Origin of the sequence: Methanobrevibacter sp. (genome assembly GCF_045539575.1) — an archaeon.
Lineage (GTDB): Archaea > Methanobacteriota > Methanobacteria > Methanobacteriales > Methanobacteriaceae > Methanocatella.
Genome location: NZ_JAZQFM010000070.1, coordinates 1 through 41,124 on the forward strand (window position 1 = coordinate 1; position 41,124 = coordinate 41,124).

Consider the following 41,124-nt stretch of genomic DNA (forward strand, 5'->3'; position numbering starts at 1 on the left):
TTTTAAATTTATGTTCTTTTAATCAAAATAGATTTTTATCCTATAGAATAAGGGGAATTATGTTAAAATTTAAGAAATTTTATAGGACGTTATATTAGTCTAGAGTTAATATTTTAGATTGAAAAATTTTCTAGAGATTCAAATATGTTAAATGAAATATTAATTTTTAAAATAATTTTTTCATTCGCATTATTCTAAATTATAATAAATTATTAAGCAAATTTTATATTAATTGTGTTATAAAATTATTTATAATGACATTTGAAGATGAATTAGTGGATTTCACTAAAACTTTAGCCTCAAAAAGAAGGGGAATCACAACTGAAGAAACAACCAAGATTGCTTTAATACTGCCTTTTATACGACTTTTAGGTTATGACGTTGAAAATCCGGATGAATTGAAGGTAGAATACGTGGCAGATGTTGGAGTCAAGAAAAGGGAAAAGATAGACCTTGCTGTCTGCATTGACGGTGAAGCAAAGATGCTTGTCGAGTGCAAGCCGGCAAATGTAAGATTAAACACCAATCATTTCACCCAGCTTTTCAGATACTTTTCTGTCAGTGATGTAAAGATTGCAGTTTTGACAAATGGAACAATATACTGGTTTTTCACGGATTTTGACAATCCCGGAAGAATGGACGAAAAACCGTTTTTGGAAATTGACTTGAGAAACCTGACTGAATCCAAAATTGAATCCCTGAATTTATTTACAAAATCTAATTTTTCCATTGAAAGGATACTGGAACATGTTGAGGAGTTGAAGTACAGGCAGTCAATTCATGAAACAATTCTCAATGAAATTAAAGATCCGACAGATGAAATGGTAAAAGTCATTGCAAAACAATCATATTCTGGCATAATCAGAAAACCACGTCTTGAGTACTTCCAAAAATTGGTAAAGGAAGAATTGAGAGATGTATTTGAGAATAACTATGATATTGACCCTTCTGATATCATAACCACTGAGGAGGAAAGGGAAGGATTTTACATTGTTCGGGCAATTTTAAGTGAAATAGTTGATACTTCAAGAGTGACAATAAGAGATAGGATAAGCTATTGTGGAATACTTTTGGATGACAATAATCGCTATCCGATATGCAGATTGTACTTCAATGATTTGGACAATATGGTTGTAGGGTTTTTCGATTCCATACAGAAGGATAAAAATGGATCTAGAATAGATGAGCAGATTAAAATAGATAATGTTTATGAAGTTTATAATTATAAGGAAAAGTTATTGGAAACTGTTAGGGTTTATTTGAAGGTAAAGAAATAATGAAGAGTGGATAAATATGGCAAATATGTGGATGGTCCGTGCAGGTGAAAATGCATTTTTAATTAATGATTTTAAAGAATTGAATATTATAGCAATTGGATGGGAAATAGGAGATTTATCCGGAAAAACTCCAGATGAAATTAAACAGTTGATGGTAAAAAGATATCCTGATGCTACAAAAACAAGTTTGGGTCTTAATTCTGCACAGGTTATTAAATTTGCATGTGATTTCCAAATAGGTGATTATGTAATTTCTTACAATCCTCAAACACGTAAATATTTAATTGGTAAAATTATTTCGGATTACTATATGTCTGAAAAATTGGCTGAAAAGTATAATCAGTCTGAAGGGTTTTATCATCATTTTCGTGATGTTGAATGGATTGGTGATGTCAATCGTGATGATTTAAATGAAACTGCTTTGAAACCTTTAAAATCAGTCATGACTATTTTTAATTTTAATGATAGTGCTAAAAATGCAATCTTATACTGTTTGAACAATAATAAGATTGAATGGATAGATTTTTATAGGGAATTTGCAGATAAACTGCTTGAATACAAGGACAATAGAAAAGAGTTGATTAGTAAAATCCAAAAGGTATTTGATAATATTAACATGAATTTGCCAACATTAGAAAATGATAGTGATGGCAATAATATTGTTCCATATGACATTGATCCATTCACTGTTTTTGCCCTATTCAACAAACAGATTTCATATGAAAATAGGGTTAATATAATTTCTCAAATCAAAGAAGAATTTTCACTTAAAAGTGATGTTCCAAATTCATTCCATGGGCTGGCAACAGTAAACAATCTTAAAGCGACATTTTATAAGTTTACAGGTGGCCGAGGGGATGATGATATAGATAATTTATGGAAACTCTATGAATTAGCAATTAACTATTCAGATATCAATCAAAATGATTTTATTGAAGTGTTTAATAATGTTATCAATCAGGATGGTATTAGATGGAACATCACTATGGGTTTAAATTGGATTATGCCGTTTACATTTATAAATTTGGATCAGAATAATCGTAATTTATTATCTTCAAATGAAATGTTTTCAAATGAATTTAGAGAGCAAATTAAATCTTTAAAAACACCGCCTGAAGGTAAAATCTATCTGCAAATTTGTGAAGAAGTAAAAAATTGCCTCAAAGATTCTAAATTCGATAATTTCTCAGAATTTTCACATAAAGCTTATGTCTTAAGTCATGAAAATCCTAATGAAGAAGGTGATGGAATAGGTGATGGTAATGTTAAAACAGTTAAATACTGGTTAATTTCACCTGGTGCTGGTGCTTCATTCTGGGATGACTTTTATGAAAATGGTGAAATGGGTATAGGTTTTGATGGAACTGGAGATTTAAGTCAATATAACTCCAAAGAGGAACTGAAACATAAGTTCCAGGAAATACATAATGACCGATCCAGCCACAAAAATAATGTTCATGCCTGCTGGCAATTTGTTTATGATATTCAGGTTGGAGATGTTGTATTTGCCAAAAGTGGTATGAGTGAAATAATTGGCCGTGGTATTGTTGAATCAGATTACATGTATGACACAAGCAAACCTTATCATAAAATCAGGAAAGTCAGATGGACTCATAAGGGACATTGGCAGGCACCTGAGAAATTGCCAATGAAAACATTAACTGACATTACTATTTATACGGAATTTGTCAATAATATAAAGGATTTATTTGTCAGTGGTGATGATGAACCTGAAATTGAAGAAATTGAATATCCCGTATATGATTCTGGAAAATTCTTGGATGAGGTTTATATTGACAAGGCGGATTATGAAACTCTTTGTGAACTTCTTAAAAACAAGAAGAATATTATAGTTCAAGGAGCTCCAGGTGTTGGAAAGACTTTTATGGCAAAAAGACTGGCTTATTCAATTATGGGTTCAAAAGATGTTGATAGAGTAATGATGGTACAATTCCACCAGAGCTATTCATATGAGGATTTTGTAATGGGTTACAGACCATCAAATGATGGTTTTGATTTGAAAAATGGGTCATTTTACAACTTCTGCAAAAAAGCTGAAGAAGATACTGAAAATGATTATTTCTTCATAATTGATGAAATCAATAGAGGAAACCTTTCAAAAATCTTTGGTGAGCTATTTATGCTGATTGAAAATGACAAGCGCGGTGAAAAAAATAAGATACAACTTTTATACTCTGATGAGCTGTTTTTCATTCCAAAAAATGTTTACATTATCGGTCTGATGAATACTGCTGACAGATCACTAGCAATGCTTGACTATGCATTAAGGCGCAGATTCGCATTCTTTGATTTAAAACCTGGATTTGATTCCAATGGATTTAGGAAATATCAGGAAAACCTTTCAGACAACAAATTTGATAAATTAATCGAAGTCATGAAAGAACTCAATAATGACATTAAAGGGGATGAGTCTTTAGGTGAAGGCTTCAGAATAGGTCATTCATATTTATGCAATATCAAAGATGAAAATATCCATGAGAAATTAAGTTATATTATAGAATATGAATTGATTCCTCTTTTAAAGGAATACTGGTTTGATGAGCAGGAAAAAATTGATTACTGGTCCGACAGGTTGAGAAGTGTCTTTGATGATTAAAGTTAAAAACATCTATTATATGCTTTCATATGCATTTCAGAGCCTGAATTCCAACGCATATAATAAAATTGAAATGGAAGAGTTTGAAAACACGGCCGAGCTATTTTCCGAAATACTGATTATCGGCGTTTCATCCCAAATCAAGCAGGGACTTGTAAGGGATTACATTGACGTTACGGAGACCACTTCATCAATCAGGGGGAAAATCAATATCACTGAATCAATCAATGAGCAAAGCTTCATCAAAAGACAGCTCAACTGTACATATGATGAGTTCTCAGTCAATTGTTACTTGAACCAGATTATCAAATCAACAATGAATCTGCTTGTAAAAAGTGATGTTTCACATTCAAGGCGAAAGAAACTTAAAAATCTTCTGATGTATTTTGATGATGTTGATCTCATTGACTTGAAATCCGTAAACTGGAAAATACGGTTTGACAGAAACAATCAGACATACCGGCTCTTGATTGGAGTTTGTTATCTGGTTGTGAATGGGTTATTGCAGACTCAAAAATCGGGTAATGCAAAGATGATGGAATTTCTGGATGACCAGAGAATGTCAAGGCTTTATGAGAAATTCATTTTGAATTATTATAAAAAGGAACATCCTGAAATCAGGGCTCATGCCCCACAAATTCCATGGCAGATTGATGAGGGAATTGACTTTCTGCTTCCGAAAATGCAGACAGATGTTACTCTAGAATATGAAAATCGAATATTGATTATTGACGCCAAGTATTATGGTCGCAATTTAAGCAAAAATTATGAAAAGGATATACATCACTCTTCCAACCTTTATCAGATTTTCACCTATGTTAAAAATAAGGAGTTGGAGCTTCAAGGAAAAGACTATGAAATCAGTGGAATGCTACTTTATGCAAGGACAACTTCTGAAATTCAGCCGGACAGTGACTATGTTATGAGTGGCAATAAAATTTCAGTCAAAACTCTGGACTTGAATCGTGAATTTGGTGAAATTAAAAAGCAGTTGGATGATATTTTATGGGAAATTATGTTATAATTGGAAAGTGAATCATTAACTTTCGTTTTAAAATAACTTAATATCTTATTTTAGAAATAGGTAAATATTGTTAATAAGATATAATACTGTAATCAACTTAGAAGGTTTTGCTTATGCATGAGATAATGAATGAACTCATTAAATTTCAAAAGGAACGTGACTGGAAAAAATTCCACACTCCTGAAAATCTTGCAAAATCAATTTCTATTGAGGCAGCTGAACTTCTGGAGCATTTTCAGTGGGAAAAAGAATATAATGTCACAGAGGTTGGTGAAGAGATTGCTGATGTTCTAATTTATTGTATGTATATGGCAGATGCATTGGATTTGGACATTAAGGAAATAATTTCAGATAAGATGAAAAAGAATGCAAAGAAGTATCCTGTTGAAAAGTCAAGGGGAAATGCACTGAAGTATACGGAGTTTTAACATGATAGTCTATGAAGCAACAAAGCAGGAGTTCTGCGATTCAGTTCTGTTAGGATCAATTACAGATGAGATATATGATGTCTATAAGGAAAAGATTGGAAAGTCCGCCAAATCTCAGATTAGGTCATGGGAAAACTCTATGGAATACATGTATAAGGTTCTGAATGATTCAGAGATTCCAGCTGACTGTGGTGTTGCAATTGAGTTTACAATTCCAACAACATCTAAAAGAATAGACTTTATCTTGACAGGATTGAACCAGTTTCAGGACGATTCTGTTGTCATTATTGAGCTCAAACAATGGGATTCCGCAGAGAAGGTTGATGGAAAGGATGGTGTTGTCAGGACATTTCTTGGTGGAGGAGTTCGTGAAACAACCCATCCCTCATATCAGGTATGGTCATATGCATCACTTATCAGGAACTTCAATGAAACTGTTGAGGATGAGGAAATTGGTCTCTTTCCATGTGCATATCTGCATAACTATGACTTCAAAAACGATGACCCCCTCAGGGATGAAATCTATAAACCATATTATGATGAGGCACCGTTGTATGGAAAGAGGGATGTTTTAAAATTAAGGGGGTTCATCAAGAAATATGTCAAATATGGTGACAATTCAGATATTTTATACCGGATTGATAACGGTAAGATCAGGCCTTCCAAAAAGCTTCAGGACACCCTTTCAAGTATGCTTGAAGGCAATAAAGAGTTTGTCATGATTGATGAGCAGAAGATTGCCTATGAATTGGCTTTGAAAATGGCTCGTGAAAGCTATCTGGATGACAAAAAGCGTGTTTTGATTGTTGAAGGAGGTCCAGGAACTGGAAAGTCCGTTGTGGCAATCAATCTGCTTGTGGACATTATGGCAGATGAGATGGTCTCATTGTATGTTACCAAGAATTCCGCTCCAAGAAACGTGTTCTATGAAAAGTTACGTGGAGGAAAGCATTCGTTGAGCTATCTGAAGAATCTGTTTAAGGGTTCGGGTTCTTTCACACAGTCTGAATCAAATGAGTTTGATGCGATAATTGTCGATGAGGCTCATCGTCTTAATGAAAAATCAGGACTGTTTGGCAATCTAGGTGAAAATCAGGTTAAGGAAATCATCAATGCATCTAAGTTTTCAGTGTTTTTCATAGACAAGCACCAAAAGATTTCTCTTAAGGACTACGGAAGCATTGAAGTGATCAATGAATTTGCAGAATACTTTGATGCTGAAGTCGAGCACATAAAACTGGAATCACAATTCAGGTGCAATGGATCTGACGGATACTTATCATGGCTGAATGATGTGCTGGAGATTGAGGAGACTGCTAACTTCGACGGCTTTGACTTTGATTATGACTTTAGAGTTGTTGACTCACCTTCTGAATTGAAGGAGTTGATTTTTGAGAAAAACACCAATAACAATGCAAGGTTGCTTGCTGGATATTGCTGGAACTGGATCAAGGAAGGAAAGAATGATTCTGATGTTCATGACATTGTAATTGATGACTTTTCAATGAGCTGGAATCTGGGAAACTCTGACACTTGGGCAATTGATGAAGATTCAGTAAATGAGGTCGGTTGCATTCACACTTCACAGGGACTTGAATTTGACTATGTTGGAGTTATTATCGGAAATGACATGATGTTTGACGGTGAACATATTGTGACTGATTTTAATCAACGTGCAAGAACTGATAAGTCTTTGTTCGGAATAAAAAAGTTGTATAAACAAAATTCTGAAGAAGCTTTAAAAATTGCAGATGAAATTATTAAGAATACTTATCGTACATTAATGACTCGTGGTATGAAAGGTTGTTACGTATTTTGTGAAGATATATTGCTTCAAGCATATTTAAAAGAACGATTAAAATTAAAATAGTTTCATTGATTATCATTATTTTGTTGTATTGAAAAATGTATTTTTATTCTCAACTTATTATGATGAAATTGATAATAAAGGTAAAGTTAATATCCAGTCTGATAGGTTTAGAAGATATTCAGGTCATAATGCTTCCTGCCAATGAAATTAATGAATATTATCAGAATAATAAAAGAATTGATATTTCTCAACTGTCACTTTAATTTGATGTAGTATTAAAATTTATTAGTTAAATAAAATAAACTTATTTTAGGAGATTATAATGTATTGTGAAAATTGTGGTCATAAAGTTCCGAATAATGCTGATTTTTGCCCTAATTGTGGCCATAATATCAAACATTATCATTCAATATTTTTTACTACACTTAATTTAAAAAGCAAATGGAATCAATTTTCAAATGGCAAAAAAGCAATATCATTAATAGCCATTGGCTTAATTGGTTTAATTATTTTTAATGGTGCATTTGGCTTTTTAGCACCTCATGAAGATGAATCATATGTGGAAGATTATAATACTTATTATTATGATGATTTGGATACTGATGAAAGTGAAAGTTACACGACATTAATAGATGAGGAAACTTATGATGATTCTTCAGATTCAGTATCATCTTCATTGTCTTCAAGTGATTATTCTGATACGCAAGAAGATTCAAATTCCTATGATTCTGGGGGCAGTTATGTTGGCAGTGTAAATTCAGATAAGTTTCACTATCCTTCATGCGGTCAAGCTCAAAAAATCAAATCCGGAAATTTAGTCACATTCTCAAGCAGGGATGAAGCACTTTCCAGAGGTTATTCCCCTTGCAGCTTCTGTTCCCCATAAAATCCTAATTTAAAAAATTATATATTTATTTAAACACAATATGTTAATAAGAATTAGTCATGATTAAATAAGTTGGTGCAGATTATGGAGTTCGTAGGAAATCAAAAGAAGGTTATTGAATACGGAGAAGGAACTCTTTTAGTTGAAGCTGGACCAGGGTCCGGTAAAACAACAGTTATTGTCGAGAGAATTAAGGAACTTGTTAAACAAGGTGTTAATCCTGAATCTTTTCTTGTAATTACATTTACAACAAAAGCTGCTGATAATTTAAAATATAAATTAAGAAAGGAACTTTCAAACAGCACAGTCTTAAAGATGCAGATTTCCACAATCCATTCATTCTGTCTTGAATACTTAAAATCCAAAAACATGTCATTAACACTTTTGGATGATGATACTTCCGAAAAAAAGACTTTATTCATTCAGAAATTCAAAAAGGACCTTGGATTTACTGATGAATATACTGTTTTGGATTACCAGTTTCCAAGTGTTTTAAGCAAGTTCGGAGAATATACATGTTTTAATGTAAACTCCAATGAATTAATCCAAAAAATCACTGATTCAAGAGTCATCACCAAAGAATACATTGATTTTATAAATTCATTGGATTATTTTTCCAAAAAGCGTATTGATGATTATGATGATCCATTAAAAAAGGAAAAGAAGAAAAATCCTGATGATTTTGATGAAAGCAGATTATATTCAAAATCATGGTATAATGCAAGATACCTTCAAATTGCAAGGGCTTATCCGAAGTATTTAAAACTGTTGGATGAATATAATTATGTTGATTATGATACTCTGCAGCTTAAAGCTTTGGAGGAACTTGAAAAAGACCCGATAACCAAATACACCACAGTTTTTGTTGATGAATTTCAGGACACTGACCCATTGCAGTTCAGGATTTTTGAAACATTAAGGGCCAACTGCACCTACTTTACAGCAGTTGGTGATGTCGACCAGCACATTTACGCCTTTAGAAGTTCATTCAATGACTTTTTTGACGAGCTTATCAGACTGGACACTCCGGATGTTTTAAGCCTTGATGTAAATTTCAGATCAACTGAAAACATTGTAGAACTGACTGAGGCATTCATCACTCCTCAAAGAAAGCAAACCTCACAAAAGCATATGGTGAGCAATGAAAAAGGATATAATAATCCGAATTTCCTGCTTGAAAACAAAAATAGCGATGATGAAGCTCAAAACGTTTATGAAATCATTAAGTATCTGAAACAAAACAATCTTATTGAGGATTATTCTGATGTTGCAGTGCTTTACCGAAAGCACACTGATAAAACTATAGCAAATCTGATTGAAAAATTCAACACAGACCCAGATATAGACTATTCCATTAGAGGTCAGAGTGACTTGTCATCCAAAGAGGAAGTCAAAACTGTCCTTACAATGTTGTGGTATGTATCCAGAAATACAAAGGTAGGTTATGTTCCGTCCAATGACGAACTAGATAAATTGAACCTTAAAGCATTGTGTGGTTTATACTTCAACACGCCATTTATATCACTTGATGATTCAACTAAATCATATCTTTGTGAACTGCAGGATTCCTACTATGAAGAGGTAACAAGAATTGAAAATGAATTCTACGGCAAAGACAAATTTTCACCCGACAAGGTTCACAGGGTCAAGAAAAGGGAAAATCAGGACAGATTATATGAAATATTCAACAGCCTCAAGCTGCCTGAAATAGATTTGGATAAAATAGAAAACCCGAAAGACAGAATGTTTTTTGAAAGACTTGATGAAATCAAAGCCCAAATTGAAGGGGAGGAACCTCCAACAATATTAAATGTTTTCTATCAGCTGATTGCTTTATCTAATATATTTGACTATGAGCTTAACTACACCGAAATTGCTAACCTTTCCAAATTAACCCAAACAATTTCAAACTATGAATCTTTCATCTCAGAAACAGATTTCAGAGGAGTTATGTTCTTTTTAAACAGCACAATTGAAAATTATGATTCTCATCAAAGCGAATCCAAAGGTGTTCAGCTGATGACAATTCATGCTGCAAAGGGTCTTGAATTCCCTGTAACTATTATCACATCCCTTGAAAAGGACAAGTTTCCAATGATTCCAAAAGATTCGAAACGTGAAAAGGATTTCATCTTCCCTAATGATACATATTACACTCCAAATGAATGCCTGGAATTTAAAACAATTCTTAAAGAGGATGAAAACGGCAATTTAAATCATGAATTCATCACAATTGAAGAGGAAAATCAGCTAAACATTGAAGAGGAGGACAGGGTTCTTTATGTTGCAATGACAAGGGCAGCTGATCTTTTAATATTGTCAACACTAAAAAAAGTACCTGAAGAGATTGAAAGAATCCGTGACTGGACAACACCATTTAATATTGAGGATTTAAGTAAAGTAAAAATCTGTGAACACTACGCTGAAAGTGATGACGGACCGGTTGTACTGAACTATTCCAAATACACACAATACATTTCATGTCCTTTCAAATATGATTTGGGGTTCAATTTGGGATTCAGGCGTAGCGGTGCTAAAGCGGCAAACCGTGGAACCGTATTCCATGAAATCATGGAAACCGTTAATCTAATGTTAAAAAATGGTGAAAGTGTAAACACGGAGAAATTATCAGAAATTACTCATGACACATATAAGAAGATGTTTGACATTGAAGACAGCCCTGATGAGTATGAGGTGTTCAAAGCCAATGTTTTTGAATACTTTGATAAATATTCCATTAATAGGCAAGTCATGGATGCAGAACTTGACTTTGAGATTCTTAAAGATGACTATCTTTTAAATGGTTCAATTGATCTGGTTTATAAGGTATCCGATGATGAGGTAGTAATTCTTGATTACAAATACGCAGAATATGATGAGGACCATATTGACGGATACACTAAACAGCTATACATTTATGCATATGCACTCGGGCAATTGTCTGACTATAAAGACTATAAAATTCAAAAGGCAATTACACACTTTGTTTTAGGTGACTATCAGCATGAAGTCTATATTGATGAAAATGTGCTGAATGATGAACTTAAACACTTAAGTGAAGTTGCTGGTGAAATTGATAAGGGTGTTTTTGATAAAAAACCTGAAAAAGAGGAAAACTGTATGAGATGTTCATACAGATACTTCTGCAAACCGAAAGAGTTCGCAGGTGAGTTATATGAAACTGAAAATTAGTGATATTGGTGTAATAAACAATGCAGACATTGACATCAACAGAATCAATGTTGTAGGTGGAGTAAATTCAAGCGGCAAGACAACAGCATCCAAACTATTGTATTGTTATTTGAAATCTCAGGATTTACTTGAAAATGAGGGTTTATCCAACATAAACCAGGACAATGTTGAATTTATTTCTAATGAAAACTTTTCAGATATATTCTATCTGGAAAACATTTCGATTCTTGATTTAAAGGACTCATATATCCTAAATCTTGACCATATAAAACACGTCAAGGAATGTCTGGAGATTGAAAATAAGAATCTTTCATCTGCGTTGGTTTCTAAAATTAAAAACATCATAAAGAATGACTGCTATTCTTCATCCGGAATCAGACAGATTGGTGTTATTCAGATTCTACTGGAGAACGGTTCACTTGGCAGAAACTCATTTTTAATCATTGATGAGCCTGAAAGTAACCTGCATCCAGAGTGGCAAATCAAGTTTGCAGAAATCTTAGTCATGTTAACAAAGGAACTGGACATTACATTATACCTAAACTCATACAGTCCGATTTTCATTGAGGCTATTTCACTTTATGCACAATACTATGATTTACTTGACAAAACCAGTTTTTATTTGACCAAAAAACAGGAAAATGGTAAATATAACTTCAAAAAGATTAGCCCTAAAAACATGGGAGAGGTTTATGAGAATTTAACAAAACCGTATGATACTTTGGATAAACTCAAGGCTAAAATTCTATTTAAGGAGTAGGAACATGACATTAACATCTGATGAGGCCAAATTCGTTGAATTTCTCAAATCGTTCAGTCAGTTCTACTGGCCTTCACACAAGATTGCCGAAAACTCCAAAGGCATTTCAATTTTACCTCATGATGGAGATAAAAACGAGTTTAAGATGTATGCACTTGATGAAATCTGTCATTCCTGTTCAATTTTCAAGGAAGGGGGAGTATGGTTTACTCCAAAGACAACAGATGCCATCTGGTATAAAAAGGAGAATGATAACTTCTTCATTTTCCTCATTGAATTCAAGGGGGATTTATTATGCAGGACTTCAAGCAAATGCTCATTGGTTGAAGTTGTCGACAGTCTCAAAAGCAAAAATTACTATGATGAACTCTCATCTGAAATCAATTCATTGGATAAGATTGTGGATAAATACTCAGACCGTTTGCTAAATGGGCTTGCATCAAAGCCACTTGAAACCGTTACGATTGCCCTACCACTTATTTATGAGGAATATTACAATAACAATAACGTTGAATATTTGGATATCAGAAAATTCCTGACTAGTTCAAGAATAATATATCGTGTCGTCTCAATTTCAGAGGATTACGAGCCAAACCGTCAGAGAACTAGAGGCAGATCCTACAGATGCTCCAATATGATTCCATCAGCATGTAAAAAATTAGCTCGTGAAAGACATGACAGAGAACTTGATGCATCCTATGAATCAAGCCTGCAGACTTATCACAGGAGATATGAAAAAGCAGGAATTGTATTCAGCGCAGGTTTTGTAGATAATATTGCATTTAACAATTTTATTGAAAACTATTTGAAATAGGTGCTAACATGAACGGAAGAGAAAAATGTATGCTAATTAATCAGGTCAGACAAAAAGTTGCCGATAACAATAACATTGATTTTGTAATCTATGACTGCACTTTCGAAGGTGAGTGCACAGGAAGATGCCAAAAATCAGATTCAGAGCTCAGTTATCTTGAAAGTGAACTTGAAAAAAGGCAGAATGAAGGAAATAAAATCAATCTTAAGGGAGTTTTCTCATTTGATATAGATGATGAGCCTAAAATACAGCCATCTTCAGAAGAAATTGCAATAAAAAGACAGGAAAAATTAGAAAAACTCATGGAAAATCCTGATTTAAAAGATTTACCTTCTAGATATTTGGATATGCTGCTTTAATGAAAGCAAAATTTCCTTTTGTAAATACTCTTCAAATGCTCTTACAAAATTGGCATTATATATCAGTAACTGAATTAATGTATGAATATGTGAGCTGAGAAAATGGTCTGGAAATATTCTAATTATTCAAAAATAAACCCTGAAGTTGCTAAACACTTTCCGTTCAGCCATCCCAGACAGTTCCAGCTTGAAACAATCTCAGAAATCACAGAAGCAATTAATAAAGGATATAAATATATTGTTCTTGAGGCAGGAACAGGTACCGGAAAATCTGCAATTGCAGCAACTTTATCTGGGATGTTTGACTCATCATATATCCTGACAGTTACAAAACAGCTTCAAGATCAGTACATGAAGGATTTCAGTGATTTGGGATTTAAATTAGTCAAGGGAAGAGGCAATTTCCAGTGTAAGAATTATAAACATAATGGAATCATCCAAAGCTGTGATTTGGGAAAATGCATTGTGGAAGGCCACTCATGCAAATATTCACTAAATAACCATGAAAAAGAAAAAATCACCAAAGAAAACACCTGTGAATACTATTATCAGAAATACATGGGATTAAACTCCAAAGTTACAGTTGCCAATTACCATTACATGTTTATGGAGCTCAATTATGTAAGCGATTTTTCAAAAAGGGATTTAATGATTTGTGATGAGGCTCACAATATAGAATCAATGATGATGAACCAGCTCACTCTTGAATTTGACAGGCATGATTTAAAGGAATATCTAAAGTTCAACCTTTCCAAAGATTTAATTAATCAGCTGAGTGAAGGCGAGAGCACGGACTGGATTAGTTTCGTTGAAAAAATCAGAACCAAATACGAAATTGAACTTTCCAAAATAGAAAATATTGACAATCCTCAGTTAAGAGAAAAGAAAATTTTTATCAAAAACATGATTGGAGACTGTGAGAGATTTTTAAAACATGTTTATTTAGATTCTGAAATGTGGATTTTTGACTATGACAAGGAATTCGGAATTGCCCAGTTCAAGCCTCTTAAAATAGACAATTACGCTGCAGAAACACTATTCAAACATGCTGATGTATGCATTTTCATGAGTGCAACCATTCTAGATTATGAGCTTTTTGCACATTGGCTTGGAATTTCACCTGATGATATATATGCAATAAGGCGAAAAAGCCCATTTAATATCAAAAGAAATCCGATAAAAACATTTAAGAGCTTTAACATGTCTTACACCACTCTTGAAAAAACAGTTCCGCAGACAATTCCCACTATCAGAGAAATTTTAGACAAACACAAAAACGAGAAGGGAATTATTCATACGGTCAGCGCAAAGTGCAGGGATTTTCTAATGGATAACATCAAAACTGACAGATTCATCTCGCATGATACTCATAATCGCTCTGATATAATTGAGGAATTCAAAAGTTCCACTGAGCCTAAGGTACTGGTTTCACCGTCCGTTAATGAGGGTGTTGACCTTCCGGGTGATGAATGCAGGTTTCAGATAATCTACAAGATTCCTTATCCCGATTTGGGGGACCGTCAGATATCCATGAGAAATGCTATTGATTCTAAATGGTATGACTACAAGACATCTCTTGCACTGGTTCAGACACACGGAAGGGGAATGAGGTTTGAAGATGACTACTGCACAACCTATTTCATTGACAGCCGGCTTGACGGATATCTCTCACATGATTTTTTCATGAACCATTTCATTCCAGATACATTTACTGATGCTATTGAGAATTTCTCAAATGATTATTTGGGTGAAAAAAGCATTATTCCCGAAGATTTGCCTAATATTAAATTGAAAACAGATTTGAAATATGAACTGATTCAAAAGGCAGATAATCTGTTAAATGATGGAAAAACTGAAAAGGCAATTGCTTTTTATAATGATTTGATACATGATGAGCTTTTCTGCAATGACCATTATCCATATTTGAAGCTTTCAGAACTATATTCAGATACATACATGTTTGAAGAGGAAACGCAAATCCTTGTCAAGTTTTTTAAATCAGGAATGCATGTGTCTGATGATATTTTAAATGAATTCAAAAAACGTCTGATGAGATTGGATAAGATGGGGTATTTTGACTATAAAACAAATATGGAAAGTCTTGAATATGAATTTAAGCAACGGAATAATGTTCATATTAAAAATACGGTTCCACTTGCAGATAAAATAATTAAAAACAGATTGAATAAATGAGATTAAAGATTAATATTCTAGTGGGAACAAGTCGCACTGAATATTTTTTAACAAATAATGTCCAATAAATAGTTTATCTTCAAACTATATAAATTTTTCATAATAATATTTTGAATAAATATAAAAACATGTTATTGATAATATCTTATTAACAACATATATTATTAAATTTAATTCTGCCATATTTCATAATGTTTGTAATGGAGGGATAATGTATGATTACATGCGATGTATGCGGACGATTAAACGACCCTGAAAGGGCAACATGCGAATACTGCGGGTCTGACTTATCAGACAGCCCGGACTGGGACATATACGATGACGACAGCTTAGATGAAAATGATGAGATGAGCTATATTGACCCTGACTATTATGAATAGGTGATATTATGTGGGAATGCGAATACTGCGGAGCGGAAAACGAGGACGGAACAGACGAATGCCAATGCTGCGGAAGGTCCGTTGATGTTAACTACTATGCGCTTTGAGACTATTTTAAAATTGCATTTTGAATATTTAATTATTCAATTATCTTTTTAATTTACTATTGTGTTTGGTTAAAAATTGAAGTCATTTAGGAAAATTGTTAATTAAGTTAATGCAAAGCTGGTTTGAGAACTTGGACATCCAAAGTCATTTAATGTAGTTAATTTGATAGCTTCATCTTCATTTTTAAATTTAAAAACGACTTCAACATTTACAATATCTTTGCCAATTGTTATTGTAACATTTCCATCAGGGTTAACCAGATTTTCCTTATTGATGTCAAGAATTTTAGATGCGCTGATGATTTCAAGATTGACTGGAAGATAATTTTCATCAAAATCCAAAAACACTCCAAATTCCAATTCAATGGATTTTTGATGGACATACTCCTTTTTTACTTCAATATTGACTATATCTAAATTAGTGTCATATGTATATTCAGCTACAAATTCTTTAATTTGCATAGTGTTTCCTCTTTTGTATATTTTTTTCAATTAATGTTATTATTTCTATTTCTTCCTTATTCAATATATTGATGACTATCGCCAAGTCATCATTTTTCGTATGGATATAAAGTAATTGAAATATGCTATTTTCATTGTATGATTTTTCAATCCAACCAATAAACTTTCAAAAAACCGTAAGGCATCCCTGGCCGTTTCAGTATTCGTTGCACTTGTGGCGTTCGGTCTCATGCATGCAGGCGAATACGGCTCAATCCTTCGCGTTATTATAGTTCAGGGACTGGGATCAGTATTTGATGTGCTTTTATTCTTAAAACCAAAAACGTATTCACATCATACCTGTCCCATCTGATCTTCGACCTTATCTCACTGGCAATGACAGGCAATATATAGGATTATATATGACTAATAATAAAATGTTAATATGATGTTAGAGTGGACTATTTGCAATAAATGCGGTAAAATCCTTGACAACTCACAGACTGCGTGTCCTTCATGCGAAAGTGAGGTTGAAAAGGTTCATATGGATTATCTGATAGGTTATCTTAACGATTTCAGATTTATACTCAGCGCTGTAAATGTATTTTGCGACTTCTCGCCGTCACTGGAGAAGATGGACAGCGCAAACCTTGTGAGCGTTGTGCTTGATGACCTTTTCAAATGGTTCAGCTATCTCGGTTTGGGCGACGATGTGATAACTGACAATGAACTGGAGTTCATAAACTCAATTCTTAATGTAAACTACTCAAAGGACGACATCATGACCCTTACAGATGAGAAGCTCGGCGATGAGATACCACTGTCTTTTGCGGCCCTGCATGAAATCGATTTGTTCGCCCGGAAGTATGACATGAGAAACGTCAACTCATGCGCCAGCCTTTATGAATGCTACAAGTTTTTAGGCAAGTTCTTCATAACCGTGGATGACGAGCTTAACAGTGATGTCCTTGAGCTTTACAGCTCATACATTAAAAGGCTTGAAGTCTATATGAATGAAAATGAAATAGACAAGAATGTTTCCGTTCAGCCCGCTATGATTCCCGAAGGCGTTGACATTCCTGAAGTCATTGAGGAAACCAAACCGGAAAAGTCACTTGATGACTATATTGATGAGCTGAACAGGCTTGTAGGCCTTAAGAAAGTCAAAAAGGATGTAAATTCCATGATCAATCTTGTAAGAATCAGAAAGATTCGCTCAGACCGTGGAATCAAACAGCCCGCCATGAGCCTTCACCTGGTGTTTTCGGGAAATCCAGGAACGGGAAAGACCTCAGTTGCAAGATTACTCTCCAAGATATACCATGCAATGGGACTTTTAAGCAGGGGACATCTCATTGAAACCGACAGGTCAGGTCTTGTTGGAGGATATGTCGGACAGACCGCAATAAAGACCCAGGAAGTCATACAGACCGCAATGGGTGGGATACTTTTCATTGACGAGGCATATGCACTTGCCCAGTCAAGCGAAAACGACTACGGAAGGGAAGCGATTGACACACTCCTTAAGGCAATGGAGGACAACCGTGACGACCTGATTGTAATCGTTGCAGGATATCCTGACCTGATGGACAAGTTCCTTCACTCAAATCCCGGTCTGGAGTCAAGATTCAACAAGTTCATATACTTTGAGGACTACGATGAAAAAGAGCTCTATGATATATTCGAGCTTATGGCAGGCGATGCCAACTTAACTTTGGACGACGGAGCAAAGCAATATCTAAAAGAGTATTTCGAGACAATGTATGAGCACAGGTCCAGGAACTTTGCAAACGGCCGGGCCGTGAGAAACCTCTTTGAGGAGGTTATCACAAGACAGGCAAACCGTCTGGCGGGCGAGGACGACATTTCAGATGAAGAGCTCAACACTTTGACATATGAAGATTTTTTAATAGAGGAAGAAGATGACTAGCCAATATAAAATATGTAACGAATGCGGTGAAAAGGTGGATGTGGACTACAATTTCTGCCCTAACTGCAAGTCCCAATCATTCAGGCAATCAAACATGCCCGCAAAGGCCAGAAAAAGCCAGCCAAGCATCATACATTCACTGCTCTACTGGAACCATGACGGAGAGTATGTTATAGCAAAGACAAAAGTTGCGACAATAGGAGTATTTCTCCTTTTCCTGTTTTTCGCACTGACCGACCGTGACTGGCTGGCTGCCATTGCGCTTGGTGCGATCTTTTCTATTCTCACATACTTTGTAGGATATGGAATCCACTCATTCAGGGGCAGACCTAAGGATGCCGTGCTTGAAAACAATGACTACGGGCTTCTTGATGACTTGAAGCATTTCCTCTTTTATTGGCAGAACAAAAACACAGGGGAATTTGTCCTCTCAAAAACCAAGGTAATTTCCTCTGCACTCTTCGCTCTTCTGTTCATAGCAGATGCATTCGTATCCCACTTCAACATATTTGCAATGTATGTGGTTGCAATAATGTTTACCGCACCTCCTTTTGCTGTAGGCTGCGTAATTCACAAGATTACCAATCCTAACCCTACAAATCCTCCTCACAGGATTGAAAGCAAAAAGCCTAAGGAGATTAAGGAGGTCAAAAAGGTAGCAGAAAAACCGAAATCTCCGCAAATGGACAAGAACCTGATTCCAGAATTTGAAAACTACAAGGCTAAAATCTCATCTTTAAAAGCGGAATTCGATGCAAAGGACAAGGTTGCACGCGAGCTTATCGAAAAGCGTTTCCAGCCGCCGCAGCTTACCTACACCAGATTCATTTCACTTGTGGACAAGTCCAAGAAGCTCTTTGACAGGGAATCAGAATCTGCTATGAATATCCTGAACCTTGCAACCGAGGATTCACCCAGGGTTGATGCGGAAATCAAATCCAAAATCAACATGCTTAAGGCAATAATATCCAAGATGGATGACTTGACAAACGAGCTTGTCCTGACCATGGATTCTGCTGACGACGGTGACGTTGACGTACTTCTGGATGATATGGAAGGCGTAATCGGATCTATTAAAGACTACAAATAGGTAAAACATTTCAAGGACTGTCAGGTGGCTGAATGTAGAGAAGAAGTTGCAAAACACGTAGACAATATCGATTAGGTGAACCATGACAGAGCGTCAATTCGGCGAAAATCTCGATGACTGGATAGTCAAGACAACTGAAAAAAGTGAAGTGTCCAGCGAAAGCGTTTCGGACGTATTTTTCGATGAGGCAAAAAGGCTTTTTGAGGATTCAAGGGCAAACGAGGCACTGACTTTAATCAACGTTGCAATTGAAAAGGACAGTGAAAATTTCAAATACTTTACTCTCAAGGCCGAAATTCTTGAAAGCCTCAACCGATATTCCGAGGCCGATGATGCATACTCACGTGCATTTAAGCTCAATGATATTGATAAAACACGTGAAAAATGGGCATTGATGCTGTACAGATGGGCGAATTCCCTAAACGACAAGACAAAGGCACTTAAAATCATCACCGGTGCGATTGAAATTCTGCCCGAGACTCTTAAAGACACATACAGGGAAAAGTTCTGGTATCTCAAGGGAAGCATATTGGACTGTCTTGGCCAGCCAATAGAGTCAAGGATATGCTATCTCAAGGCTGAAGGATTCAGCGATGAGATAAAAGAGCTTGAAGGACAAATCGAATTTTTAAAATCATCCAAAGATACACTGATAAGCATCACCGGAACCAGATTCTACTTCGGAATTGAAATATTCAAGCCGAAAATGACAGTAGATCTTGTAAAGGAACCTGAAAACGAGCATGACCCTGACGCCGTAAGGGTTGAAATCGACGGTGAAAAAGTGGGTTATGTTGCAAACAGCGAATATACGTTGATTGAAAATATAAAAAGCGCAAGCGACATAAAGGATATGGATTTAAAAAAGGCGGAAGTGGTGTTCATTTATATGGATGAGCATGTTATTGCAAAAATCATCTAATCATTTTTATTGTCCTCAATCATCTCGAGAATTTCAAGACCCAGTTCGGTATTGTGGTAAAGCCTTCCTTTTTTGGCTTCCTCATTGATACATTCAACAAGATTGTCTTTTTTTAGGTTTTTAAGTGCATTAGAAACCTGAGTAATTCTAAGTCCGCTGTATCTTGCTATTTCAGAAGGCATCATATATTCATTTTCAATTGTTTTCAGGGTCTTGTATTTGTTGGGTGAAACTTTTATTTTACCTATTATTTCCCATTTTTCCATCTCTGTAAGTTCCTGAGGCATGAATAATTTTTTGTTTAATCTTAAATACTTGATTAGTTACTGATTAAAGAATAGTTATTTATTTTTTTATTCGAATTGTTAACATTATAATCCTATAATACTTATATAAAATTAACACACTTCAATATTTAAAATTAATATATTACTATATGATCTTTAGATTAGGAGAATTAAAACATACAATAGATTATCCGCAGGCATATCTTGGCGATGAGGAATTATACATCTAAAATATAATCAAGTTAATATAGAATTTAGGACAAAATAATTTCAATGATAACTCATAAACACTTGCGAACAGTAATTGAAGACATCTATTTGAATGACAATGAGCTCACAGAGGAACTGCTCATAAGGCTGATTCATGAATTCAGGTATTCCAACCTCTACATTCCTGCAAAAAGGGAAAACAATACCCTGAATTTCATAATATATGAGGATGAAGAGGCTAAAATCACTCCTCTTTTCACTGATTTGGATGAGTTTCACAAGTTCTATAAGGATGATGACATTCAGGTTCTAAACAACCCTTTCGAACTCTATCAGAACATCATAAAGACAACAGATATCGAAGGGTTTATATTGAATCCGGCATCTGAAAAATATCTGTTTAATAAGGAATTCATTTTAAGCATTGAAAACATTCCGAAAACAAACTTCTATGCCACAAACCCGTATTCTGAAGATGAACTGAGAGGCATCTACAATTCAATAAACAACAGTGACCTTGAGCAATTCGTTGACAATCCGGCAAACATCGGCGACTATGAGATGCTTTTTGAAAAGCTTACCCATTCCAGACTTTTAACATTGATGCTTAGTGATTATGACTTATCCCCGAAAGCCGATGACGGCCTTATATCACAAAAAGAGACTGGACCGGTTGCCTCCATGTACATTGACAATGTGGGCGGAAGGTATGCGACAATATTTTCATCAAGGCAAAGGCTGAATGATCCTGCAACTTCAAAATTCAGATATGCGCAGCTTATCGATTTGGCAACCCTTGTCAATTTTGTCCTCACCGAGGATATGGACGGTATCATACTGAATCCGCAGTCAAGCAATGTCCTGATTCCAAGGCTTACTCTTTTAAGGTATTCCCTTGGCTTTGAGAGATTTGCAAATGACGAGAGACTGTTCGAATCAATTTACTATTTATTCTTATGAGGTATTGCAATGTCAGATTTATCAGAATTAATTAAAATCAACAAAAATATAGAAAAGCAGAATGAGGAAATAATTCGCCTCCTGAAAAAGATTGCAGGCGAAAAGGATGAGCCTAAAGATCCCTTTGCACTTGACAAGGAAATGTCCAGGATGTTTGTAAGCAAGATGGTTGAGGATTTAGCCCAAAAGGGACTCATCGATGATGATAAAGAGGAAATAGTTGAAGAGACACATTCAGGCCTTCCATTGGACATCCGCCATAATGTCGGTGAGGTGGTATTCATTGAGGGTGAGGACATATTCAAACTAAGTGTCAAGAATAATGAAACAACAGTTGATAATTTGACATCTGATGGTGAAGCTAATGATTTTAAATTACAGGAAATTATAGCAAATGAATCCATCAAAAACAATCAAAGTTTAGAAGATGCCACAGTAATACTCAACGAGTCACAATCAAAAGACTTGGCGGAAACTTTGAAACTGTGTGTTGAAAACGGAGCTAAAAATGTCTATGTTCCGTTAAGCGAATCCAAACAGGTCATGTGGTCACTTGACGCCCTTAGAACAAAAATAAACATTGACTTTTATAAGGATGAAGACTTCATTATAGAAAAAATCTTTGGAAGGTGATTAAATGTCAAAATTCTGTCCGTTTTGCGGTGAAGAACTGGTTAATGAGGCAAAATTCTGCAAGAACTGCGGAAAGGACATATCCTCATACACCAATATTGGAAATGGTCAAAGTACCGGCGGCAGCTATGCTCCGCAGGTAAGCGAAAACAGCCACACCCTTGCATTGGTATTGGGTATACTGTCTGCAATATTTATTCCTATTATTGGATTGATATTCGGAATTTATCTCGTAACACGTAAGGACAACCCAAATGCCAAGACATATGGTATAGTTGTCATTGCACTGTCTGTTGTGGTCTGGTTCATTAGCTTCATAATAACTTCAACATTCATGTATTACTAGAAAAAAGGGTTTTAAATGAAATTGAATAACTTATCGAAATATACTGAAATTGACAGGGAAAAGCTTGAGCTGATTAGAAGCGCAATGCCTGAAACCGTGCTTAGAGAAAAGGTATTCTATTCAAAAGGCTACATTGACAATGAAATAGATTACAGTCCCGATCTCTGTCTTGAGGCACCACCTATTGATTATAAACTAACTAAAGTATGTCCAAAATGCGGCAAGAAATATCCTGAAAGCGAGATATTCTGCTTTGACTGTGCCGTGAGTCTAAAAGACATTGAGAAGGTCAATGTAAGACAGATTGATATACCTCATGAATTCAATTTTGAGGGTGAGAATTCATACACTGATTTCAAAGAGATTCTCACAGCGGAAAATCTTCTGGAGCTGACCAAATTCGAATTTGAAATGCAAGATTTTAATGAAATCATCAGAAACATCAAGCTCACTGCCATCAAGAACCTTGACTCTGCAATAAAGGACAATGAAATAGATTTGGACACATTGTCAATTCTTGAAAAGGTGATTCTTTTTACAAAGTCATTTGTCAATGTTGAATACAAGTCCTACGGTCAGGAACTTGGATTTTACAGATTCAATTCAATTTTTGTCGATGACAGACAGCTTGACGCACTTCAGATAACAACAATGCTTCATGAGCTCACACACTATCTTATAAAGGAAATACTGACCCATATACTGTGCAGGCTTCTTGACGCATCAAAGACAAAGGAAATTGAATCAATCGTAACGTTCATACTCTCATATTCTTCCGAAAACTGCCTGATTGATGAATATGCAGCCCATACAGTTGAGGGAAGATTTACCCTTATAGGATATCAGGACTATTCATCATTCTTGAATATCCAAAAGACAATCGAAAGGTCAAAGGATGAGATAGATATGCTCAAGACAATAGGCAACAGCCTTGCAAACACTGTTAAGGAAATCGTGGAATCTTTCATTGACAGTGACCTTCTGGAGGATATCAAAAAGCAGTTCAGAAGGGATATTCTTGACGAGCCGGATTACTCCCAGCTTATGCTTGAAAACTGCACATTATTAAATGACGTGGGATTTTTAAGGGCAATTGAATTTATTATTGTTGACGGTTTTGCAGTATCCATGGACAACATCGAAAAGCTGAATCAGATCAATGAAATGTGGTAGCATGGACTGGTTTTTGAAGGAATTTGATGAACTGAGCCTTGATGAGCTCTATGAAATACTGAAGCTCAGGGCTGAAGTCTTTGTAGTGGAGCAGGACTGTGCATACAATGACCTGGATGATAAAGACCAGATGGCATTGCACCTGTTTTTAAAGGATGGTGGCGAAATCATTGCGGTTTCAAGGATATTGCCTGAAAACGTGGCATTTGAGGATATGGCAATCGGCCGTGTCATTGTAAAAAAGGAATACCGTGGACACGGAATAGCTAAAAAAATCATGCAGAAGGCAATAGATTATATCATAAAAGACCTGAAAAAGGATAAAATCAGACTGTCAGGTCAGGCCTATCTTGTCAGGTTTTACGAGGATTTGGGATTTAAAAAAGTGTCCGACGTATATCTTGAGGACGGAATAGATCACTTTGAATTTTCATATGAGGTTAAAAAATGAATGTAGAGGAAAAAATTTTGGATTTGAACAGACAGCACTCCGGTGAGGATGCAGAAATTAAGGACTTATTACTGATTGTTATGACCAAGTTTCAGCTCTTTGAACCATGTTTATATTTAAGTGAAGACGACGAATGGGTAAACGTTTCCATGGTTTCAATAGAGGATGAAAGCGTCACACAGCCTATGTCCATTAAAAAGGAAGAAATATCAATGGTGGGCATTTTCAACAGGGAAGATATTGAAGTGAACCTTCCGAAAAGCGATTCCGAGGTATTCTACCAATGAAGGAAATATTCATCGCAGATGACTTCAGCGTTGATGAGCTCACAGAAAAGATCAACAATCTGATGAGCAAGTGGTCCGTCAAACTTTTAGACATTAACGGCCCAAGCTGGGTGATTTACAATCAGGATATGGAGGTCAAGTTTCTCTTTTTCTTTGAAGTGGACTTCAACGACATTGAAACCAGAATAAAGCTTGAGGATTTGAAACTGAATGTCATCCATCACATTGAATCATTAAAAGACGATACTGCATACAGGGACAATCTTATAAATTCAGTGTTCATTGATTAAAAAAAATAAAAAAAGAAGAATTAAAATTAATTAATTCTTGTATTGTAATATCTTACGCCGTCTTCATCATATGTGTACCATCTGTTTACTTCTTCGTCGAATTTTTCACCGATGACAGGGACATATGAATCACTTTGAGGATTATATACCTTATATGTGGTGTTTGCATTTGTAAGATTAGAATCATCACCATTTCTGGTTGAGTTATCGCCAACAATTGTGCCGTTGGTACCGTTGACCTTGTCTACGTCAATGACTGTTTTGTTTTTTGTCTTATTGGTGACATCAATTGCAGTGTTATCTGAAGAGTAGATGTATGCTGCAACTGCTGCAAGAGCAATCACTAATATTACAATTGCGATTAATATTATATTCTTTTTATCCATAATATTTCACCTATTATTAAGTCTGTTTTAACTAGTATTTAATATCTAATGTCTTGTCCATGTTGCAATATGTTAAAGTTGTTGTAATTATAGTCCTTTTTTCTCAAACTGTTCACCTTTGAAGTGATTCGCAACAGTTTTATATGGAATTACTGTTATTTAAAATGAAAATTAAATATCCATTTCAAATTTTTCATGATGACGACACCTTCGTATAAATTATTTTCCAAAAACTTTAAATACATTCATTCTACAATATATCTTCAAATCCCATGGAGGAATTTTATGTCTATATATGATTTTGAAGTAAAGGACGGCGAAGGGAACATGCAGTCCCTAAGCCAATACAAGGACAAAGTACTTTTAATAGTGAATTCAGCGACTAAATGCGGTTTCACTCCACAATATAATGAATTGAATGAAATGTACAATGAATTCAATGAACAGGGCTTTGAAATACTTGATTTCCCATGCAACCAGTTTGGAAGTCAGGCCCCTGGAACAACCGAGGAAATCACAGAGGTGTGCAGATCAAAATGGCTTGTGCCGTATGCAATATTCGACAAGATTGATGTCAACGGTGAGAATGCATCACCGCTATTTGAATACCTTAAAAACGAACAGCCTTTCACTGATTTGAAAGGTAAAGGTGCAACCGCACTTAAATTAATGCTTAAAGCAAAAGACAGACATTACAAGGACAGCAATGACATCAAATGGAATTTCACCAAGTTCCTAGTTGACCGTCAGGGCAATGTGGTTCGCAGATTCGAGCCAACCGAAGACATGGGTGATGTGAAAGATGCCGTAGAGGCTCTTTTATAATCCCACTTTTTTTTATTTTAAATAAATCTTATTAACCATTAACATCTAATATACTATTAACTAATATTGGTGTAAGCATAATGTATAAGAAAATTTTACTTCCAACAGACGGTTCAGACTATGCGGAACAAGAAGTTGACAGGGCATCAAAGCTACTCGCTGACGATGGTGAAATCATAATCGTTTCAGTTGCGGGCAAAATTACTTCAACTGCATTTCAAAGCAGAAGAAAAGTCCGTAAAATTAACGAAAGAATGAAAAAAGAGGCAAATGAATCCGTTGCCAAAATGGAAAAACTCTTCGACGATTCCGTGAATGTGAAAACAATTGTTGAAACAGGTTTTGCTGCTGAAAAGATCAATGAAGTTGCAGAAAGGGAAGGTGCTGATTTGATTGTCATCGCATCTTCAGGAAAAAGCGGACTGCACAGATTCATCCTTGGAAGCGTAACTGAAAAGGTTCTTAAAACAGCGGACATTGACGTTTTATTAGTTCACAACGATTAAGGTGATTTGATGGAAAGAAAACAGGCTATAATAGCTGCAGTAGTTGTCATACTGATAATAGCTGTCGCAGCATTTGCATACATTTCAGCAAATAGCCACAACACAAAGATTGAAGTTACAAGCAACGGCACTCTTAAAAACGGTGACTTTTTTTCAATAAGGCTCACCGACGAGTACAGAAACGCTTTTCCAAATGAAGTGGTAGACATTAAGATTCTCGACGATTCAGGTTGGGCTCATAAGTATCAGGTTACCACTGACAATTCAGGTGAAGCTTCCGTTGAATTGCTGACATTTGAAAACGGTAACTACACCGTTCACTGTAACTATAACGGTACAATGTTCAACAAGCAATCACGCAGCGTAACAAATCTGGCTATCGATGACGGATTTAATTAGAAAATTTTTACGGGAAAATATTGGTTGAAATCAATATTTTTCATTTACTTATTTTTAATGATGATTAGAGGTTTTATTAATGGTTAAGGTATCTGTTGTTATTCCGGTTTATAATGTTGAAGACTTTCTGGGGGAATGTCTCGACAGCATCACCAATCAGACATTGGCTGACATTGAAATAATCTGCGTTAATGACGGTTCAAAGGACAAGTCCCTTGACATCCTAAATGACTATGCGTCAAAGGACGATAGAATCACTGTCATTGACCAGGAAAACGGCGGTCATGCTGTTGCAACAAACAGGGGAATGGAACTTGCAACAGGAAAATACCTGTTTTTAATGGACTCAGACGATATTCTTGATTTGAAGGCTTTGGAGCTGACATATGATCTTGCCGAAAGCAAAAATGTTGACTTTGTCATATTTCAGGCAATCAACTATTACATGGACAAGAACGAGTATATTGAAGAGGAAAACTACAGCATGACAAAACTTGCAGATCATGTTGGAGATTCCGTTTTCAGCTACCGTGACGTTAAGGATTTCGTATTCGACATGTCTGTGACACCATGGTCAAAGCTCTACAGGCGTGATTTCATTGAAAGGAACAATATAAGATTTCCCGAAGGGCTTGTATTTGACGATAACGTATTTTTCTATGATGTGCTTTTTGCGGCTGAGAGAATCAGTTTCCTTAAAAGGCATCTCTTCAAGAGAAGATGGTATCCTACCTCATCCACCCGTGCGGGAGATGAGAGATTTCTTAATTATATCCCAATCTCCAATCTGATATGGGACATATTCAGGAAATATGGCGTTTTTGAGGATTTCAAGGAGGAACTCTACGCCAAAAAGACAAGTACAGTCTATTACTGGTACCAAAATATTCAGGATGAATTCAAGGAAATGTTTTTCAAAGAAATGAAGAGTGACTATGAAAAGATAGCCGAGGATGAAAAGCTTGCCGAAGACCTGAAAAGCAATGTCAATGACAGGAACAGGGTTATTTTCCAAAGCGTATTGGATGCGCAAAACACCAGGGAATTTGATCTTATGGTGGAAAATTACGACTTGAAATGCGAGAATGAAACACTCAAATCCAAAATAGAGGAGTTTTCATCATCTGCAAGCTGGAAGATTACAAAGCCTCTGAGGGCTATCAGGAAATAGGTGTGATAATATGGTTGAGGTTTCTGTTATTATTCCCGTTTACAATGCAAGCGATTATCTTGAGGAGTCACTGGACTGCATACTTAATCAGACACTGGACGATCTGGAAGTTATATGTGTCGATGACGGATCAAAAGACAACTCTCTTGAGATATTGAATGAGATAGCTTCAAGGGATTCAAGAGTGAAGGTATTCCATCAGGAAAACCGTGGAGGAGGCGCTGCAAGAAACGTTGCAATCCCCCACGCAACAGGAAACTACATCTATTTTATGGATGCCGACGATAAGCTTAAAGATTACGCACTTGAGAAATGCCTGGACATATCAAAGCAAAAAAATCTTGACTTTCTGCTTTTCAAGGCAATAAACTATGCCGAAGATACAGGCGAGTATTTTGAAACTGATGACTATTCAATGAATGAGATAGCCGAGGCCGTTGGAGATAAGGTGTTCAGCTATGATGATTTGGGCGATTTGGTCTTCAAGATGTCAGTTACCCCATGGTGCAAGTTCTACAATAGAAATTTTGTAGTCAACTCCGGTGCCAAGTTTGCCGAAGGACTGATATTCCACGACAACATATTCTTTTATGACAGCCTCTTTTATGCTGAAAGAATCAGCTTTTTGGATGAGGTGCTCTATATCAGACGCAGACATTCCGCTTCATCAACAGCGGCAGGAGACAGAAGATACATCAACTACATAACAATTTCAGACATGATCTGGAACATTTTCTTCAAGCACAATGTCTTTGATACGTACAAGGCCGAGCTTGCAACCAAGAAGTTCGGAGTTATAAACTACTGGTACAAGAACATCCAGGAGGAACATAAGCAGGCCTACTTTGATGAGATGAAAGGGGACTTTGAAAGGATAGCTGAAGATAAGAAGTTCTATGAATATATAACAGACAGTTTGGTTGACTGGCAGCGAAACATCCTTGATAGCGGTCTTGAGGCTGATATTCCTGAAGAGTATGACCTTATGATGGAGAACTATGATTTGGAAATTGAAAACAGACATTTAAGGGAGCTGCTTGATGAGCCAATCTATAAGATAGCGGTATCCAAGATTAGGAAGTGATTAGAATGGTTAAGGTTTCTGTTGTTATTCCAGTTTACAATGCAGAGGATTTCATTGAGGAGTCACTTGACTGCATACTTAATCAGACACTGGACGATTTGGAAGTTATATGTGTCGATGACGGCTCCGAGGACAGTTCACTTGAGATATTAAACGAGATAGCTTCAAGGGATTCAAGAGTGAAGGTATTCCATCAGGAAAACCAGGGCGGAGGTGCTGCAAGAAACAATGCCCTCAGGCATGTCACAGGAGAATATCTCTACTTCATGGATGCTGACGACAGGGTTGAAACCGACGCATTCGATGAGTTTTATGCATTATCAACAAAACATGATTTGGATTTTCTGATTTTCAAAGCTACAAATTATGCTGAAGATACCGGAGAGTATTTTGAAACCCCATATTACAACATGGACAGGATCCGGGATTTTGCAAGGGGAAAGGTCTTTTCATTTGAAGATCTGGGCGATTTGATATTCAACATCAGCGTCACCCCATGGTGCAAGTTCTACAATACAAAGTTCGTGCTTGAAAGCGGAGCCCAGTTTCTTGAAGGTTCAATTTTCCATGACAACCAGTTCTTCTGGGAGGTTCTCTTCAACGCAGAGAGGATGTATTTCATTGACAAGTCATATTACATAAGGCGCAGACACTCAGCGTCCTCAACAGGAGCGGGGGATTTAAGATACATCAACATCATCAATGTGGTCAACAACATCATCAAGCTCTTTGTAAAATACGACCAGATTGACAGATTCAGGCAGATTCTCTACAACAAGAAGGTGCTGTGGATTACCACAAGATTCTTTGAAATCCGTGACGAGTTCAAGGATGACTTCTACAGGGCAATGAAGGATGACTTTTCATCCGAGGGCGATGACTTTATAGGATGCCTTGATGAGAAAAACAGATTCCTTTTCAATGCCGTCTTAAGCTCAAAGACTGCAAGGCACTTTGATTTGATGTGTAAAAACTACGATTTGAAAAAAGAGAATGCACGATTGAAGAATCAGAAGAAACTGCCTAATTTCTTAAAGTACAAGCTCAAAAAGCATGTGAAATGATATACATGCAACTTAGATTTTAAGTATATTTAAAAGATGAATGCCTTGATTTGAAATTATAATCATGAAAAAATGAATTCAGGGCACAAAATCAATTATTTTTAAGTGAAACTGATATTTGGTTAAACTATTTAAAACAAAAAAAACATAATTTTATTATTAAATTAAATTTTTGGGATATATATGAAGATTACTGTTATTGGAACCGGTTATGTTGGACTTGTAACAGGTGCCTGTTTTTCAAAAATGGGAAACAAGGTATACTGTGTAGACATTGTAGAAGAAAAAATTGAAGGACTTAAAAACAACATCCTTCCCATCTTTGAACCTAATCTTGACACATTGGTGAAAAGCAGTCAGGAAAGAGGGGATCTGATATTTACAACAGATATCAGGGAAGCTCTTGACGATACAAACATCATATTCATTGCAGTAGGAACTCCTATGGCTGAAGACGGAAGCGCTAACCTTGACTATATTTTCTCTGCCGCTTCAGATATTGCAAACAACATCACTCACGATTCACTTGTTGTCATTAAATCAACCGTGCCTGTCGGAACAGGATTTAAGGTGAAAGAACACATCGAAAACATTCTTAAGGAAAATAATTCACAAGTAAAAATCAGTATTGCATCCAATCCGGAATTTTTAAAGGAAGGACATGCAATTGAAGACTGCCTTCACCCAGACCGTGTCGTAATAGGTGCTGAAGAGGAAGAGGTATTTGAAACCCTGAAGGACTTATATTCCACTTTCGTTTTAAACCACGACAGGTTCGTTCTTATGGACATCAAGTCCTCTGAAATGACAAAATACGTGGCAAATGCAATGCTTGCAACCAAAATCTCATTCATGAACGAGGTTGCAAACATCTGTGAAGTTACAGGAGCAAATGTCCAGAATGTCCGTCTTGGAATAGGATCAGATAAAAGGATAGGTTACGATTTCATCTATGCGGGATGCGGATACGGAGGAAGCTGTTTTCCAAAGGACGTCCAGGCATTGATAAACACTGCCCAGAGCAACGGATATGAACCTAAACTTCTCTCAACCGTGGAAGGAGTAAACAAGAAGCAGAAAAGGGTGCTTGTCAAAAAGGTTCTTGACAGGTTCGGAGAAGACCTCACAGGCCTTACATTTGCAATATGGGGACTTGCATTCAAGCCTGGTACCGATGACGTTAGGGAAGCGACATCACTTGTAGTAGCTTCAAAACTCATCAATCAGGGAGCAAAAATAAAAGCATACGACTCACAGGCTAGAGAAGAGTTCATAAGAACAATCGACGACAAGTATCTCGATTCAATTGAATTTGTGAATAACAGGTACGATGCCCTTGATGATGCTGACGCATTAATATTGATTACAGAATGGAAGGAGTTCAGAAACCCTGACTTTGAGCTACTTGAAGAAAAACTAAATCAGAAAGTGATTTTTGACGGAAGAAACATTTACGACAAGAAAATAGAAAAACTAGGATTTGAATTGTATCAGATTGGATGTTAAATATGCCTTCAATATCAGTTATTGTTCCAGCTTACAACGTTGAAAAATACGTGGGGGAATGTCTGGAAAGCATTATGAACCAGACATTTGATGACCTTGAAATCATATGCGTTAACGACGGTTCTACCGATTCCACATTGGATATTCTCAACGATTATGTCAAAAAGGATAAACGCATAAAAGTGATTTCCCAGGAAAACAGGGGCCTTTCAGGAGCAAGAAACACTGGTTTGAAAAATGCAGATGGAAAATATGTCTATTTTATAGACTCTGATGATTATCTCGAGCTCGATGCTCTTCAAAAGCTGTATGAACTCTCAGAGAAAAACGATTTGGACATGGTGCTCTTCAAGCTGATTAATATTGATGATGAGACAAAGGAGAGATACCCTACCAAATACTATGACATGAAATATATGGGAGAATATGCCGGTGAAGTGTTCAGCCACAGGGACATTCCAAAGTATGTATACAGGATTCCCGTTTCCATTCCGGGAAAATTCTTTAAAAGAGACCTGATAAAAGATATGGAATTTGTTGAGGGAATGATATTCGAGGACAATGCCTTTTTCGTCGAGGCGCTCTTCAAGGCAGAAAGGGTTAGCTTTCTTGATGAATACCTCTACATCAGAAGAGTAAGGCAGGACTCCATTACAACCTCAAGCAAGAACTTCACTGATTATATTGCAGTTTCCAACTTATTAATCGACATAACAAAGGATTACGGACTGTATGATCAATATAAGCCTCAGCTTTTCAACAAGACTATCACAAACACCTATCTAAGGTTCGATCAGGTCAGCGGTGAGGACAAGGACATATTCTTCACTGAAATGAAAAAGGACTATCTTGCCAAAAAGGACGAGTATGATGCAGATGAGGCATTCCAGAATGGCCCTGAACGCCTAAGGGAAATATTCTACAGCGCCATCGAATCCGAAAACGCAAGGGAATTTGACCTGTCAATCAAATACTTTGACTTGAACAAAAGCTACGCGAAGGCATCAAAATCAGCCGAAAAACTTTCCAACGAAAACCAGCACCTTAAAAGTGAAAATGAAAAATTAGCCGAAGAGAATGAAAGGTTAACCCGAATTAATGAAGAAGCCCTTAACTCGACCAGCTGGAAAGTTACAAAACCGTTAAGATATTTAGGCGATGCTGTTAAAAAATAGAATTTTTTAATAATTTATTAGCCTAAAATATTACCTTTTTTAATTTTAACTAAACTATTTCTTTATTTCATTCAAAAATCATATAATTAAATTAATATATCAAAAAATAAAAAATATTATTGTAGAAAAAATTTCTACATAGTTATAACTATTTGGTGTTTTAAATGAATAAAAAGATAGGTTTTATTTTAGCTTTAGTTCTATTATCATTAATGGTAATAGGTACTGCAAGCGCAGGTTTATTTGACTTTTTGGGAGGAAGCGACACTGCAGCAGGAAACGATAATGAAACTCTCATTGTAGGATTCGATGCAGAATTCCCACCATACGGATATAAGGACGATAATGGAAGCTACACTGGTTTCGATTTAGACTTAGCAAAAGAAGTTTGTGAAAGAAACAATTGGACTTTCAAAGCCCAACCAATTGACTGGGATTCAAAAGATGCAGAATTAGATTCCGGATCTATTGACTGTATCTGGAACGGATTCACAATTGACGGAAGAGAAAACGATTACCTTTGGTCTAACCCATACTTTGACAACAAACAAATATTTGTTGTTAAATCAGACTCAAACATTAAATCTATTTCAGATTTATCAGGTAAAACCGTAGAAACACAAAAAGATTCATCCGCTTTAGCAGCTCTTCAAGGTGACAACAAAACTATCGCTGACACTTTTGGAACCTTAACCGAAGTTGCTGACTATAACACTGCATTCATGGACTTAGAATCTGGTGCATGTGATGCTGTTGCTATGGATATTGGTGTTGCTGAATATGATATCCAACAAAAAAATGATACCAGCGCATTCTCTATCCTGAATGAGTCAATTACAACCGAAAAATATGGTATTGGATTCAAAAAAGGAAATGACGTATTAAAAGACCAAGTACAATCCACATTAGATGAAATGTTCAAAGATGGTACTGTAGCTAAAATCGCTGAAAAATACGGTATTTCCGAAGACGCTTTAATCCAACCTTAAATTAGAACAGTAAGAGGGGAGAATTAGATATATGATATTAAGTAAGGTAATTGAATTATTGCTTGGAGGTATGGTCACCTCTATTGAAATATTCTTACTCACACTTCTATTCTCTCTTCCTCTTGGTTTAGTAGTAGCCGGAGGAAGAATGAGTAAGTTTGCACCGCTCAGATGGATTGCAAAGGTTTATATTTCAATCATGAGAGGTACACCATTGATGTTACAGTTGATTGTTGTATTCTTCGCACCGTATTATGTTTTTGGAATAAATCTTTCAGCTGATTACAGATTTATAGCCGTTATTATAGCATTTACAATAAATTACGCAGCATACTTTGCTGAAATTTATAGAGGCGGAATTGAATCTATCAACAGTGGACAATATGAGGCTGCCCAGGTATTAGGGTATTCCAAATTTCAAACATTTTTCATAATTATATTGCCGCAGGTATTCAAAGTAGTTCTTCCTTCAATTACTAATGAAGTGATTACTCTTGTAAAAGATACTTCTCTATCATTTGTTATCGCAATTCCGGAAATGTTTACAGTAGCTAAACAGATTGCAGCATCTGAAGCTTCAATCGCTGCACTATTGGTAGCAGGTGTATTCTATTACGTATTCAACATGATTGTTGCTTTCGTCATGGAACACATTGAAAACAGATTGGATTATTATGAATAGGAGGAGTGCTTTATGAGTTTACTAGAAGTTAAAAACCTTAAGAAAAGTTTTGATGACAATGTGGTATTGAAAGACATATCTCTCAATGTTGAAAGGGGAGAGGTATTGGCAATCATCGGACCGTCAGGTTCCGGTAAATCTACATTGCTCAGGTGCATCACTGACCTGGAACAGGAGGACAGTGGTGAAATTAATTTTGACGGTACCTTTGGATTGGTATTCCAGAACTTTAACTTGTTCCCGCACCATTCAGTAATGAAAAACATTACAAATGCACCAATTAAAGTACAAAAAAGAGATAAGACAGAAGTTTATGACCATGCAAGAAAACTGTTGTCTCAGATGGGACTTTCAGATAAGGAAGACGCATATCCATGTGAACTTTCAGGAGGACAGCAGCAAAGGGTATCTATTGCACGTGCTCTTGCAATGAATCCGGACATTCTGTTTTTCGACGAGCCTACATCCGCACTGGATCCGGAACTTACCGGTGAAATATTGAATGTAATCAAGGATTTGGCTGCAAACAACATGACAATGGTTATCGTTACCCACGAGATGGCATTTGCACGTAATGTCGCAGACACAATCATCTTCATGGACGGTGGAGTGATTGTAGAGCAAGGAACACCTGATGAAGTATTTTCATCCGACAACCAAAGAATGAAAGACTTCCTCGGCAAGTTTTATGATTAATTTTTAATCATATACCTTTTCTATTTTTTTAAATATTTTCACTTTTTTGATGAGCTTTTTTTATCCGTATCAATATCTACGGCTTTTAAATTCATTACAATACCATAAAAAAGCCATTAAATTAATATTTTAGAATTACTTTAAATAGTATTAACAATATAAATTATACTGATAAAATTTTTATAAGTGAGAATATGGTAAAAGTTTCTGTTGTAATTCCCGTTTATAATGTTGAAGACTTCTTGGGGGAATGTCTGGACAGTATCGTTAACCAGACTCTTGATGATATTGAAATCATCTGCGTCAATGACGGTTCAACCGACAAGTCTTTGGATATTTTAAATGACTATGCTTCCCGTGACGATAGGTTCACTGTAATTGATCAGGAAAACGGCGGTCACGCTGTTGCAACCAATCGTGGTATGAAGCTGGCTAAGGGAAAATATTTATTTTTAATGGATTCAGATGATATACTTGAATTGACAGCTCTTGAAGACACATATAAATTGGCAGAGGAAAAGAATGTTGACTTTGTTCTCTTCCAGGCCATCAACTATTATATGGACACCGGAGAATATGTCAAGGCTGAAAACTACAGTATGAATGCACTTGCCGATTTTGTCGGCGACAGGGTGTTCAACTACAAGGACATTGAGGATTACATCTTTGACATTGCGGTTACCCCATGGACAAAGCTCTATAACAGGGAGTTTGTTGAAAAATGCGGAGCAATATTTCCTGAAGGTCTGGTCTTTGAGGACAACGTATTCTTCTGGGATGTGCTTTTCAATGCTGAAAGGATTGTATTTTTAAGAAAACACCTCTTTAAAAGAAGATGGTATTCAACATCATCCACAACATCCGGTGGAAAGCATTTCGTTGACAGCATTGCAGTGAACAATCTCATCATAGACAGGTTCATTAAATACGGCATGTTCGAAAAGCACAAGGCGTATCTCTACAACAAGAAAATCCGTCTGGTCTTCATGAGATATAACAAGATCAAGGATGAGTTCAAGGAGTATTTCTATGAGAAGATGAAAGAGGATTTCACAAAGATGCTCTACAGCGAAAGATATGATGATTTCATATATAACATATATCTTTACAATAAGCACCGCTTTGACAGTGTTGTGAACTCAAACACTCATGAGGAATTCAAGATACTTTATGAAAATGCAACTTTGAAAAACCAGAACAGGAGTCTGGAGAGAAAGATCAGAAAATTGAGTCTTGAAAACAACGCTGTTCTTCACTCCAGAAGCTGGGAGATTACAGGTCCTTTAAGAGTTGCTAAAAAAATGTTTAAATGATATTATGGTTAAGGTTTCAGTTATTATTCCGGTATACAATGCCGAAGATTATTTGAGAGAGTCCCTGGACTGCATCGTCAACCAGACACTTGATGATATTGAAGTCATATGCGTTGATGACGGTTCTGTAGATTCTTCCTGGGACATTCTTGAGGATTATAATAATAGATTTGATAATTTTCAAATCTTTCACCAGGAAAATCAGGGCGGTGGAGCCGCAAGAAACCATGCATTGACAAAGGCCGTGGGAAAATACATCTACTTCATGGATGCGGATGACCTCCTTGACGGTGACGCCCTGAGGCAGTTTTATGAAATCTCAGAAGAGAAGGAACTTGACTTTCTCATATTTCAGGCAACAAACTACGATGAGGATACAGGAGAGCATTTCGATACCGATTACTATCTGATGAACGAGCTCTACGAGTTTGTTGGAGACAGGGTCTTTTCATTTGATGATTTGGAAGATCACATCTTTGATTTTTCAGTCACCCCTTGGTGCAAGTTCTACAATCGCGAGTTTGTCATCAAAACCGGTGCGCAGTTTGCGGAAGGTCTGATATTTCATGACAACATCTTCTTCTGGGGAATCATTTTTGATGCCGAAAGGATGTTTTTCTACCCGAAAAAGCTGTATACCAGAAGGCTGCATTCAAAATCATCAACCGGTGCGGGCGACAAGCGCTACGTAAGTTCAATCACAATCAACAACATGATCGTCCAAAGCTTCATTGACCACGGATACTTTGAAAAGTACAGGGAAAGGCTGTACAACCGCAAAATCAAGATGGTGTTCAACAGATATTCTCACATTCAGGACATCTACAAGGAATTCTATTACGGTGCAATGAAGGAGGATTTCATGAAGCTCATAGGCCATGAAAAATATGATGATGCCATGGAAAACCTCAACGAATACAACCGCTCCCGCTTTGAAAAGGTTGTTGCCTCTCGTGACTTTTATGAATTTGAGGCTCTTATGGAAAATCTGAAACTGGAATGGGACATTAAGAGATTGGAAAATAAGCATGAAAGACTGCAGAACCGTTTTGACAATCTTGCCGAAAGGCGAAAGATACTGAAGGAACAGAATACTGTATACAAAAAGGAAAAGAGAAAACTGGAAATAGAAAACGACAGATTGAACAGAAAAGTTAGTAGGTTGGAAGAAAAGATTGACAGACTTGAGAAGACTCAGGAGGAGATTTTCAATTCAAACAGTTGGAAATTGACAAAACCTTTAAGGGATATTAAAAATTTAAGGTAGTGTGATTATGGTTAAAGTTTCTATTATAATGCCTGTTTACAATGCAAGCGAGCTATTGGAAGAATCAATTGAAAGTGCAATGAAACAGACTTTAAAGGATATTGAAATAGTCTGTGTTGATGACGGGTCCACAGACAATTCAGTTGAACTGTTAAAGGAGTTATCCAAAAAATATGACTGTATAAAAATATTTACCCAGGAAAACGAGGGTTCAGGAAGTGCCAGAAACCACGGGCTTGACGAAGCCACAGGAGAATACATCGCATTTCTTGATGCAGACGACATTTTTGTGGACGGCAATGCACTTGAAACATTATATGACTATGGTGTAAAAAACAATGCGGATCTGGTCTGCGGAAACTTAAAAAGACTCTCCTTCGATACCGGTGAGATTATAGACAATCCCAACTACAAAGCGGAAAACTACTATTATTTCGACTCTCCAAAAACAATCACACCTGCCGAATACGGAGTCCCTTGGGCATTCTACAAGAACATATTTAAAAGATCATTCTTAAATGAGCACAACATCAGATTCAAGGATTTAAGAAGAGGTCAGGATCCTGTATTCCTCTCAGAGGTATTGGCAAAAGTGGATAAGGTTTACGGATGTCCTGTCGATTTGTATGCTTACAGGTTTGAATCCGGAAAGCCATACGCTAAAATCAATACGCCTGAGAAAAAACTTCACTATATTCTTCACTTTAAAGGGTGTTTTGATGCTTTAGAAGAAGGGGGATTGTATGAGACCTCAGAGATATTCAAGCAAAAGCTCATGTACTTTTTGGATTACGGAACAGAATTTGACGACATTGTCATGTATGACAGTGCCATGGAAGCTTTCGGATGGCCTACAACCTACTTCGATAATTTCAAATATGAATATGAGGCATTTCTGGTCCATCACATGATGAACAAGATAAATATCGAGAATTCAGAGGAGTTCTACAGCAAGGCCAAACAGATGCTAATTGACATGAAAGTATGGCACAATGAACTCATTCCGGCAGATACTTTAAGAAATCTCATATTATTTTTCAACACTGAATCATACGAGGAATATAAAGAGAGATATCATGAATTCCTCATTGAAGACGCCAAAATCCAAAATGTATTGTTGGCTGAGGAAAACGAAAAGCTTACCGAGCAGGCTGAAGAACTGCAGGACATTAACAATCAGCTGTTTAATTCACGCAGCTGGAAATATACAAAAGGCTTAAGAAAATCTGAGAAATAATCGGAGATTTTCATTATTCAAATTTATATGGAGTTATAATATTTATGAACGTACCTATTATATTGGCTGGAGGTGTAGGCTCTAGGGTTGGAGCGGACATACCAAAGCAATTCATCAAGGTTTTAGGAAAACCTATACTGGTGTATACCATTGAGGCATTTCAGAATCATCCTGAAATTGATGCTATTGAAGTTGTCTGCATTGAAAGTCATATGGATTATTTAAGGGAACTTGTTGACGAATACAATTTAGACAAGGTGAAATGGATTACAAAAGGCGGCGTTGACTTTCAGCATTCAGTAATCAATGGAGTCAACAATCTCAAGGGCGTGCTTGATGACGATGACATTGTCCTTGTTCATTACGGCGCTTCACCTTTCGTGCAGGAGGACATCATCTCCGATGCGATAAGGGTCTGCAGGGAAAAGGGAAACTCATCACCTGCAATGTCTTCCCCGCTGCTTGTCGGAACCAATGACGGCGAAAAGTCAACAGAATGGATTGACAGGGACAAGATCGTAATATTCAACGCTCCTCAGTGCTTCAAGTTTTCATACGTTACACAGCTCTATGACGAGGCTATTGAAAAGAACCTGCTTGAACAGGTTGAACCTCACACAACCACTTTAATGTATCTGATGGGCAGGGAGATTTACCTTTCTAAAAGCAGTCAGATCAATATCAAGATTACCAATAAAGAGGATATAGAATTATTCAAGGGATATGTTTTAGCAAAAAGATACGATGGTGAGTAGATGGGTTTTAAACAACGTTTCATGGAATATTTTCTAAAAAAGAGCAACAGCTATAACTATTACAAAAAGGAATCAGAAAGCGTGGCGCAGTTGAAGGAGGATTTCAAGGAATACAAAAAGACAACTGACGATTATCTTGACTCCTACAATCATCTGTTCAATACAATATTTTTGGATTATGAGCTTCATCCGAAGCCATTGCTTTCAGGCCTGCAAGGAATCTGCGTTGAACTCTTATCATTTTGTGATAATGTCTGCAAGAAATACGACCTGCAGTGGTGGATTGATTTCGGAAACCTTATCGGTACTGTAAGGCATGAAGGTTTTGTGCCTTGGGATGACGATACAGATATCGGAATGATGAGGGAGGACTACATCAAGTTCAATGAGGTTCTTCCGAAGGAGATTGAAAAGTATAATCTGCAGGATATCATTACAATCAGTTACAGGAAACGTCCTATCGAAGGGGATAAGATTGACAGTTTTCTCCAGCTTTTCATCATTGACAAGAACCATGAGGGTAAAAATGCCCTTTTGGGCGGTGTTGACGTTTTCCCATATGATTTCTTAAACGACTATGACCCTGACACTATTGACGATTTGTACTATGAGTCAAAACTTGATTACTTCAGGGATCTGAGCAGGGGCGAAGGAATGGAAAAAAGCCTTGAAAACCTTTATGAAAACCTGAACCTCAGCATGGAGGAATCCAAGTATGTGATGCATGGTGTTGAAGGTGCATGCGGTCCTAGAAACCTTTACAAGATGCTTATTGTTGATAAGGAAACAGTATTTCCGCTTAAAAGAATGAAATATGTTGACAGGATGTTTCCGTGTCCAAATGACCATGACACTTATCTCAGAAAGGTCTATGGAGATTACATGAAAGTGCCTAAGTCAATACGTACTCACAGCAGGGTTAAAAACTTCCGGTATGTTGAAGATGCCCCTGAGAAGTTCCAGGACTACATTGATCTTTTAAAGGGAATCAATGAAAATTTCGAATTTGATTGAATGCAATATTCAATCCCACTTTTTTCTATTTTTCAAGAAATAATTACTATCGGGAGTGTCCGAAATTAGTTAATTATGTAATACTAATTACTAAAATGGATATTACTTAAAATTTCCAATGGATATAGAGTGAATTTTAAAAATTCACCAAATTTATTTTTTATATAATTAAAAAACAACTTTTCGTC

At 36.3% G+C, this 41,124-nt stretch carries 43 protein-coding genes; 40 read left to right on the forward strand and 3 right to left on the reverse strand.

Annotated features, from left to right (window positions below):
- The first annotated feature begins 254 nt into the window (after positions 1 to 254).
- From ACKI30_RS08740 to ACKI30_RS08800, 13 genes are all read left to right on the forward strand, one after another.
- Positions 255 to 1,277 (forward strand): type I restriction endonuclease, encoded by a 1,023-nt coding sequence (locus tag ACKI30_RS08740; protein WP_407411675.1) that lies wholly within the window; start codon positions 255 to 257, stop codon positions 1,275 to 1,277.
- A gap of 16 nt (positions 1,278 to 1,293) precedes the next feature.
- Positions 1,294 to 3,894 (forward strand): AAA family ATPase, encoded by a 2,601-nt coding sequence (locus ACKI30_RS08745; RefSeq protein WP_407411677.1) that lies wholly within the window; start codon positions 1,294 to 1,296, stop codon positions 3,892 to 3,894.
- Positions 3,887 to 4,918 (forward strand): 5-methylcytosine-specific restriction endonuclease system specificity protein McrC, encoded by a 1,032-nt coding sequence (gene mcrC, locus ACKI30_RS08750; RefSeq protein WP_407411679.1) that lies wholly within the window; start codon positions 3,887 to 3,889, stop codon positions 4,916 to 4,918. Before ACKI30_RS08745 ends, mcrC begins: the two co-directional genes overlap by 8 nt.
- 113 nt (positions 4,919 to 5,031) lie before the next feature.
- Positions 5,032 to 5,346 carry a nucleotide pyrophosphohydrolase gene (locus ACKI30_RS08755; protein WP_407411681.1) on the forward strand — a complete coding sequence of 105 codons (315 nt, stop codon included), beginning with the start codon at positions 5,032 to 5,034 and terminating at the stop codon, positions 5,344 to 5,346.
- Between the two features lies 1 nt (position 5,347).
- Positions 5,348 to 7,216 (forward strand): DNA/RNA helicase domain-containing protein, encoded by a 1,869-nt coding sequence (locus tag ACKI30_RS08760; protein ID WP_407411683.1) that lies wholly within the window; start codon positions 5,348 to 5,350, stop codon positions 7,214 to 7,216.
- A 68-nt stretch (positions 7,217 to 7,284) separates the two neighbouring features.
- On the forward strand, positions 7,285 to 7,419 hold the full coding sequence (locus tag ACKI30_RS08765; protein WP_407411685.1) for a hypothetical protein: 135 nt from the start codon (positions 7,285 to 7,287) through the stop codon (positions 7,417 to 7,419).
- 59 nt (positions 7,420 to 7,478) lie between these two features.
- The gene (locus ACKI30_RS08770; RefSeq protein ID WP_407411687.1) at positions 7,479 to 8,042 is read left to right on the forward strand and encodes a zinc-ribbon domain-containing protein; all 564 of its coding nucleotides are present in this window, start codon (positions 7,479 to 7,481) and stop codon (positions 8,040 to 8,042) included.
- 84 nt (positions 8,043 to 8,126) lie between these two features.
- On the forward strand, positions 8,127 to 11,234 hold the full coding sequence (locus tag ACKI30_RS08775) for an ATP-dependent DNA helicase (RefSeq protein WP_407411689.1): 3,108 nt from the start codon (positions 8,127 to 8,129) through the stop codon (positions 11,232 to 11,234).
- Positions 11,218 to 11,994 carry an AAA family ATPase gene (locus tag ACKI30_RS08780; RefSeq protein WP_407411691.1) on the forward strand — a complete coding sequence of 259 codons (777 nt, stop codon included), beginning with the start codon at positions 11,218 to 11,220 and terminating at the stop codon, positions 11,992 to 11,994. The genes ACKI30_RS08775 and ACKI30_RS08780 overlap by 17 nt, the downstream gene beginning before the upstream one ends.
- A 4-nt stretch (positions 11,995 to 11,998) precedes the next feature.
- Positions 11,999 to 12,808, forward strand: coding sequence for a hypothetical protein (locus ACKI30_RS08785; protein ID WP_407411693.1), 810 nt, complete (start codon positions 11,999 to 12,001; stop codon positions 12,806 to 12,808).
- 8 nt (positions 12,809 to 12,816) lie between these two features.
- A complete protein-coding gene (locus tag ACKI30_RS08790; RefSeq protein WP_407411695.1) occupies positions 12,817 to 13,167 on the forward strand; it encodes a hypothetical protein in 351 nt (116 codons plus the stop codon).
- Positions 13,168 to 13,269: 102 nt separating this feature from the next.
- Complete coding sequence (locus tag ACKI30_RS08795) at positions 13,270 to 15,360, forward strand: helicase C-terminal domain-containing protein (RefSeq protein WP_407411697.1); 2,091 nt, start codon at positions 13,270 to 13,272, stop codon at positions 15,358 to 15,360.
- A gap of 215 nt (positions 15,361 to 15,575) precedes the next feature.
- Positions 15,576 to 15,740 carry a hypothetical protein gene (locus ACKI30_RS08800; RefSeq protein WP_407411699.1) on the forward strand — a complete coding sequence of 55 codons (165 nt, stop codon included), beginning with the start codon at positions 15,576 to 15,578 and terminating at the stop codon, positions 15,738 to 15,740.
- A 209-nt stretch (positions 15,741 to 15,949) separates the two neighbouring features.
- Here the strand turns inward: ACKI30_RS08800 and ACKI30_RS08805 are convergent, their stop codons facing one another.
- A complete protein-coding gene (locus ACKI30_RS08805) occupies positions 15,950 to 16,309 on the reverse strand; it encodes a hypothetical protein (RefSeq protein WP_407411701.1) in 360 nt (119 codons plus the stop codon).
- Between the two features lie 214 nt (positions 16,310 to 16,523).
- On the opposite strand from ACKI30_RS08805, the gene ACKI30_RS08810 reads away from it, so the two are divergent.
- From ACKI30_RS08810 to ACKI30_RS08825, 4 genes are all read left to right on the forward strand, one after another.
- On the forward strand, positions 16,524 to 16,661 hold the full coding sequence (locus tag ACKI30_RS08810; RefSeq protein ID WP_407411703.1) for a hypothetical protein: 138 nt from the start codon (positions 16,524 to 16,526) through the stop codon (positions 16,659 to 16,661).
- Between the two features lie 72 nt (positions 16,662 to 16,733).
- On the forward strand, positions 16,734 to 18,218 hold the full coding sequence (locus ACKI30_RS08815; RefSeq protein WP_407411705.1) for an AAA family ATPase: 1,485 nt from the start codon (positions 16,734 to 16,736) through the stop codon (positions 18,216 to 18,218).
- Entirely contained in the window at positions 18,211 to 19,308 is a 1,098-nt protein-coding gene (locus ACKI30_RS08820) for a hypothetical protein (RefSeq protein WP_407411707.1), read from the forward strand. Before ACKI30_RS08815 ends, ACKI30_RS08820 begins: the two co-directional genes overlap by 8 nt.
- Positions 19,309 to 19,390: 82 nt before the next feature.
- Positions 19,391 to 20,230 carry an HIRAN domain-containing protein gene (locus ACKI30_RS08825; RefSeq protein WP_407411708.1) on the forward strand — a complete coding sequence of 280 codons (840 nt, stop codon included), beginning with the start codon at positions 19,391 to 19,393 and terminating at the stop codon, positions 20,228 to 20,230.
- Here ACKI30_RS08825 and ACKI30_RS08830 read toward each other — a convergent pair.
- Positions 20,227 to 20,517, reverse strand: a complete 291-nt coding sequence (locus tag ACKI30_RS08830; protein ID WP_407411710.1) for a MarR family transcriptional regulator — start codon at positions 20,515 to 20,517, stop codon at positions 20,227 to 20,229. The genes ACKI30_RS08825 and ACKI30_RS08830 overlap by 4 nt on opposite strands.
- Positions 20,518 to 20,790: 273 nt before the next feature.
- Between ACKI30_RS08830 and ACKI30_RS08835 the strand changes: the two genes are divergently transcribed.
- Genes ACKI30_RS08835 through ACKI30_RS08865 form a run of 7 tightly spaced genes read left to right on the forward strand, consistent with a single transcriptional unit; the run spans position 20,791 to position 24,867 of the window.
- Positions 20,791 to 21,687, forward strand: coding sequence for an SseB family protein (locus ACKI30_RS08835; RefSeq protein WP_407411712.1), 897 nt, complete (start codon positions 20,791 to 20,793; stop codon positions 21,685 to 21,687).
- A 9-nt stretch (positions 21,688 to 21,696) separates the two neighbouring features.
- A complete protein-coding gene (locus ACKI30_RS08840; protein WP_407411714.1) occupies positions 21,697 to 22,320 on the forward strand; it encodes a hypothetical protein in 624 nt (207 codons plus the stop codon).
- 4 nt (positions 22,321 to 22,324) lie between these two features.
- Entirely contained in the window at positions 22,325 to 22,666 is a 342-nt protein-coding gene (locus tag ACKI30_RS08845) for a zinc-ribbon domain-containing protein (protein ID WP_407411716.1), read from the forward strand.
- 15 nt (positions 22,667 to 22,681) lie between these two features.
- A complete protein-coding gene (locus ACKI30_RS08850) occupies positions 22,682 to 23,839 on the forward strand; it encodes a zinc ribbon domain-containing protein (RefSeq protein ID WP_407411718.1) in 1,158 nt (385 codons plus the stop codon).
- Between the two features lies 1 nt (position 23,840).
- The gene (locus ACKI30_RS08855; protein ID WP_407411720.1) at positions 23,841 to 24,290 is read left to right on the forward strand and encodes a GNAT family N-acetyltransferase; all 450 of its coding nucleotides are present in this window, start codon (positions 23,841 to 23,843) and stop codon (positions 24,288 to 24,290) included.
- Complete coding sequence (locus tag ACKI30_RS08860; protein ID WP_407411722.1) at positions 24,287 to 24,577, forward strand: hypothetical protein; 291 nt, start codon at positions 24,287 to 24,289, stop codon at positions 24,575 to 24,577. Before ACKI30_RS08855 ends, ACKI30_RS08860 begins: the two co-directional genes overlap by 4 nt.
- On the forward strand, positions 24,574 to 24,867 hold the full coding sequence (locus ACKI30_RS08865; RefSeq protein ID WP_407411724.1) for a hypothetical protein: 294 nt from the start codon (positions 24,574 to 24,576) through the stop codon (positions 24,865 to 24,867). The genes ACKI30_RS08860 and ACKI30_RS08865 overlap by 4 nt, the downstream gene beginning before the upstream one ends.
- A 26-nt stretch (positions 24,868 to 24,893) precedes the next feature.
- Here the strand turns inward: ACKI30_RS08865 and ACKI30_RS08870 are convergent, their stop codons facing one another.
- Positions 24,894 to 25,253, reverse strand: a complete 360-nt coding sequence (locus tag ACKI30_RS08870) for a hypothetical protein (RefSeq protein WP_407411726.1) — start codon at positions 25,251 to 25,253, stop codon at positions 24,894 to 24,896.
- A gap of 285 nt (positions 25,254 to 25,538) precedes the next feature.
- Here ACKI30_RS08870 and ACKI30_RS08875 point away from each other — a divergent pair, with 285 nt between their 5' ends.
- The 16 genes from ACKI30_RS08875 to ACKI30_RS08950 all read left to right on the forward strand — a co-directional run bounded on the left by ACKI30_RS08875 (position 25,539) and on the right by ACKI30_RS08950 (position 40,936).
- Positions 25,539 to 26,078, forward strand: coding sequence for a glutathione peroxidase (locus tag ACKI30_RS08875; RefSeq protein ID WP_407411728.1), 540 nt, complete (start codon positions 25,539 to 25,541; stop codon positions 26,076 to 26,078).
- An 80-nt stretch (positions 26,079 to 26,158) separates the two neighbouring features.
- Complete coding sequence (locus tag ACKI30_RS08880) at positions 26,159 to 26,584, forward strand: universal stress protein (protein ID WP_407411730.1); 426 nt, start codon at positions 26,159 to 26,161, stop codon at positions 26,582 to 26,584.
- 9 nt (positions 26,585 to 26,593) lie between these two features.
- A complete protein-coding gene (locus ACKI30_RS08885) occupies positions 26,594 to 26,983 on the forward strand; it encodes a hypothetical protein (RefSeq protein WP_407411732.1) in 390 nt (129 codons plus the stop codon).
- A gap of 79 nt (positions 26,984 to 27,062) precedes the next feature.
- Positions 27,063 to 28,154 carry a glycosyltransferase family 2 protein gene (locus ACKI30_RS08890; RefSeq protein WP_407411734.1) on the forward strand — a complete coding sequence of 364 codons (1,092 nt, stop codon included), beginning with the start codon at positions 27,063 to 27,065 and terminating at the stop codon, positions 28,152 to 28,154.
- Positions 28,155 to 28,164: 10 nt separating this feature from the next.
- Positions 28,165 to 29,238: a glycosyltransferase gene (locus ACKI30_RS08895; protein WP_407411736.1), complete on the forward strand. Its 1,074-nt coding sequence runs from the start codon at positions 28,165 to 28,167 to the stop codon at positions 29,236 to 29,238.
- 5 nt (positions 29,239 to 29,243) lie between these two features.
- Positions 29,244 to 30,302, forward strand: a complete 1,059-nt coding sequence (locus ACKI30_RS08900) for a glycosyltransferase family 2 protein (RefSeq protein WP_407411738.1) — start codon at positions 29,244 to 29,246, stop codon at positions 30,300 to 30,302.
- Between the two features lie 183 nt (positions 30,303 to 30,485).
- Positions 30,486 to 31,808 carry a UDP-glucose dehydrogenase family protein gene (locus ACKI30_RS08905; protein WP_407411740.1) on the forward strand — a complete coding sequence of 441 codons (1,323 nt, stop codon included), beginning with the start codon at positions 30,486 to 30,488 and terminating at the stop codon, positions 31,806 to 31,808.
- 2 nt (positions 31,809 to 31,810) lie between these two features.
- Positions 31,811 to 32,983, forward strand: coding sequence for a glycosyltransferase (locus ACKI30_RS08910; RefSeq protein WP_407411742.1), 1,173 nt, complete (start codon positions 31,811 to 31,813; stop codon positions 32,981 to 32,983).
- A 164-nt stretch (positions 32,984 to 33,147) separates the two neighbouring features.
- Positions 33,148 to 33,972, forward strand: a complete 825-nt coding sequence (locus tag ACKI30_RS08915) for an amino acid ABC transporter substrate-binding protein (RefSeq protein ID WP_407411744.1) — start codon at positions 33,148 to 33,150, stop codon at positions 33,970 to 33,972.
- A gap of 31 nt (positions 33,973 to 34,003) precedes the next feature.
- On the forward strand, positions 34,004 to 34,654 hold the full coding sequence (locus ACKI30_RS08920; RefSeq protein WP_295161666.1) for an amino acid ABC transporter permease: 651 nt from the start codon (positions 34,004 to 34,006) through the stop codon (positions 34,652 to 34,654).
- A 12-nt stretch (positions 34,655 to 34,666) separates the two neighbouring features.
- Positions 34,667 to 35,350: an amino acid ABC transporter ATP-binding protein gene (locus ACKI30_RS08925; protein WP_407411746.1), complete on the forward strand. Its 684-nt coding sequence runs from the start codon at positions 34,667 to 34,669 to the stop codon at positions 35,348 to 35,350.
- A gap of 194 nt (positions 35,351 to 35,544) precedes the next feature.
- Entirely contained in the window at positions 35,545 to 36,663 is a 1,119-nt protein-coding gene (locus ACKI30_RS08930) for a glycosyltransferase family 2 protein (protein WP_407411748.1), read from the forward strand.
- A gap of 4 nt (positions 36,664 to 36,667) precedes the next feature.
- A complete protein-coding gene (locus ACKI30_RS08935) occupies positions 36,668 to 37,930 on the forward strand; it encodes a glycosyltransferase (RefSeq protein ID WP_407411750.1) in 1,263 nt (420 codons plus the stop codon).
- A gap of 7 nt (positions 37,931 to 37,937) precedes the next feature.
- Positions 37,938 to 39,167, forward strand: coding sequence for a glycosyltransferase family 2 protein (locus ACKI30_RS08940; protein ID WP_407411752.1), 1,230 nt, complete (start codon positions 37,938 to 37,940; stop codon positions 39,165 to 39,167).
- 44 nt (positions 39,168 to 39,211) lie between these two features.
- Positions 39,212 to 39,922, forward strand: a complete 711-nt coding sequence (locus ACKI30_RS08945) for an IspD/TarI family cytidylyltransferase (protein ID WP_407411753.1) — start codon at positions 39,212 to 39,214, stop codon at positions 39,920 to 39,922.
- Entirely contained in the window at positions 39,923 to 40,936 is a 1,014-nt protein-coding gene (locus ACKI30_RS08950; protein WP_407411755.1) for a phosphorylcholine transferase LicD, read from the forward strand.
- Positions 40,937 to 41,124: the final 188 nt, after the last annotated feature.

Excerpts from the sequence above, each read along its gene's own strand:
- ACKI30_RS08935 (WP_407411750.1), top strand. The coding sequence starts at position 36,668 with ATGGTTAAGGTTTCAGTTATTATTCCGGTATACAATGCCGAAGATTAT.
- ACKI30_RS08745 (WP_407411677.1), top strand. The coding sequence starts at position 1,294 with ATGGCAAATATGTGGATGGTCCGTGCAGGTGAAAATGCATTTTTAATT.
- ACKI30_RS08815 (WP_407411705.1), top strand. The coding sequence starts at position 16,734 with ATGATGTTAGAGTGGACTATTTGCAATAAATGCGGTAAAATCCTTGAC.
- ACKI30_RS08865 (WP_407411724.1), top strand. The coding sequence starts at position 24,574 with ATGAAGGAAATATTCATCGCAGATGACTTCAGCGTTGATGAGCTCACA.
- ACKI30_RS08785 (WP_407411693.1), top strand. The coding sequence starts at position 11,999 with ATGACATTAACATCTGATGAGGCCAAATTCGTTGAATTTCTCAAATCG.
- ACKI30_RS08760 (WP_407411683.1), top strand. The coding sequence starts at position 5,348 with ATGATAGTCTATGAAGCAACAAAGCAGGAGTTCTGCGATTCAGTTCTG.
- ACKI30_RS08915 (WP_407411744.1), top strand. The coding sequence starts at position 33,148 with ATGAATAAAAAGATAGGTTTTATTTTAGCTTTAGTTCTATTATCATTA.
- ACKI30_RS08800 (WP_407411699.1), top strand. The coding sequence starts at position 15,576 with ATGATTACATGCGATGTATGCGGACGATTAAACGACCCTGAAAGGGCA.
- ACKI30_RS08870 (WP_407411726.1), bottom strand. The coding sequence starts at position 25,253 with ATGGATAAAAAGAATATAATATTAATCGCAATTGTAATATTAGTGATT.
- ACKI30_RS08895 (WP_407411736.1), top strand. The coding sequence starts at position 28,165 with ATGGTTGAGGTTTCTGTTATTATTCCCGTTTACAATGCAAGCGATTAT.
- ACKI30_RS08905 (WP_407411740.1), top strand. The coding sequence starts at position 30,486 with ATGAAGATTACTGTTATTGGAACCGGTTATGTTGGACTTGTAACAGGT.
- ACKI30_RS08910 (WP_407411742.1), top strand. The coding sequence starts at position 31,811 with ATGCCTTCAATATCAGTTATTGTTCCAGCTTACAACGTTGAAAAATAC.
- ACKI30_RS08890 (WP_407411734.1), top strand. The coding sequence starts at position 27,063 with ATGGTTAAGGTATCTGTTGTTATTCCGGTTTATAATGTTGAAGACTTT.
- ACKI30_RS08805 (WP_407411701.1), bottom strand. The coding sequence starts at position 16,309 with ATGCAAATTAAAGAATTTGTAGCTGAATATACATATGACACTAATTTA.
- ACKI30_RS08945 (WP_407411753.1), top strand. The coding sequence starts at position 39,212 with ATGAACGTACCTATTATATTGGCTGGAGGTGTAGGCTCTAGGGTTGGA.
- ACKI30_RS08885 (WP_407411732.1), top strand. The coding sequence starts at position 26,594 with ATGGAAAGAAAACAGGCTATAATAGCTGCAGTAGTTGTCATACTGATA.
- ACKI30_RS08825 (WP_407411708.1), top strand. The coding sequence starts at position 19,391 with ATGACAGAGCGTCAATTCGGCGAAAATCTCGATGACTGGATAGTCAAG.
- ACKI30_RS08900 (WP_407411738.1), top strand. The coding sequence starts at position 29,244 with ATGGTTAAGGTTTCTGTTGTTATTCCAGTTTACAATGCAGAGGATTTC.
- ACKI30_RS08855 (WP_407411720.1), top strand. The coding sequence starts at position 23,841 with ATGGACTGGTTTTTGAAGGAATTTGATGAACTGAGCCTTGATGAGCTC.
- ACKI30_RS08920 (WP_295161666.1), top strand. The coding sequence starts at position 34,004 with ATGATATTAAGTAAGGTAATTGAATTATTGCTTGGAGGTATGGTCACC.
- ACKI30_RS08795 (WP_407411697.1), top strand. The coding sequence starts at position 13,270 with ATGGTCTGGAAATATTCTAATTATTCAAAAATAAACCCTGAAGTTGCT.
- ACKI30_RS08780 (WP_407411691.1), top strand. The coding sequence starts at position 11,218 with ATGAAACTGAAAATTAGTGATATTGGTGTAATAAACAATGCAGACATT.
- ACKI30_RS08840 (WP_407411714.1), top strand. The coding sequence starts at position 21,697 with ATGTCAGATTTATCAGAATTAATTAAAATCAACAAAAATATAGAAAAG.
- mcrC (WP_407411679.1), top strand. The coding sequence starts at position 3,887 with ATGATTAAAGTTAAAAACATCTATTATATGCTTTCATATGCATTTCAG.
- ACKI30_RS08740 (WP_407411675.1), top strand. The coding sequence starts at position 255 with ATGACATTTGAAGATGAATTAGTGGATTTCACTAAAACTTTAGCCTCA.
- ACKI30_RS08930 (WP_407411748.1), top strand. The coding sequence starts at position 35,545 with ATGGTAAAAGTTTCTGTTGTAATTCCCGTTTATAATGTTGAAGACTTC.
- ACKI30_RS08940 (WP_407411752.1), top strand. The coding sequence starts at position 37,938 with ATGGTTAAAGTTTCTATTATAATGCCTGTTTACAATGCAAGCGAGCTA.
- ACKI30_RS08925 (WP_407411746.1), top strand. The coding sequence starts at position 34,667 with ATGAGTTTACTAGAAGTTAAAAACCTTAAGAAAAGTTTTGATGACAAT.
- ACKI30_RS08770 (WP_407411687.1), top strand. The coding sequence starts at position 7,479 with ATGTATTGTGAAAATTGTGGTCATAAAGTTCCGAATAATGCTGATTTT.
- ACKI30_RS08850 (WP_407411718.1), top strand. The coding sequence starts at position 22,682 with ATGAAATTGAATAACTTATCGAAATATACTGAAATTGACAGGGAAAAG.
- ACKI30_RS08790 (WP_407411695.1), top strand. The coding sequence starts at position 12,817 with ATGAACGGAAGAGAAAAATGTATGCTAATTAATCAGGTCAGACAAAAA.
- ACKI30_RS08875 (WP_407411728.1), top strand. The coding sequence starts at position 25,539 with ATGTCTATATATGATTTTGAAGTAAAGGACGGCGAAGGGAACATGCAG.
- ACKI30_RS08835 (WP_407411712.1), top strand. The coding sequence starts at position 20,791 with ATGATAACTCATAAACACTTGCGAACAGTAATTGAAGACATCTATTTG.
- ACKI30_RS08950 (WP_407411755.1), top strand. The coding sequence starts at position 39,923 with ATGGGTTTTAAACAACGTTTCATGGAATATTTTCTAAAAAAGAGCAAC.
- ACKI30_RS08845 (WP_407411716.1), top strand. The coding sequence starts at position 22,325 with ATGTCAAAATTCTGTCCGTTTTGCGGTGAAGAACTGGTTAATGAGGCA.
- ACKI30_RS08880 (WP_407411730.1), top strand. The coding sequence starts at position 26,159 with ATGTATAAGAAAATTTTACTTCCAACAGACGGTTCAGACTATGCGGAA.
- ACKI30_RS08830 (WP_407411710.1), bottom strand. The coding sequence starts at position 20,517 with ATGCCTCAGGAACTTACAGAGATGGAAAAATGGGAAATAATAGGTAAA.
- ACKI30_RS08755 (WP_407411681.1), top strand. The coding sequence starts at position 5,032 with ATGCATGAGATAATGAATGAACTCATTAAATTTCAAAAGGAACGTGAC.
- ACKI30_RS08820 (WP_407411707.1), top strand. The coding sequence starts at position 18,211 with ATGACTAGCCAATATAAAATATGTAACGAATGCGGTGAAAAGGTGGAT.
- ACKI30_RS08775 (WP_407411689.1), top strand. The coding sequence starts at position 8,127 with ATGGAGTTCGTAGGAAATCAAAAGAAGGTTATTGAATACGGAGAAGGA.
- ACKI30_RS08860 (WP_407411722.1), top strand. The coding sequence starts at position 24,287 with ATGAATGTAGAGGAAAAAATTTTGGATTTGAACAGACAGCACTCCGGT.